Origin of the sequence: Mesorhizobium sp. M0772 (assembly GCF_040320135.1) — a bacterium.
Classification (GTDB): domain Bacteria; phylum Pseudomonadota; class Alphaproteobacteria; order Rhizobiales; family Rhizobiaceae; genus Mesorhizobium.
In genome coordinates this window covers 1-52,017 of the sequence record NZ_JAMYPB010000033.1, presented here as the reverse complement: position 1 = coordinate 52,017, position 52,017 = coordinate 1, and the positions used below count along the sequence as shown (strand labels likewise).

The 52,017-nt window shown below is 62.1% G+C and carries 64 protein-coding genes and 2 pseudogenes (1 of these 66 only partly in view); 37 read left to right on the top strand and 29 right to left on the bottom strand.

Annotated elements, in window-relative coordinates; all coding sequences use genetic code 11:
- On the bottom strand, positions 1 to 792 hold the 5' portion of the coding sequence (locus tag NKI06_RS20750) for a class I SAM-dependent methyltransferase (RefSeq protein ID WP_352986919.1). 24 nt of this gene lie to the left of the window's left edge; the window shows 792 of its 816 coding nt (coding positions 1-792); it begins with the start codon at positions 790 to 792; its stop codon lies off the left edge, out of view.
- Positions 793 to 1,278: 486 nt separating this feature from the next.
- Between NKI06_RS20750 and NKI06_RS20745 the strand changes: the two genes are divergently transcribed.
- The 12 genes from NKI06_RS20745 to msrA all read left to right on the top strand — a co-directional run bounded on the left by NKI06_RS20745 (position 1,279) and on the right by msrA (position 8,948).
- Positions 1,279 to 1,695, top strand: coding sequence for a hypothetical protein (locus tag NKI06_RS20745; protein ID WP_352986917.1), 417 nt, complete (start codon positions 1,279 to 1,281; stop codon positions 1,693 to 1,695).
- Complete coding sequence (locus NKI06_RS20740; RefSeq protein WP_352986915.1) at positions 1,688 to 2,077, top strand: hypothetical protein; 390 nt, start codon at positions 1,688 to 1,690, stop codon at positions 2,075 to 2,077. Before NKI06_RS20745 ends, NKI06_RS20740 begins: the two co-directional genes overlap by 8 nt.
- Complete coding sequence (locus tag NKI06_RS20735; RefSeq protein ID WP_352986913.1) at positions 2,004 to 2,288, top strand: terminase large subunit domain-containing protein; 285 nt, start codon at positions 2,004 to 2,006, stop codon at positions 2,286 to 2,288. The genes NKI06_RS20740 and NKI06_RS20735 overlap by 74 nt, the downstream gene beginning before the upstream one ends.
- A complete protein-coding gene (locus NKI06_RS20730; protein WP_352986912.1) occupies positions 2,285 to 2,710 on the top strand; it encodes a terminase large subunit domain-containing protein in 426 nt (141 codons plus the stop codon). Before NKI06_RS20735 ends, NKI06_RS20730 begins: the two co-directional genes overlap by 4 nt.
- Before the next feature lie 624 nt (positions 2,711 to 3,334).
- On the top strand, positions 3,335 to 3,565 hold the full coding sequence (locus tag NKI06_RS20725) for a terminase large subunit domain-containing protein (protein ID WP_502900603.1): 231 nt from the start codon (positions 3,335 to 3,337) through the stop codon (positions 3,563 to 3,565).
- Positions 3,566 to 3,839: 274 nt separating this feature from the next.
- Entirely contained in the window at positions 3,840 to 5,489 is a 1,650-nt protein-coding gene (locus tag NKI06_RS20720) for a phage terminase large subunit family protein (protein WP_352986910.1), read from the top strand.
- A gap of 36 nt (positions 5,490 to 5,525) precedes the next feature.
- The gene (locus NKI06_RS20715; protein WP_352986908.1) at positions 5,526 to 6,470 is read left to right on the top strand and encodes a glycosyltransferase; all 945 of its coding nucleotides are present in this window, start codon (positions 5,526 to 5,528) and stop codon (positions 6,468 to 6,470) included.
- Between the two features lie 158 nt (positions 6,471 to 6,628).
- Positions 6,629 to 7,321 carry a glycoside hydrolase family 108 protein gene (locus NKI06_RS20710; protein ID WP_352986906.1) on the top strand — a complete coding sequence of 231 codons (693 nt, stop codon included), beginning with the start codon at positions 6,629 to 6,631 and terminating at the stop codon, positions 7,319 to 7,321.
- Positions 7,318 to 7,623, top strand: a complete 306-nt coding sequence (locus tag NKI06_RS20705) for a hypothetical protein (protein WP_352986904.1) — start codon at positions 7,318 to 7,320, stop codon at positions 7,621 to 7,623. The genes NKI06_RS20710 and NKI06_RS20705 overlap by 4 nt, the downstream gene beginning before the upstream one ends.
- Entirely contained in the window at positions 7,620 to 7,859 is a 240-nt protein-coding gene (locus NKI06_RS20700) for a hypothetical protein (protein ID WP_023684348.1), read from the top strand. Before NKI06_RS20705 ends, NKI06_RS20700 begins: the two co-directional genes overlap by 4 nt.
- Positions 7,860 to 8,037: 178 nt before the next feature.
- The gene (locus tag NKI06_RS20695) at positions 8,038 to 8,361 is read left to right on the top strand and encodes a hypothetical protein (RefSeq protein WP_023689880.1); all 324 of its coding nucleotides are present in this window, start codon (positions 8,038 to 8,040) and stop codon (positions 8,359 to 8,361) included.
- 68 nt (positions 8,362 to 8,429) lie between these two features.
- Positions 8,430 to 8,948, top strand: coding sequence for a peptide-methionine (S)-S-oxide reductase MsrA (gene msrA / locus NKI06_RS20690; protein ID WP_023671461.1), 519 nt, complete (start codon positions 8,430 to 8,432; stop codon positions 8,946 to 8,948).
- A gap of 19 nt (positions 8,949 to 8,967) precedes the next feature.
- On the opposite strand, the gene NKI06_RS20685 is transcribed toward msrA, so the two are convergent.
- Positions 8,968 to 9,813, bottom strand: coding sequence for a glycosyltransferase family 25 protein (locus tag NKI06_RS20685; protein WP_352986902.1), 846 nt, complete (start codon positions 9,811 to 9,813; stop codon positions 8,968 to 8,970).
- A gap of 483 nt (positions 9,814 to 10,296) precedes the next feature.
- Between NKI06_RS20685 and NKI06_RS20680 the strand changes: the two genes are divergently transcribed.
- On the top strand, positions 10,297 to 11,238 hold the full coding sequence (locus NKI06_RS20680) for a glycosyltransferase (protein WP_023808296.1): 942 nt from the start codon (positions 10,297 to 10,299) through the stop codon (positions 11,236 to 11,238).
- On the top strand, positions 11,235 to 12,257 hold the full coding sequence (waaF, locus tag NKI06_RS20675; protein ID WP_023727870.1) for a lipopolysaccharide heptosyltransferase II: 1,023 nt from the start codon (positions 11,235 to 11,237) through the stop codon (positions 12,255 to 12,257). Before NKI06_RS20680 ends, waaF begins: the two co-directional genes overlap by 4 nt.
- Before the next feature lie 83 nt (positions 12,258 to 12,340).
- On the opposite strand, the gene NKI06_RS20670 is transcribed toward waaF, so the two are convergent.
- The 4 genes from NKI06_RS20670 to NKI06_RS20655 form a co-directional block, all read right to left on the bottom strand.
- On the bottom strand, positions 12,341 to 12,535 hold the full coding sequence (locus NKI06_RS20670) for a hypothetical protein (RefSeq protein WP_023705682.1): 195 nt from the start codon (positions 12,533 to 12,535) through the stop codon (positions 12,341 to 12,343).
- Between the two features lie 571 nt (positions 12,536 to 13,106).
- Positions 13,107 to 13,577 (bottom strand): GFA family protein, encoded by a 471-nt coding sequence (locus NKI06_RS20665; RefSeq protein WP_023705683.1) that lies wholly within the window; start codon positions 13,575 to 13,577, stop codon positions 13,107 to 13,109.
- A 161-nt stretch (positions 13,578 to 13,738) separates the two neighbouring features.
- Positions 13,739 to 14,032 (bottom strand): hypothetical protein, encoded by a 294-nt coding sequence (locus NKI06_RS20660; protein WP_050587713.1) that lies wholly within the window; start codon positions 14,030 to 14,032, stop codon positions 13,739 to 13,741.
- 13 nt (positions 14,033 to 14,045) lie between these two features.
- A complete protein-coding gene (locus NKI06_RS20655; protein ID WP_023671469.1) occupies positions 14,046 to 14,213 on the bottom strand; it encodes a Thivi_2564 family membrane protein in 168 nt (55 codons plus the stop codon).
- Positions 14,214 to 14,888: 675 nt separating this feature from the next.
- Here NKI06_RS20655 and NKI06_RS20650 point away from each other — a divergent pair.
- Positions 14,889 to 14,957: pseudogene (locus NKI06_RS20650) on the top strand (hypothetical protein); the annotation flags it as partial.
- 60 nt (positions 14,958 to 15,017) lie between these two features.
- Positions 15,018 to 15,395 (top strand): sensor histidine kinase family protein, encoded by a 378-nt coding sequence (locus NKI06_RS20645; protein WP_245261169.1) that lies wholly within the window; start codon positions 15,018 to 15,020, stop codon positions 15,393 to 15,395.
- Here NKI06_RS20645 and NKI06_RS20640 read toward each other — a convergent pair.
- Complete coding sequence (locus tag NKI06_RS20640; protein ID WP_352655879.1) at positions 15,392 to 15,718, bottom strand: hypothetical protein; 327 nt, start codon at positions 15,716 to 15,718, stop codon at positions 15,392 to 15,394. The two genes, NKI06_RS20645 and NKI06_RS20640, sit on opposite strands and share 4 nt — an antisense overlap.
- 274 nt (positions 15,719 to 15,992) lie before the next feature.
- On the opposite strand from NKI06_RS20640, the gene NKI06_RS20635 reads away from it, so the two are divergent.
- Positions 15,993 to 16,229, top strand: a complete 237-nt coding sequence (locus NKI06_RS20635) for a hypothetical protein (protein ID WP_023671471.1) — start codon at positions 15,993 to 15,995, stop codon at positions 16,227 to 16,229.
- A gap of 764 nt (positions 16,230 to 16,993) precedes the next feature.
- Positions 16,994 to 18,220 carry an anion transporter gene (locus tag NKI06_RS20630; RefSeq protein ID WP_023709703.1) on the top strand — a complete coding sequence of 409 codons (1,227 nt, stop codon included), beginning with the start codon at positions 16,994 to 16,996 and terminating at the stop codon, positions 18,218 to 18,220.
- Between the two features lie 93 nt (positions 18,221 to 18,313).
- Here the strand turns inward: NKI06_RS20630 and NKI06_RS20625 are convergent, their stop codons facing one another.
- Positions 18,314 to 18,904 carry a TetR/AcrR family transcriptional regulator gene (locus NKI06_RS20625; RefSeq protein WP_027049699.1) on the bottom strand — a complete coding sequence of 197 codons (591 nt, stop codon included), beginning with the start codon at positions 18,902 to 18,904 and terminating at the stop codon, positions 18,314 to 18,316.
- Between the two features lie 81 nt (positions 18,905 to 18,985).
- Here NKI06_RS20625 and NKI06_RS20620 point away from each other — a divergent pair, with 81 nt between their 5' ends.
- Entirely contained in the window at positions 18,986 to 19,870 is an 885-nt protein-coding gene (locus NKI06_RS20620) for a crotonase/enoyl-CoA hydratase family protein (protein ID WP_352652122.1), read from the top strand.
- Here NKI06_RS20620 and NKI06_RS20615 read toward each other — a convergent pair.
- From NKI06_RS20615 to NKI06_RS20595, 5 genes are all read right to left on the bottom strand, one after another.
- Entirely contained in the window at positions 19,846 to 20,157 is a 312-nt protein-coding gene (locus NKI06_RS20615; RefSeq protein ID WP_023814796.1) for a cupredoxin domain-containing protein, read from the bottom strand. The genes NKI06_RS20620 and NKI06_RS20615 overlap by 25 nt on opposite strands.
- Before the next feature lie 10 nt (positions 20,158 to 20,167).
- Positions 20,168 to 20,692: a DUF4142 domain-containing protein gene (locus NKI06_RS20610; protein WP_352986899.1), complete on the bottom strand. Its 525-nt coding sequence runs from the start codon at positions 20,690 to 20,692 to the stop codon at positions 20,168 to 20,170.
- Between the two features lie 115 nt (positions 20,693 to 20,807).
- The gene (locus NKI06_RS20605) at positions 20,808 to 21,476 is read right to left on the bottom strand and encodes an RNA polymerase sigma factor (protein ID WP_023705692.1); all 669 of its coding nucleotides are present in this window, start codon (positions 21,474 to 21,476) and stop codon (positions 20,808 to 20,810) included.
- Between the two features lie 103 nt (positions 21,477 to 21,579).
- Positions 21,580 to 22,668, bottom strand: coding sequence for an HPP family protein (locus tag NKI06_RS20600; RefSeq protein ID WP_023808295.1), 1,089 nt, complete (start codon positions 22,666 to 22,668; stop codon positions 21,580 to 21,582).
- A gap of 226 nt (positions 22,669 to 22,894) precedes the next feature.
- Positions 22,895 to 24,064 (bottom strand): cystathionine beta-lyase, encoded by a 1,170-nt coding sequence (locus NKI06_RS20595; RefSeq protein WP_352986897.1) that lies wholly within the window; start codon positions 24,062 to 24,064, stop codon positions 22,895 to 22,897.
- A 458-nt stretch (positions 24,065 to 24,522) separates the two neighbouring features.
- Here NKI06_RS20595 and NKI06_RS20590 point away from each other — a divergent pair, with 458 nt between their 5' ends.
- The 5 genes from NKI06_RS20590 (at position 24,523) to NKI06_RS20570 (ending at position 29,609) form a co-directional block, all read left to right on the top strand.
- A complete protein-coding gene (locus tag NKI06_RS20590) occupies positions 24,523 to 25,551 on the top strand; it encodes an amino acid ABC transporter substrate-binding protein (protein ID WP_023671480.1) in 1,029 nt (342 codons plus the stop codon).
- Positions 25,552 to 25,613: 62 nt separating this feature from the next.
- Positions 25,614 to 26,801: an amino acid ABC transporter permease gene (locus NKI06_RS20585; RefSeq protein WP_023671481.1), complete on the top strand. Its 1,188-nt coding sequence runs from the start codon at positions 25,614 to 25,616 to the stop codon at positions 26,799 to 26,801.
- Positions 26,802 to 26,805: 4 nt separating this feature from the next.
- Positions 26,806 to 27,963, top strand: coding sequence for an amino acid ABC transporter permease (locus NKI06_RS20580; RefSeq protein ID WP_023700666.1), 1,158 nt, complete (start codon positions 26,806 to 26,808; stop codon positions 27,961 to 27,963).
- A 77-nt stretch (positions 27,964 to 28,040) separates the two neighbouring features.
- Entirely contained in the window at positions 28,041 to 28,844 is an 804-nt protein-coding gene (locus tag NKI06_RS20575) for an amino acid ABC transporter ATP-binding protein (protein ID WP_023671483.1), read from the top strand.
- Positions 28,845 to 28,943: 99 nt separating this feature from the next.
- Positions 28,944 to 29,609: a TIGR02117 family protein gene (locus NKI06_RS20570; protein WP_352986895.1), complete on the top strand. Its 666-nt coding sequence runs from the start codon at positions 28,944 to 28,946 to the stop codon at positions 29,607 to 29,609.
- 223 nt (positions 29,610 to 29,832) lie between these two features.
- On the opposite strand, the gene NKI06_RS20565 is transcribed toward NKI06_RS20570, so the two are convergent.
- Together NKI06_RS20565 and NKI06_RS20560 are read right to left on the bottom strand one after the other, a co-directional pair.
- Positions 29,833 to 31,071 carry an FAD-dependent monooxygenase gene (locus tag NKI06_RS20565; RefSeq protein WP_352986894.1) on the bottom strand — a complete coding sequence of 413 codons (1,239 nt, stop codon included), beginning with the start codon at positions 31,069 to 31,071 and terminating at the stop codon, positions 29,833 to 29,835.
- Between the two features lie 19 nt (positions 31,072 to 31,090).
- Positions 31,091 to 31,336: a zinc-finger domain-containing protein gene (locus tag NKI06_RS20560; protein WP_352986927.1), complete on the bottom strand. Its 246-nt coding sequence runs from the start codon at positions 31,334 to 31,336 to the stop codon at positions 31,091 to 31,093.
- Positions 31,337 to 31,568: 232 nt separating this feature from the next.
- Here NKI06_RS20560 and NKI06_RS20555 point away from each other — a divergent pair, with 232 nt between their 5' ends.
- Both NKI06_RS20555 and ppx read left to right on the top strand, forming a co-directional pair.
- The gene (locus NKI06_RS20555) at positions 31,569 to 33,761 is read left to right on the top strand and encodes an RNA degradosome polyphosphate kinase (protein WP_352986891.1); all 2,193 of its coding nucleotides are present in this window, start codon (positions 31,569 to 31,571) and stop codon (positions 33,759 to 33,761) included.
- Positions 33,761 to 35,293: an exopolyphosphatase gene (gene ppx, locus NKI06_RS20550; RefSeq protein ID WP_352986890.1), complete on the top strand. Its 1,533-nt coding sequence runs from the start codon at positions 33,761 to 33,763 to the stop codon at positions 35,291 to 35,293. The genes NKI06_RS20555 and ppx overlap by 1 nt, the downstream gene beginning before the upstream one ends.
- A gap of 259 nt (positions 35,294 to 35,552) precedes the next feature.
- On the opposite strand, the gene NKI06_RS20545 is transcribed toward ppx, so the two are convergent.
- The 6 genes from NKI06_RS20545 to NKI06_RS20520 form a co-directional block, all read right to left on the bottom strand.
- The gene (locus tag NKI06_RS20545; protein WP_352986888.1) at positions 35,553 to 35,960 is read right to left on the bottom strand and encodes a DoxX family protein; all 408 of its coding nucleotides are present in this window, start codon (positions 35,958 to 35,960) and stop codon (positions 35,553 to 35,555) included.
- Positions 35,961 to 36,098: 138 nt separating this feature from the next.
- Positions 36,099 to 36,521: a DoxX family protein gene (locus NKI06_RS20540; protein ID WP_023694684.1), complete on the bottom strand. Its 423-nt coding sequence runs from the start codon at positions 36,519 to 36,521 to the stop codon at positions 36,099 to 36,101.
- Positions 36,522 to 36,777: 256 nt separating this feature from the next.
- The gene (fumC, locus tag NKI06_RS20535) at positions 36,778 to 38,175 is read right to left on the bottom strand and encodes a class II fumarate hydratase (RefSeq protein ID WP_352986887.1); all 1,398 of its coding nucleotides are present in this window, start codon (positions 38,173 to 38,175) and stop codon (positions 36,778 to 36,780) included.
- 587 nt (positions 38,176 to 38,762) lie between these two features.
- A complete protein-coding gene (locus tag NKI06_RS20530; protein ID WP_245262757.1) occupies positions 38,763 to 39,848 on the bottom strand; it encodes a glycosyltransferase family 10 domain-containing protein in 1,086 nt (361 codons plus the stop codon).
- 4 nt (positions 39,849 to 39,852) lie between these two features.
- Entirely contained in the window at positions 39,853 to 40,614 is a 762-nt protein-coding gene (locus NKI06_RS20525) for an SDR family NAD(P)-dependent oxidoreductase (protein ID WP_023705703.1), read from the bottom strand.
- A gap of 128 nt (positions 40,615 to 40,742) precedes the next feature.
- A complete protein-coding gene (locus NKI06_RS20520; protein WP_352986886.1) occupies positions 40,743 to 41,504 on the bottom strand; it encodes an NIPSNAP family protein in 762 nt (253 codons plus the stop codon).
- 85 nt (positions 41,505 to 41,589) lie between these two features.
- On the opposite strand from NKI06_RS20520, the gene NKI06_RS20515 reads away from it, so the two are divergent.
- Positions 41,590 to 42,276, top strand: coding sequence for a TetR/AcrR family transcriptional regulator (locus NKI06_RS20515; RefSeq protein ID WP_352519821.1), 687 nt, complete (start codon positions 41,590 to 41,592; stop codon positions 42,274 to 42,276).
- 18 nt (positions 42,277 to 42,294) lie between these two features.
- Here NKI06_RS20515 and NKI06_RS20510 read toward each other — a convergent pair whose 3' ends face one another.
- A complete protein-coding gene (locus tag NKI06_RS20510; protein ID WP_352986884.1) occupies positions 42,295 to 42,888 on the bottom strand; it encodes a hypothetical protein in 594 nt (197 codons plus the stop codon).
- A 132-nt stretch (positions 42,889 to 43,020) separates the two neighbouring features.
- Between NKI06_RS20510 and NKI06_RS20505 the strand changes: the two genes are divergently transcribed.
- Positions 43,021 to 44,145, top strand: a complete 1,125-nt coding sequence (locus tag NKI06_RS20505) for a metallophosphoesterase (RefSeq protein WP_352986882.1) — start codon at positions 43,021 to 43,023, stop codon at positions 44,143 to 44,145.
- Between the two features lie 50 nt (positions 44,146 to 44,195).
- On the opposite strand, the gene NKI06_RS20500 is transcribed toward NKI06_RS20505, so the two are convergent.
- A complete protein-coding gene (locus tag NKI06_RS20500) occupies positions 44,196 to 44,375 on the bottom strand; it encodes a CsbD family protein (protein ID WP_023671498.1) in 180 nt (59 codons plus the stop codon).
- Positions 44,376 to 44,545: 170 nt separating this feature from the next.
- Between NKI06_RS20500 and NKI06_RS20495 the strand changes: the two genes are divergently transcribed.
- The 8 genes from NKI06_RS20495 (at position 44,546) to NKI06_RS20460 (ending at position 48,386) form a co-directional block, all read left to right on the top strand.
- Positions 44,546 to 45,199 (top strand): glutathione S-transferase family protein, encoded by a 654-nt coding sequence (locus NKI06_RS20495; protein ID WP_023684314.1) that lies wholly within the window; start codon positions 44,546 to 44,548, stop codon positions 45,197 to 45,199.
- A 30-nt stretch (positions 45,200 to 45,229) separates the two neighbouring features.
- On the top strand, positions 45,230 to 45,559 hold the full coding sequence (locus NKI06_RS20490) for a YciI family protein (RefSeq protein WP_352986880.1): 330 nt from the start codon (positions 45,230 to 45,232) through the stop codon (positions 45,557 to 45,559).
- Between the two features lie 460 nt (positions 45,560 to 46,019).
- Positions 46,020 to 46,229, top strand: a complete 210-nt coding sequence (locus tag NKI06_RS20485; RefSeq protein WP_023671502.1) for a cold-shock protein — start codon at positions 46,020 to 46,022, stop codon at positions 46,227 to 46,229.
- Positions 46,230 to 46,522: 293 nt separating this feature from the next.
- A complete protein-coding gene (locus NKI06_RS20480; RefSeq protein WP_023689917.1) occupies positions 46,523 to 46,747 on the top strand; it encodes a hypothetical protein in 225 nt (74 codons plus the stop codon).
- Positions 46,747 to 47,154, top strand: coding sequence for a hypothetical protein (locus NKI06_RS20475; protein WP_023671504.1), 408 nt, complete (start codon positions 46,747 to 46,749; stop codon positions 47,152 to 47,154). The genes NKI06_RS20480 and NKI06_RS20475 overlap by 1 nt, the downstream gene beginning before the upstream one ends.
- Position 47,155: 1 nt before the next feature.
- Entirely contained in the window at positions 47,156 to 47,320 is a 165-nt protein-coding gene (locus NKI06_RS20470; protein ID WP_023671505.1) for a hypothetical protein, read from the top strand.
- 52 nt (positions 47,321 to 47,372) lie between these two features.
- A complete protein-coding gene (locus NKI06_RS20465) occupies positions 47,373 to 47,705 on the top strand; it encodes a YkgJ family cysteine cluster protein (protein WP_023697712.1) in 333 nt (110 codons plus the stop codon).
- 69 nt (positions 47,706 to 47,774) lie between these two features.
- A complete protein-coding gene (locus NKI06_RS20460) occupies positions 47,775 to 48,386 on the top strand; it encodes a LysE family translocator (RefSeq protein WP_023671507.1) in 612 nt (203 codons plus the stop codon).
- A 23-nt stretch (positions 48,387 to 48,409) separates the two neighbouring features.
- On the opposite strand, the gene NKI06_RS20455 is transcribed toward NKI06_RS20460, so the two are convergent.
- The 5 genes and pseudogenes from NKI06_RS20455 to NKI06_RS20435 form a co-directional block, all read right to left on the bottom strand.
- Positions 48,410 to 48,850 carry a helix-turn-helix transcriptional regulator gene (locus tag NKI06_RS20455; protein WP_023709380.1) on the bottom strand — a complete coding sequence of 147 codons (441 nt, stop codon included), beginning with the start codon at positions 48,848 to 48,850 and terminating at the stop codon, positions 48,410 to 48,412.
- Between the two features lie 46 nt (positions 48,851 to 48,896).
- Complete coding sequence (locus tag NKI06_RS20450) at positions 48,897 to 49,283, bottom strand: nuclear transport factor 2 family protein (protein ID WP_023752084.1); 387 nt, start codon at positions 49,281 to 49,283, stop codon at positions 48,897 to 48,899.
- Positions 49,284 to 49,298: 15 nt separating this feature from the next.
- Complete coding sequence (locus NKI06_RS20445) at positions 49,299 to 49,745, bottom strand: OsmC family peroxiredoxin (RefSeq protein ID WP_023689922.1); 447 nt, start codon at positions 49,743 to 49,745, stop codon at positions 49,299 to 49,301.
- 41 nt (positions 49,746 to 49,786) lie between these two features.
- Positions 49,787 to 49,882, bottom strand: a complete 96-nt coding sequence (locus tag NKI06_RS20440; protein WP_352986926.1) for a zinc-binding dehydrogenase — start codon at positions 49,880 to 49,882, stop codon at positions 49,787 to 49,789.
- An 80-nt stretch (positions 49,883 to 49,962) separates the two neighbouring features.
- Positions 49,963 to 50,664, bottom strand: a pseudogene (locus NKI06_RS20435) (zinc-dependent alcohol dehydrogenase family protein); the annotation flags it as partial.
- 236 nt (positions 50,665 to 50,900) lie between these two features.
- Between NKI06_RS20435 and NKI06_RS20430 the strand changes: the two are divergent.
- The gene (locus NKI06_RS20430) at positions 50,901 to 51,509 is read left to right on the top strand and encodes a TetR/AcrR family transcriptional regulator (RefSeq protein ID WP_352445839.1); all 609 of its coding nucleotides are present in this window, start codon (positions 50,901 to 50,903) and stop codon (positions 51,507 to 51,509) included.
- A gap of 148 nt (positions 51,510 to 51,657) precedes the next feature.
- On the opposite strand, the gene NKI06_RS20425 is transcribed toward NKI06_RS20430, so the two are convergent.
- A partial coding sequence (locus NKI06_RS20425; protein WP_352986878.1) for a TCP-1/cpn60 chaperonin family protein occupies positions 51,658 to 52,017 on the bottom strand: 360 nt, incomplete at its 5' end.

The window sequence follows — 52,017 nt, the reverse complement described above, 5'->3', positions numbered from 1 at the left end:
GGCCAGTGACGCGAGTTTTCCCTCGCTCAGGCTGCTTATGTAGTTTTTTCGCCGATGCACGAACTCGGCGCCGAGCACGATCTCATTGGCCTGCTGCTGGGCGGGCGAGGGCACGATGCCGGAATTTGCCCGTTTCAACGCCAGCTCGACATGATCGCCGGTTTCGTCGATGACATCGTCGACCCGGAATCCGGCTGAAGCAAACAGAGCCTTCAGGGTCTCGCCGTCGACAAGATGACTGGCCGCCGACGACACCGCCCAAGGCAAGGGATAGTAAGGCTCGCCGTCCGCCAGCACCGCCTCGGTCCAGACAAGCCTGGCTTTCGGCTTCAGCACGCGCCACGCTTGCCCGATGACCGCCGCCTTGTCAGCGATATTCATGCCGACATAGAAGCAGATTGCCGCGTCGAATGTGTCGTCCGCAAAAGGCAGCCTTGTCGCATCGGCCTCATGGAAACGCACTTTGTCGCCTAGGCCGCAGAGCTCGGTCAATCGGCGGGATGCCTCGACGAACGCCTGCGTCAGGTCGACGCCGTCGACGCTGCACCCATAGGTCTCGGCAAGGAACCGGGCCGGGCCGCCAATGCCGCTGCCGATGTCCAGAACCCGATCGCCGGCGGAGGGCGCAAGACGCGCGGCATGGTCCTGCGTGGCGATCAGCTCGCGGCCATGAAGCTGATCGAACGGATAGAGTTGTTTGGCTGCGAGGCTGCCGGCCTTTGCGTCCGGCACAGCCGACAGGATGCGCTCGACAATGCCGCCGCTGCCATAGTGACTGGTCACATTGCTCATTGCGCTCTCCGACGAGACGCAGCATCCCATCGATGCTGCCCTTGCGCAATGCGCGGCCGCGCCAAGACGCGGCTTTGACCGAAGTAGGAATTATTTCCTTTTTTGTATTGACGGGTGAGGGCAGCTTTGCTATGATTTGTCCATGGTGCTGATTGCGCCACGGACCCGCCCACGAGGCGGGTTTTGTTTTCCTGATGCCCACAACGTGCGGATATCGGATGTCGGCGGGACAGCACCCCCCTCTGGCCTGCCGGACGTTCGTCGTTCGGAAAGCCAAGCAATTGGCTTTCCGTCCGCTGCGCGGACCACGCCGCAACCCCCACACGGGGGGAGATGGGACTGCCGCCTTGCTTTCGCCAATCGTCAGCGCTGCAAATTGGTCGCGACCCTGGAGCTGCCAATCTCCCCCCTTGAGGGGGAGATGTCCGGCAGGACAGAGGGGGGAACGCTATCCTCGGTTCACTCTGCCTTATCCGCGAGGCCCCCATGTCCAACCGCTATGCCACCATCATCACCGACGATGACGGCCGCGAGGTCGTCAGCGCCATTGGCGTGTTCGAGGGCGCTGCCCCGCAGGCGCGCATCGGCCGCGTCGAGCCGGTCGTGCCGGGCGTGCTGATCGGCATGGTTCGCGGCGGTTCCGTCGATGCCATCGGCGGCTTCGGTTTTCCGCGCGGCACGCACGACGGCCGGGCGATCGCCCTTGCCAGGGCAACCCTGAAAGCCGCGCCCGCCGGAAAACGCCACGCGCCGGCCGCTGATGCGGCCCGCAAGGCCCCTCCAAAACGGTCAAGGGCAAAATCGGCTCGGCGCAAGTCCGGCAAGATCAAGTCCGGCAAGATCAAGGGGCCGGCGAAGCAGGCAGCGACCGCCGAGCCCGCCGGGATCTCGGATCATGGCTGACCGGACGGCGCCGCGTGCGCGCCCTGACCGCAAGGCGCCTGCCGCCGCCGCTGCCAAGCCGAAGCGGACGAAGAAGACGCTTGGCGATGATTTCCTCGACGCGGTGCGCGCCGATTTCCGCGCCAATGGCGCCGGCGTCATTGCCGCGGTCCGGGCCGACAAGCCCGACCAGTATCTGAAGATCGTGCAATCGGTGCTGCCCAAGGATCTGGCCAAGGATTTGCATGTTTCATCTGACAATCTGGAAGCCCTGAGCGATGACGAGATCCGCCGCCGCATCCGCGGCCTCGAAGCCGTCCTCGGGCCGTTTGGCGACCAGCCTGAAGGCGCGCCGCCACTATCTGGCGCTGCTGCAGGAGCTGGACCGCAGGCGCAGGACTAACCAGCTTGCCGCCTACCGGCCTTATCCCAGGCAGGCGCAGTTTCACGCCGCCGGCGCGCAGAACCGGGAACGTCTGTTCATGGCCGGCAACCAGCTCGGCAAGACCAGGGCCGGCGGCGCCGAATGGGCCATGCATCTCACCGGCCGCTACCCCGCGTGGTGGCAGGGCAAGACCTTCGACACCCCGTCAGGCTATGGGCTGCCGGCGTGACGGGCGAGGGCACGCGCGACAACCCGCAGCGCGTGCTGGTCGGCCCGCCGCAGCAGCAGGCGGCATGGGGCACCGGCATGATCCCGGCCAACGCCATCCTGCACACGACCATGGGCCGCGGCGCCCCGGGCGCGCTCGACAGCATCGTGGTGCGCTGGGGCGGCGGCGGCGACGTGCAGGCCGATGAATCGGTGCTTTCGTTCAAGTCCTATGAGAAGGGCCGCGAAAAGTGGCAGGGCGAAACCCTGCACGGCGTCTGGTTCGACGAGGAGCCGCCGCTGGATATCTATTCCGAGGGGTTAACCCGCACCAACGCCACGGGTGGCATCACCATCGTGACGTTCACGCCGCTGCTTGGGATGTCGGATGTGGTGCTGCGGTTTTTGTCGGCGGGTGAGGTGGAGGGCAGAGCGGGAGGTTGAAGTAGAGCCTCCGCAAGGGGAGGGCGCCGGTGCTGCCGCAGCGGCGCTCGGTATCTGGCTCAATGCGGAAGAAGCAGAGAGATCTTTACACGGGGTGCAAAGAAGCAACGCAAATACAGCTGATTGGTTATGACGTATGTACCTTCGCAGATATGGTATTGGCCGTCTGGGGATTCCTGCACACGGTCCGGTGGGATGATGAAATTATCCGGCAAATAGATGTAACCACCGTCGATCCTGGGCCGCACCGAAGACCGAGGTATGGCGCGGCAATCAGAACCACCGCAACACTTGAATTTCGTCTGTGGGTCAATCCTGTCTTGGTACCAATCGTGGGCGCTGGCGGCTGTCGCGGCGGCGATGCACATCGCCGTGAAGATGGACCTTCGCATGGCATTCCTCAAGCATCTGGCAGGCGCTGCTCGTTGGAGCGTCTACGTATATTAGCGTCCCGTTGAGAATACCATTGGCCGCCGACTGACGGACGCAGCTCCGGCAAGCGACACTGGCTACTGAAAGAGTGAACCGGTCGAACGCGGTCGTTGAGAGTGATTGGTTTGACCCTTCCTGGCCATCAATGACCGAGGTGAGGGCGGCGGCGGCGATGTCCAGGCCGATCAATCGGTGCTGTCGTTCAAGAGCTACGAAAAGGGCCGCGAAAAGTGGCAGGGCGAAACGCTGCACGGCGTCTGGTTCGACGAGGAGCCGCCGCTCGATATCTATTCCGAAGGCCTGACCCGCACCAACGCGACGGGTGGCATCGCCATCGTGACGTTCACGCGGTTGCTCGGCATGAGCGATGTGGTGTTGCGGTTTTTGTCGGCGGGTGAGGTGGAGGGCATGGGGAAGGGCTAGTCGAGATTATTCGACGCATGCGCTGCCCCTCATCCGCCTGCCGGCACCTTCTCCCCGTAAACGGGGAGAAGCGGGCTGGCCGCAACTTCGGCGCTCTTCCTGCAGCGTCGGCGATTGGCGAAACCGGCGGCGGCAGCGTCCTTCTCCCCGTTTACGGGGAGAAGATGGCGGCAGCCAGATGAGGGGCGGTGCCGGCGTCGGTTTGCGTGGCGAAAAGCTATTAAAAACAATCTATTAGAGCCATCCCTGATTCAATTCGTGCAGGTGAAGATCGATGACCCGTCACGTCACCTTCATGACCATCGACGATGCCGGGCATTATTCGCCGGACGAGCGTGCCGCCATCGTTGCTGCCTATCCCGAGCATGAGCGCGAGGCCAGGGCCAAGGGCATTCCGGTGCTGGGCTCCGGCCGCATCTTTCCGCTTGCCGAGGAGCTGATCGCCTGCGAGCCGTTCCGGCTGCCGCGCTACTGGCCGCGGATCGGCGCGCTTGATTTCGGCTGGGACCATCCGTCGGCGGCGGTCGAGCTCGCCTGGGATACGGAAGGCGATGTTGTTTACGTCACCAAGGCGGCCCGCGCCTCGCAGCAGACGCCGGCGATGCAGGTGCTGGCGCTGAAGCCGTGGGGCGAGTGGCTGCCGTGGGCCTGGCCGCGCGACGGCCGCCGCGAGACGCTGGAGGCGGCGGGCACTGCGCTCGCCAGGCAATACGCCGCGCACGGGCTGAACATGCTCTCGGGTCACGCCCGCTTTGCCGACGGCTCGGTCTCGGTCGAGGCCGGGCTGATGGAGATGCTCGACCGCATGCAATCCGGCCGCTTCAAGGTGTTTTCGACGCTGCTGCCCTGGTTCGAGGAATTCCGCCTCTACCACCGCAAGGACGGCCAGGTGGTCAAACTGCGCGACGATCTGATGGCCGCGACACGCTACCGCAAACTGACGCTCGCCTATGTCAGCGGCGCCGGCACTTTGCCGACGGTGGCCAACGGCATCTGGCTGATGTTCGACCGTGCCGGCGACAGAGGCGCCGACGGGACGGGAGTAGGAGATTTTTTGGGGCCTGCGTCTTCGGCAACCGACAATATTGTCACTTTCGCGGGCACCACGGGCAAGGTGGGGAAGGATAGTGGGATCGCGGTGTCCAGCCTGGCGCCGAAGGCCAGCCCGACATTTACCGGGACGCCAACGGGGCCGACCGCAGCGCCTGGAACGAATACCACGCAATTGGCTACAACGGGGTTCGTCAAGGCTGGGTTTGATCTGAAACTTGATAGCCGACCCAACCTTGGTGTCGTCGCGCAGACGATCACCGATTGGAACAACGCCCTGGACAACGGCTGGTATATGGCCTCGGCGGCGGCTAATGCGCCAGACGGCGTAAATTGGTTCCTGGGCTTTGTGGAAGCGCACGGAAGCACTGGCTACCGGACGCAGACGGTGCATGATTTCGTCAACGACACTACGGCGGCAGACCAAAAGCTATGGCGGTGCAGGCAGGCTGGCGGTGCCTGGGGAGGATGGATCAAGCTGCAATGGTCGCAGGCCGAACAGGATGCACGCTATGTCCAGTCGTCCACGGCGTTGCTTCAGAAGTTTTATGAAAGCCCGCAACAGACCATCACATCCGGCGGGTCGCTGACGTTGGCTCATGGGCTGGGGGTGAAGCCGAAGCTCTATGCGGCCTTCATTCAATGTACTACGGCTAATTCGGGGTATTCGGTTGGTGACGAGATACCCATTAACCCATCTCTCAATACAACTGATGCGACCGCTCAAGCTATTAGCATCGTGCCAGATGCCACCAATTTGAATGTACGGATTGGTAATGCTGCTGGCGCACTTAAAGTCCTCAACAAGGCTGGAACAGGTTTTAACGACATAACAAACGCTAGCTGGAAACTCGTTTTGAGAGCGTGGGCCTAGCTTGCGAAATGTGAGCAACGGTCTAAACGTTGGAACATGCATATTACTATTGCAGTGCAAGGCAAAATTCCCTGTCGAGGCTACGGCGGCACCCAGCGGCAAATCGATTGGCTCGCCAGCGCACTCGCATCTCTCGGACATAAAATCACACTGATTGCCGGAGTGGGCTCCACCCATCCGCGTTGCGAGGTCCGGCAGGCCGCGTCAGTAGTGGAATGTCTGGGGGCGATTCCTATCAATACTGACATCGTGCATTTCAACGGCTGGTATGATGTAGAAAGCCCGTATCGTGCGCTTTACACTCTGCACGGCTATGTTCCAAACGCCCCGAGAAAGGGGCAAAATTACAGCTTCGTCAGCGCCAGTCACGCGCATCATCATGATCGAGAAACGTTTGTTTACAACGGTTTCCCTGTGGATGCCTACCGGCTGGCAGATCGGAAAAGTGAGCGGCTGTTGTTTTTGGGCGGTATCGCGAGGGCCGGGAAGGGCCTCAACCGGGCCGTCGATCTGGCGAAGAAATTTAGCTTCGAGCTCGATATCGCGGGTGGCTCGAGGTGGAAGTTGCTCGGGCGCAGCCAAACCCGGAAAGAGTCTCTGTTCTTCAAGAGCTTATCGCGGCGCTACCGCTTCCACGGCACTGTCGATGGCGAGGAAAAGCTCCGATTGCTCGGCGAGGCGTACGCCTTCCTTAACCCGATCTCCTGGGCAGAGCCGTTCGGCATGGCGGCGGTCGAAGCAATGCTGTGCGGAACGCCTGTGCTGACCACTCCGTGCGGCGCGCTTGCCGAAACGGTCGATGCAGACAGCGGGCGTTTCTTCGAAACCGATGACGAGTTTGCTCACGGTCTCAATGAGATCAACAGCATTTCCGCGCGAACATGCCGTGAATCGGCAGCCGAAAGATTTCCGATCCAGAAAGCCGCAAAGGCCTATCTGGAACTCTATAAACGCATCCTTGACGGCGAAGTGCTTCCGTGAGCCCGCTTTAGCCGCTCCATCCAAAATTCCTCTCCCGTGAGGAAGCGTTATAGCTGGCCAACCGACATGCCGTCGGCACAGTCAGGATCAACAGGACACTCGTCTCTGTGACTGGCTAAAGTCTCCGAGCTAAATTCCACAATCTCCTGAGGTTACCCATGGACCGCAACTTCGCGCGGGCGCTTGCGCTCGTCCTCAAATCGGAAGGCGGCTGGTCCGACAATCCGGCCGATCCCGGCGGCGCTACCATGAAGGGCGTGACGCTGGCCAATTTCCGCCGCTACGTGAAGGCGGATGCGACGAAGGACGACCTTCACCATATCACGGATGCTCAGGTGGCGAAGGTCTATCGCCGCTTCTATTGGGATGCCGTTGCCGGCGCCGAGCTTTCCGGCGGTGTCGACTATGCTGTCTTCGACTTCGCCGTGAACAGTGGGCCGGGCAAGGCGACTAAATATCTGCAGGCGGCAGTTGGCACCGCACAGGACGGCAGGATCGGCCCGGCCACGCTCAAAGCTGTCGGCGCCAGGCCACCGGGCGCAGTCATCGACGATCTTTGCGATGCCCGCCTGGCATTCCTGCGGCGGCTGCCGACCTGGCCGGTTTTCGGCAAGGGTTGGAGCGATCGCATCAGGTCGGTCCGTTCCCAGGCGCTGTTGATGTCGGCACTACAGCCCGCTCCGGCACCTTTGCCGGGCTCCCCGACCCAGCCATCAGCGCTCTCGCCGAAGCCCGGCAGTGCGATGCCGCCGGTGTCTACCGGCGGGCGTGTCAGCCCCGTCGAACGCCTGCCGTTCTGGCGTGCGCTGCTTCAAATCCTGAAATCGATTTTCGCAAGGAGTTCGACATGATCGCCGTCTTCATCCGCATCGGCTTGCGTTACGGCGCCGGTGTTCTGGTCGCGCGTGGCCTGCTCGGCGCCGACTACGCGGCGGCATTTTCTTCCGACCCCGACATTCAAGCTGGTCTGGAGATCGCCGCCGGTCCCGCCATCGCCTCGGTCACCGAGACCTGGCATTGGCTGGCCGCCGCAAATCCGGCTGGGAGCACTGACATGGAAGGGTTTCAACAACTGCTCATCGCCTATCTCGAAGCCGCGAAACCCTATGCTATCGGCTTTGCCGCCGGACTTGTCGCCGGGTGGCTGCTGTGAGCGCGCTCCTCGCCGTCCTGCTTGGCAACAAAGCGCTGCTGGGCTTCCTGGCATCGGTCATCGCCGCCCTTTGCTGGGGCGCTCACCAGCGGCTGGCCGGCGCCAGGGCCGAGCGCGGCAAACTGGCGGCCGCTGAGGCCGCGGCGCGCGCGGTCGCTGAGCAGGTGCAGAACGACGTCGGCGCACTGCCGGCGGACGCTGTTCGAAAGGAGCTGAAATCATGGGCAAGGGACTGATGCTTGCGCTGCTTGTGGCGCTTGCCGGGTGCACGACTGCTTCGGGCGGCTTCTGCGCGATTTCGAGCCCGCTGCGCCTGTCGGCCGAAGCCGTCGACGTCCTGTCGGACGCGAGGCGAGAGCGCTCTTGGCGCACAACCGCAAGGGACAAAAGCTCTGCGGATGGAGGCCTTAGCCGATGCACGACCTCTTCGACATGCTCGGCATCAAGGGGCCGGTCGTCGCCGCCGGGCTAGCCGGCGGCGTGCTGAGAGCACTGTCGCGCCATCGCTACAAGCTGCGCGAGATGATTGCCTCGCCGATCTGCGGGGCGCTGGCGGCTGCGTATCTGACGCTGCCTGCCGTCGCCTGGTTCAGGGCAACCGGCATGCCTATCCCCGATCCGGCCGACGACACCACGACGCTCGCCGCCGCCTTTTTGATCGGCGTCTCGGCCATGTGGATTTCCGACATCGTCTTCGAGGTCATCGTGCGGCGGTTCGGCTCGGCCGGCAACGAGTGATGCACTTGAGATGCTGGAAGAAGCCAGCGACAATGCCTACCTAAGGAGCAATCCAATGGAGGTATGATATGGCGACGTCTACCGAACGTGCAGTCCTTGCCGGCGGCTGTTTCTGGGGCATGCAGGATTTGATCCGGCGCTATCCCGGCGTGATCTCTACCCGCGTCGGCTATAGCGGTGGCGATGTGCCCAACGCCACGTATCGCAACCACGGCAGCCATGCCGAAGCCATCGAGATCGTTTTCGATCCGGCCAGGATCAGCTTTCGCACATTGCTCGAATCCTTTTTCCAGATCCACGATCCGACCACCAGGAACCGCCAGGGCAACGATGTCGGAATGAGCTATCGCTCGGCGATCTTCTACACCAGCGACGAGCAGAAGCGCGTCGCCGAAGACACCATCGCTGATGTCGATGCCTCTGGACTGTGGCCGGGCAAGGTCGTCACCGAGCTTGCGCCGGTGGGCGATTTCTGGGAGGCGGAGCCAGAGCATCAGGACTATCTCGAGAAATACCCCAACGGCTATACCTGCCACTTTGTCAGGCCGGGCTGGAAGCTTCCGGTCCGCGAAAAGGCTGTTTCGTAGCGCAGCCTCTATCGTCTGCTTATCTGGCGGTCGAACTATTCTTCCGCGCGATCGGTATGCCGGCCGCCTTGTTGAGGTGGCCGTGCTCGGGCTGCCCATAGATGAACGCGCCGTGGACGGGTTTGCCGTCGACCTCAGAGCCTGAGAACGCGACGGCCTCGATCTTCTTTGTTCCGGTCAGGCTCTGGTTTCGAAGATAGGCGAAGGTTCGCACCGCTTCTCCGACAATTCGATCGAGAAACGGTTTTGGCCGCCTCCCGGGCCGTCGCACGAGGCTTGGAAAGCGCTCTCGTCCCGAAACAAAATGGTGCTGTGCGCAAAGCGCCGGCATGATCTGATAGGTTCGGTTGAGCGAGCAGGTCATGAATCCTGGGTGAAAAAGAACGAAGTCGACCTCTCCTCTCAGATGCATGGTCCTGCGCAGCAATCTTTGCGCTGCCGATCTGGAGATTACATAGCCTGCGGCGCCCGCGTGCAGGCCATAAAGTCTGGCAAGCGAAAACCCATCATCGAGAGCGACTTCCTTGCGTCCGACCCTCACTTTGGCAAAATGCGTTTCCAGCTTGATCACATCGGCATCGCGCGGCACCCATCGATCGGAAGCAAGCAGCGAGCCGGCGCCCGCGCCGAAAACGACGTCGTCCTCGAAAACCGCGCCATATTGATCCGCGCCGTTCGCAACGATCTCCCAACACGAGCGGTGGCTCAGGAAACAGCAAACCTCAGCAGCGCTTAGCGGGCTTTTGGCGACAGAGCAGCAATCGGGGCAATCGATGGCGGAGACACGCTCAAATGGTACTCCGATCCGGCCGAACTCGGACGCGACATGCGCCAGCCGATCGCGAGAACGATCAAGATTGATCACCAGACACCTCATCAGCGCCCCCTTGTCCGGTGATCAGTGAATATCACGTTCCCGTGATTGCACAAAATTTGCTTACGTGCGGGGCAGTGGGTAGCGGCGTACGGTGCCGCCGGTTGGTTTTGGAGGTTGGGTGGACATTGACGGCGTCCCCCGCGTGGCGCGAGCCTTTACCGTGCGCGCCTAGACGAGTCGCCCTAGAAGCCGAAGAATTGCCGACCGATCACGTATCCGAGCGCGACGACCACAAGGGGAAACAGGGCGGGCGTCAGCCCACCAAGAGCGGAGGTCTTTGGCTGTTGCCTGGAGATGGTCCTGGGTGCATTGCCGAGATTCTTGGTCATCCGGTATAGTAGCAAGCGCTGATTAACGATTCCGTAACCCGATCGAGGCCGCCGCGGCTTTTCGCGTTTCTGGCGCGACCTTGACAATGCCCGGCCCGTGACGCAACTGGGCCGTCTTTGAGAGCATTGTGAGGCAAGGTCAATGCGGGTGACGCTCGTTTTGAAGGGCGTAATACCCTGCCGAGGTTACGGTGGGATTCAGCGTCAGGTCGAATGGCTGGCCACGGAGATGGTTCGTCTCGGACACGAAGTCGTGGTGATCGCTGGCCCTGGCTCCAGCCACCCGCTCTTCGAAGTCCGGCACGCTTCGACCGATGCCGAATGCCGGGCAGCCATTCCGCGGGACACGCAAATCGTCCACACCCATAGTTGGCCCGTCGAGGTGCCATTTCCAACGCTGAATACGCAGCGCGGCTTTATGCCGGACCAGCCCATGCCAGTTGCAAACTGGAGCTTTATCAGCGCCAATCATGCCCGCCAGCATGGGCGCGAGACATTCGTCTACAATGGCTTTCCGGTGGACGCCTATCGTTTGTCGGCTGCAAAGGGCGACCGCCTGCTATTTCTCGCCGGCATTGCACGATCAAGCAAAGGCCTCAACCGCGCCGTCGATCTCGCCAAAAAATTCGATTTCGGTCTCGATATCGCCGGTGGCTCGCGTTGGAAACTGCTGGGCCGAAGTCAGACCCGCCGCGAAGGGTTGTTTTTCAAGAGCCTTGGCAGGCGATACCGTTTCCACGGAATCGTTGACGGCGAGCCGAAGCTTCGCCTTCTCGGCGAAGCGCGAGCCTTCCTCAACCCCATCGCCTGGGAGGAGCCGTTCGGCAACGCACCGGTCGAAGCCATGTTGTGCGGCACTCCGGTGCTGACGACGACGCGAGGCGCATTGCCCGAGACGGTCGATGCCGACAGCGGGCGCTTCTTTGAGACCGATGAAGAATTTGCGGCCGCTTTCGAGGCCGTCGCCGACCTTACGCCTCAGCAATGCCGCGAATCGGCCGCGACGAGATTTCCCATCCAAAAAGCGGCGCGCGGCTATCTGGATCTCTATGCCCGCATCCTTGACGGCGAAGCGCTTCCTTGACGACCGGCGATCCAATCCTCTTCGTCGGCTTCCCCGCGGTCGGCGACTTCGTCCGTTGCCATTCCGCCATCCAGATCATTGCCGCGCGATTTCCTGATCGCCCCATAGATGTCGTCACCTCGCCCGTTGCAGCGCCGCTGGCGCGCCTGATGCCGCATGTCAGGAAGGGCTGGGCGCTTGCCAAGCGTCATCAGCGCCCCGGTTTTGGCGAGCGCAGCCGCCTGGTTGGCGAGTTGCGCAAGGAAAATTACCGTACGGCCTATCTGATGACCAGCAGCACCAAGGCGGCGCTGATGGCGTTCATGGCCGGAATAGAGGAGCGCATCGGCTATCCGCAGGAGTTGCAATTCGGCCTCCTCAATCGCTTCCCCGCCGGCTGGTTGGCCCATCTATGGGCCTTCGGACCCCGCAAGACGCGGCTGTTCGAGGAAGTCTGCTCGATTGCCTCGCTTGGCGAAAAGCCGGCTGCGGGCGCAGAGTGGCCGGCGCCCCGGCTTGTGGTCGATCCGGCCGAACTGGACGAATGGCGCCAGCACAAGAAGATCGATGCCGACCGACCGGCACTGGCGCTCTATACTGCCGACATTGAGAATTTCCGCTCATGGCCCGTCGAGCGCTTCATTTCGATCGCCAGAGACCATCATGATCGCGGCTGGGCAATCTGGATTGTAGGCGGACCGCGCGAGCACGCCGGTGCCGCAAAAATCCGCGCCGCCATTCCTGAGGCAATCGACTTCACCTCGACCCCGTCGATTGCTGACGCGATGTGCCAAATCGCTGCGTCGACCATGTTCCTCGGGGTTGATGGCGGGATTTCCCACGCCGCCGCTGCCCTGAACGTCCCATGCGCGCTCATCTACGGGCTGAATCGCCCCTATGTGCATGGGCCCGTAAACAACCATGTTCGCTTTATCGAACCGCCGCTTTCGACGCCCAGCTGGGTCAAGGACACGCGCGGCGTCAGCGAAACTCGGGTGAGGGAGGCTCTGGCTGACATCTCAGCCGGTATTGCCAACTGACCGGTGGCCTCGCCGGCCCCAAGCGTCTGATCAAACGCTCCGTGGGGGCAACCATAGCCCCATTTCGGGTTTACCCCTTGACACTACCCCTTGGCCCTGCGGTTTTCGGGCTCGTGATTGCCGACCCAGTGGGCACGGATGCGGTCGCTGGCTTCAAGGTAGGCCATGTCGATGAGGTAGGTCAGAAGCTTCTCGCCGTCGCCTTCGGCTTTCTGCCGAAGCTCCCGCAGTATCCCTTGCGCGAACTGCAGGTTCTCCATTTTGCTCGGCTGGTCCATCGGTGCCCCCCAATGTCTGCGCATGAACTTTGTGCTGACTATGCTTGCATGAAGATTGCCGTGAAGTGGATATTGCACGTGCGGACCGCGATCCTGCGAAGGCGCTGGCTGCATGAAAGCCGCCCCATCCGGATTCAAGATTCGCTACACTATGTGACGGAAAGAAAATAAACAAAGCGTTCTTTTGTACAAGACAGGAAGATTCCTTCAGTTCACACCGCGAGATACTTGGACAGCATAGTTGACGTAACGATATTGCGTGGTCTTAAGCTCTCGTTTCCAAACAAAACGTAGCATCGTTGCAACCACAAGACGAATTCCAGCTGACCGGAGACGCTCCGTAGTCAATCGCCGGTTACAAACGGCATGGGTCTCAGCCCAGGGCTTTGGCCAATCCATCGTTCCACGGCAGCGCAGGCCGGATGATCTACCGCCCGCCTTGGCTTGACGCCAAGGCGGGCTTTTTTGCGTTTGGCTTCTACCGGGTGAAATGTTGTCGGACCCGGTCCTGTCGGCATCGGGCGGTTTCGAGAATGAATTTCCTGCCTGCCGGCTGTCTGCGCCGCTCGCGCTAGGCCGACTTGCGTTGCGGCAAGCTAGACGGCGTCTCGACACCGTCAGAAATCGGTTCGGCTGTCCGGTTTGTCGGCTCGTCATCGACTCGGTCGTGCTCGAATTGCCGGGCGGCAGGCAAGCGTTGCAACCAGTGCTCACGGCGATTGACCCAGAGTTCATAGCTGGGCTCCAGCCCTTCGGTGGGCACCTCATCGAGGCTGCCAATCGTCACTTCCACCTCATTCTCACGAACCAAAGGGACCCGGCCGCCGCAGGTGGGACAAAAACTTCTGTCGCCGTAGCTGCTGACGATACCCGTCGTTTCGAACGCCTCGAGCGGCCACACTGCAAACGCCGAAAAAGCCGACCCGCTAGCCTTGCGGCAGTCCTTGCAATGGCAAAGGCCAATCCGAAAGGGATCTCCCGTCACCGAAAACTGGATGCCGCCGCACAGGCAGCTGCCGCTCCGCCTTGTATCATTGGGCATGACCGCTCCTCCATCTGGTTGGGCATCACACCGCTACATCTTGCAGCGCCATGCGCACAATCAATTCACCCGCAGCGCAAGGGTTCCATGTCGCCTCGCGCAATGCATCGTCTGAACGCGGCAGCGCCATGGCAACGACCGCCGCAAGGCTGCTGGATATGTCAGTTCGGGAAATCGAACACCGGTTCCCGGCACCAATAGACACGGCACTGGCCATCACGTGTCGGAACGGAGGCAGCGACCGGCACCTCCGGCCAGTCGCACTCGTTGCCGTATTGGCGGACATAGCGATCGTAAGTATTCCGGCCGGTCGTCAACACCGCCGAGTGATGGCTCTGGATCAGGCGCTGCGTCTCCTCGCAGGTCATCGAACGCGTGTCGGGTCGGGCGTAGGCCGTGCTTGTTGCTGCAAACAACGCCGTTCCAATGATCCATGCCATTGTTTGGGATATCATGGCGATCCTTATCCTAAAATACGGCCAGGTATTTCAACAGCGAAATGATGCCGATAATGATGACAACGATCTGCGCGATCTGCCTCGTGCGGCCATCGAGCGGCAGACGCTGGATGAGATAGAGCACCAGGATGATCACCAGGAAAGTGATCAGAATGCCGATAAGTACCGATGAAGCCATGTCCCTCACTCCGTCTGGCTACGTCTGAGAAGAGTACGCAGCGGCAAACGCTCTGGCCATAGATTGGTTCCTGTCGATGCGAAGCCGCCGGCGCAATGTAAAGGCTGCGAAACAGCGTTCCGCGGCCTTTGAAGCTGGATGCCGATCAGGTCTGTTTGCCGTAATGGTTGTCGTTTGCCATCGGCGACACGGTTTCCAGGCGACTTGTTGCTGGGTCAGGCTGGGCTAACGGGAGAACCGCCCCGGGCTGACGAGGTTCCGACAAAAACGGCCGCATCACGTTCTACAACGAGGCCGCTGCCGACATTTGGGGGCATCGTCCGGTCTTGGCCGAGACCTGTGGTGCGGCTCGTGGAAACTCCGTCACCTCGATGGTCGGCCGATGGCGCGTGCTGAGTGCCCGATGGCCGTTTCCATGGTTGAAGGACACGATATCACGTGGGACCAGGCCATTGCAGGCAGAGCGGCCGGACGGCGAACTTATTCCGTTTATAGCCCACCCACGACTGCTCCGCGACGGATCGGGCGAAATTGTCGGCGCCATCAACAGCTGCTTGATCTGCGCACGCAAACGCAAGCCGACGAAGCCCGCATCCGGTCATCATTTCGATGATCTATGAGACGAGCAAATCGGCGGGCAGTCCGGCGACATTCCTCGAACAGGTGCGATAGCGCATCTCGGCGCTTTCGCAATCACACGATCTCCTGGTCGACGCCGAATGGCGCGGCGCCAGCATCGGCGACCTGCTCAAGGCGCAACTCAAACCTTTCGCGGCGCAGGACCGTTTGTCGGTGGCCGGGCCTGTGATCACGCTTCGCCCGAATGCCGTGCAGTATCTCGGCATCGCTTTCCACGAACTGGCCACCAATTCCGCAAAGCATAGAGCACTTTCACGTCACGGCGGACGAGTCGAAATCGAATGGGATACGGCGCCGGCAACCGACGGCACCGATACCTTTAGCTTGATCTGGCGTGAATTGGGTGGGCCGAACCTGAGTGGGACGACGCGCCGCGGTTTTGGCTCCGTCGTGCTCAAGCGGGTTGCGCCACAAGCGCTTAGCGGCACCGGACAACTAAAATTTGGGGAACAAGGCGTCGTCTGGACGCTCAAGGCGCCGCTGCGCTCGGTCCAAATCTCTCTCGCGGATTTTTGTCGATTGAAAGAGCGGGTCGCGCCTTAGGACAATCCCAGCAGGGGACCGGTTTGGCCGCCTGTGGTGTCGGAATTGCCGATGCCAGGCAGTTCGTGCTTATCGTCGGCAAGCGAAGTCAATCTCCCCGCCTCGACGGAGGTCAGTCCGTCCAACTCCATCACCGCGCCGTAGAGTTGGGCCGTCTGCATCACAAGCCGCTCGACATCTTCAAGGGCGACGTTCTCGTCCAGGTTACGCAATCGTATGTCCTCGGCAACCACCGCAATATTGACCATTCCGCGCGAGCGCAGCGCGCCCAGGACCCGTGAATTGAGATCCTCCCGTAGCCGAGCCGAATATCCGTAGCGCATGGAAACCTTCCTTTCAGGAGCCGGTTGTCCCGTCGTGGTCAAGATGCGCCAACGACCTTCAGATGGCAAGAAGAATATAAAGTATTCTCAAGTAAATCAAGTAGTTAGCAGACTGCGCGGGTTGTGCTATCGGCGTGTCTTCCTCATTGTTGGTCTTGTATGTGAGTCGCCCATCAGCCTCTCTTGACGCGCTGCACGGGGACCCCTAGCTATACTGCAATTGAGACACATACTAACTCACCATATTTTTTGGTCTTGACGGTTGGAGGCGCGAATGGCCGAGCTGGAACGACCCGAGCGACTGCAGATCATGCTGACAGCCGAGGAATTGGCTGCCTTGGAAAACTGGCGCTTCGAAAAGCGCATGCCAAGCCGGTCCGCGGCGGTGCGGGAACTGCTGCGGCGCGGCCTGGATGCGGATGGATTCCTGACTGCGGGACAAGGAACTAAGTCTCAGGACTTTGGAATTCTGGGCAGCAGTGTGACTGGCGACGGCCAGTCGGGCGAGTAATTCGACGGCGGTTAGCCAACAATCGCTTTTCTGGAGTGCCGCTACCAATTTATTGCGGTGGCGGAAACGCAAAGCGGGTCGGCTCTCGGCAGGGTACTGGTCTCAGCAGGGTACTCTTGGCGTATGGTTGCAAAGCCCGCTCCGGTTCGCCGGAGCGGGCTTTTTGCGTTTTCCCGACAGGCAATAGTCGCGATCGCTTCAGACACGCTCAAGGTTCTCTTCGCACTCCATGCACGCGACGCTGTGACCGGGGCAACTGAGCCGGTGTGTTCCTCCGGGGCAGCAATGGCCGTTCGAGCTGGCCCACCGGGCACAGACAAACACCTTGCGGGTTCCGTGACATTGTGGACATTCCATCGGACGCGCCAGCAGAGCCTCGTTCTCCGAGACACGGCATTCCCTCTCAAGAACCTGGACCATCTGAAACCCCAAGGCCGAAACATGGCTAAGCTATCCATACCCGGAAAGCCTAAATTAGAATTTAATTACATACGCCACGAGAGCCTTCCGAGGGGAAGTTCGCGGATGGCAATCTCAGGCCACCGGCAGTCCGCCGCGCGTGTCTCATTCCCAATCTCGGCCGTCTCAAGATCAAGCTCCGGTTGCTCCCGGCATCGGTCAACCCGCGATTTTGCCCACCGATTTTCGCATTCGGATCGTTATAGGCTTTCGCTTTGCTGGAGCGGCGTTAAAGCTGCCCGGCAAATGCCCGAGCGGGAACAGTCCGTTTCTGCGTCGGTTCGTTTGGACAAGGATGTCAGCCAATGACATTGATGGGCGCAGCGGCACTTTTGATCCTTGTCCTGACTTATGCCGGCGTCGCAATCGGGCGTATTCCAGGCCTCCGTCTCGACCGGGCAGGGATCGCCTTGCTGGGGGGGGCGGCGATGATCGCCATCGGCGCACTCAGTATGGAAGATGCCTATCGCGCCATCAATTTCGACACCATTACGCTGCTGCTCGGCATGATGATCGTGGTGGCGCATCTGAAGGTGTCCGGCGCCTTCCGGGCGCTTGGCGCCTACGCTATCGAGCATGCGCACGCGCCTTTCGTGCTGCTGGTGATGGTGACGCTGTTGACCGGCGTGTTGTCGGCGTTCCTGGTCAACGACGCCATCTGCCTGGTCATGGCGCCGATCGTCGTCCACGTCACCCGTGTCATCAATCGCAATCCCATTCCCTATCTGATCGCCACCGCCACCGCGTCCAACTGCGGCAGCGTCGCCACCATCACCGGCAACCCGCAGAACATGGTCATCGGCGCGCTGTCGGGAATTTCCTATCCAGCCTTTTCGGCCGCCCTGGCGCCGGTTGCCCTCTTCGGCCTCGTCGCGGTCGTCGTCATCGTGCGCATCGTCTACCGCGCCGAATTCGCCCGCACCGCCGATCTCAACCCGGAAGTCTATCGCGGCCGCATGCTGCCGGGACAGGTGCTGAAGGCGGTGGTTGTCTGCATTGGCCTGGCCATCGCCTTCTTCGCCGGCGTTCCGGTTGCCAAGGCAGCGCTCATCGGCGGCGCCATCCTGCTGCTCACCCGCGCCATCAAGCCGGCACGCATTTACCGCGAGATCGACGGCCCGCTGCTGTTCATGTTCGCCGGCCTGTTCATCGTTGTCGCCGGCGCCGAAAAGACGCTGCTGACGCCCGACATCATCGCCTCGGCCAAGAACCTCGGGCTGGACGACGTCTGGCGTCTATCGGGCTTCACCGCGGTGCTCTCCAACATCATGAGCAATGTTCCGGCCGTGCTGGCGCTGCGGCCATTCATACCCGGCCTTGAAAACCCCGGGCGTGCCTGGCTGGTGGTGGCGATGAGCTCGACGCTGGCGGGCAACTTCACCTTGCTCGGCTCAGTCGCCAACCTGATCGTCGCCGAACAGGCGCGGGCGGCCGGCACGCAGCTGTCCTTCTCAGCCTTCTTCAAGGTCGGCCTGCCACTGACGCTGCTGACCCTTGCCGTCGGGACGGCATGGCTGGCGGCTGGATTCTAGAGCAATTCCAGGAAAAAGTGTGAAGCGGTTCTCCGTCCGGAATTGCGTCAAAGAAATAGCGTGTTTCGCCGTCTTCATTAAACGGTGAACGCTCTAGCGGATAGTCGCCGATCCTGACCTTGCCCGAACCAGCGTTGCAGCGGCATGTCCGGCCGCCTCGACATAGTCGGGGTTGCGGTGGATCAGCATGATCGAGAACGCGCCGTCCATCAAAAGCACGATTTCGCGCGCCAGGGTCTGCGGCTCGTCGACGCCGTGGCCTGTGAGTTCGCCGGCCAGCCAGGTCTCGAAATTCTGCTTATGCCGCGCCCCCGCTTTAACGGCCGGGTGTCCGGGCATGGAAGCGAGTTCGGCTGCCGTGCGCAGAAAGCCGCAGCCTCTCCATTTCGGGTGCTTCGCCACGCGCGCCAGATTGGTGAAAATCGCCTCGACCTTGCGCTCGACATCGCCTTCGGCCGTCTCGAACCAGCCGGCCATCTGCTTGAGGTTCGGCTGGTCGCGACCGTCGAGATAGGCCGCGATCAAATCGTCCTTGCTCTTGAAATGATAGTAGAGCGTGCGCTTGGTCAGCCCGGCTTTTTCCGCCACTGCATCGACGCTGACGCGGCCGATCCCCTCGGCATAGAACAGCTTCGTTGCGGCATCGACAATGCGTTTGCGGGTAGGGCTTGGTGCTTCGCTCATACGCAAGTATACCGACTAGTGAATATACATACAACCGAAAGCCTGATCCTCTCCGTCGACAAACACAGGGAAGGAAAAGACATGACCGAGCTTGTGCTCACCGAGGCCCGCAACGGGATCGCCATCCTCACACTTAATCGGCCGGAAAAGCTCAACGCCTTGAACTATGCGCTGATTGATCGCCTGCTTGCGCTCCTCGATGCCGCCGAGACCGACGATGCCATCCGCGCCGTCATCCTCACTGGAGCAGGAGAGCGCGCCTTCTCCGCCGGCGGCGACATCCATGAATTCTCAGGCAGCGTGGACATCGGCGTCGACGTTGCCCTGCGCGACTTCGTCATGCGCGGACAGCGCCTGACCGCAAGGCTGGAGGCGTTCCGCAAGCCCGTCATCGCCGCCGTCAACGGCATCGCCTTCGGCGGCGGCTGCGAGATCACCGAAGCCGTGCCGCTCGCTATCGCCAGCGACCGCGCCTTGTTCGCCAAGCCTGAGATCAACCTTGCAATGCCGCCTGCTTTCGGCGGCACGCAGCGGCTTCCGAGGCTGGCAGGGCGCAAGCGGGCGCTCGAGCTGCTGTTGACCGGCGATTGGTTCCCGCCGCCGCGCGCCCTCGAACTCGGCCTCGTCAATCAGGTGGTGCCGCATGAGGAGCTGATGCCCGCCGCAATTGATCTCGCCCGTCGCATGACCAGGCATTCTCCTGCAGCAATTGCCTCGATCCTCACAGCAGTGGCGCGCGGCCTGAACCAGAGCATCGCGGATGGCTTGGCTGTCGAGGCCGAGCAGTTCGCCCGCATGGCTCCGACCGCTGATCTGCGCGAAGGGCTGGATGCCTGGATCGCACGCCGCCAGCCGGGCTGTCACGGCTCGTGGACGCACATCACCCGGCCGGATGAAGCCAGGCGAGCCTCAACGCAGCAGGACGGGCTTGCGGACCGCGATCAAGGCGCCGTCACGGCCAGATGACCTTTCATGTTGGGGTGGAAGCGGCAGAAATAGTCGACCGCTTCCGCCTTCTGCAGGGTCAGGCTCGCTGTTGACTTCGGCGGGATCATCACTTCCCAGCCGCCCTTGACGGTAGCCGTGTGGGCGAACACGTCATTGTTCACCCACTTGATCGTGTCGCCGACCTTCGCCTCGACGGTTGCCGGCGAAAAGACAAGCTTGTCGATGGTGACCTGGATGGTTTCGGCCTGCACGGGTGAGGTCCCGAAGACCAGCGCCAGTGCAATCCACAGCAGCCGTTTCGACATGGCCTGGTCCTTACTTCAGCATACCTGCAACATGCTCGGCGTGCTGTTCATGGCCCTGGAAAATCTTCAGGCCGGTCTCCAGCAGGCTCTTCAACTCGGTATTACTGGCCGATGGGATCAAAAGGGTTTCAAGCGCGCCGTCGACCTGTTTGTGGTAGGCGATCTCGTTGTCGACATAGGCTTTGTCAAAGGCTGCGCCGTCGAGTTTGGCGAGCTTCGCCCGCTCCTCGGCCGCAGCCTTGGTCAGCGCCTGGCTGGTTGCGTTGTCTTCCGGCGTCACCTTCAGCTTCTTTACCAGTTCCAGTGCCTGCGCGTTGACCGCTTCGTGGTCACGCACCATGTCGTTGGCGAAATCCAGGACCTCCTTGGTCTTCGATTTCTTGATCGCCTGCTTGGCGGCTTCCACATCGATGACGCCTGCCGTGTAGGCGATGTGGGCGATCTGCGGGTCCGTCGGCTTGTCGGCGGCTTGTGCGAGCGGGGCAGCGCCAAGCAGCAGCAAGGCAGCGAGGGCGGCGGTGTGTCGGGTAAGCATGGCATCTCCTTCGCCCGGACGCGGGATCGCGCCGGGCCATGTTTTTCAGTTGACGGTCATTGGATGCGCAGCGGCGGCAAACGTTCCCGGGGAAATCGGCCAAATCAGCCGATGATCAGCTCTCCAGGCCGAGCCGCTGCATGACGGCGCTGGTCAGCCTGTCGCAGCGCCGGCCGGCAAACGGGAAGGCGTCGAGCAGCACCGGCCCGATCTGGTCGTCGAGTGCCTTGCGTACCAGGGCGCGGGCGCGGTGTAGCCTTGTCTTGACGGTTTCCGGCCGCACGCCAAGCAGCTCGGCGGTCTCCTCGATACTGAGCCCCTCGATAACCCGCGCCACGAACACCGTCCGATAAACATCGGGTAGGCTGTCGGTCGCCCGTTCCACCAACTCGAGGATCTGCCGCTGCGCCATCGTCCGCTCCGGATCGTCGCTGGGATTGAGGGGGAACTGGATGATTTCGGCTTGCGGGTTTTTCGCCACCGTCCGCCGCCTTTTGCGCAGACGGCCGAGCGCCTCGTTGATGACGATGCGCGACAGCCAGGTGGCCAATGAGGACTCCCCGCGAAAGGCATCGAGATGGGCAAAGGCTCTGACATAGGCCTCCTGGACGATGTCCTCGGCTTCAGCATCGTTGCGCACCACCCCGCGAGCGATGCGATAGAGCCGCTGATTATGGGTCTTCATGATGATGCGGAAGGCGTTGCCTTCGCGTGCCAGCGCGCGGCGCACGAGAAGCATCTCGCTTGAGGCAGCAGTGGGCATTGGTAGAGACATAGCAGGCATGGCCAGTTCCTCGATCCAATCCCCGTTCGAAACCTCGATCAAGACATTGGATGACATCGCCGGCAAAAGGTTCCCGGCCATTTTCGCCCGGCTCCGACGGCGCCTAGAATACTGCTTCCGCCAGCGGCTTGTCAGCAGCCTGCGCTCGTGCCGTTGCCGCAAGCAGATCGGTCTGCGTGATCAGGCCAAGGATGCGGCTGTCCCCGTCCACGATGATGACTGCATGGGTGCGGCCGTCGGTGAGCACCGGTAGCAGGGCCATGGCGGGCGTACCGGCGGCGGCGGTCGACGCTGTCGACGTAACGCTTCCGACGGCTTCGTCGGCTCGCGCCAATTCCCTCAATCCAACGGTGCCGACCAGCCTGGCGTCCTTGTCTACAACCGGCAGCGTGCGGATATTGTGGTCGAGCAGCAGATGACGCGCCCGATCGGCGGACGCGTGTTCATCGACCGAAATCACGTCGCACGACATGATGTCCTCGCACAACATGGTTCGGTGTGCGCGCATCGTCGCTTGCAGTTCGACCTGTCGCAGCAGTTGTTCGAGATCGTTGCGGTCGATGTCGAAGGTCTCGTCGAGCGCAGCCAGCGCGGCATCGATGTCCTCGGCCCGGAAGCCGATGCGCTCCTGAGCCGGCGGATCGCTGGTTCCGTGCGTGCTTTTCGGGGCAGGGGCCGGCACATGCGGGTAGCTGCGTCGCGACAGCCTGTGGAAAGCATAGCCGAGCGCGACCAGCATCATGGAGTTCAGCGCCACCGGCACGAACGGAAACAGGAAGCCGGCACCGATCACGGCCGGCCCGCCGAGCACGGCGGTCAGTGCGGCGGCTCCGCCCGGCGGATGCAGGCAGCGCGAGAACGACATGGCGGCGATCGCCATCGCCACGGCAATGCCCGTGGCGAGAACGGGCTGATGGACGAAATGGGCCACGATCACGCCGACCAGCGCCGATATTGTATTGCCGCCGATGATCGACCATGGCTGCGCCAGCGGGCTTGCAGGCACCGCGAACAGCAGCACCGCCGACGCCCCCATCGGCGCCACCAGCAGCGGCACATGCGGGCCATTGCCAAGCACCAGCGCGCCGATCGCGCCGGTCAGCGCAATGCCGATCATCGCCCCGATGCAGGCGATGAGGCGCTCGCGCAGCGTCGCGCCGGCGAGAATGGGGACAAAGAGACGAAAGGCCATGGCAAGCTCAGTCCGACTGGAATTGTGGGCGCAGCGCCTGCAATGGCGTTGGGCCGACGATTTTGAAAGTCAAACCGATCCGAAAAAGCGCGCGTTGGGGAAATAACATTGCGCTTGGTCTACCCATGAGCGGCTTTGCGACGTCGATCGTCCTACGAAAGTCGCTCGCCAATCCTTTCAACGGGTTAAGCGGGCTAGCGGAATCAGCTTCGCAAGTTTGCTGGTGTCATGCCGCAGCGGCCGCTTCCAGCCCGCGCAGGATATCGGCCTTGAGGTCCTCGACATCCTCAAGCCCGATCTGCAGCCGGATCAGCGGGCCGTCATAGGGGCCCTTGGCGACGGTACGGTCGCCGAGGAAGACCGGCACGGCAAGGCTCTCATAGCCGCCCCAGGAATAGCCGAGACCGAAGATTTTCAACGCATTGAGGAAGGCATGCTGCTGTCTCTGGCCGCCGCCTTTGAGCACGATGGAAAAGATGCCGCTCGAGCCGGAAAAATCACGCTTCCACACCGCGTGGTCGGGGTGGCTGGGGAGCGCCGGGTGCAGCACGCGGGCCACGCCGGGCTGGCCTTCAAGCCAGACGGCAATGGCAAGCGCGCTCTTTTGATGGTGATCCAGCCGAACGCCCATCGTGCGCAGGCCGCGCAGGACTTGGTAGACGTCGTCGGGGCCGGCGCAGCAGCCCATCGTGTAGAACGTCTCGCAAAGCTGCTTCCAGCAGTTGGCATTGGCAGACACTGTGCCCAGCAGCACATCCGAATGCCCGGCCGGATATTTCGTCGCCGCATGGATCGAGATAGCGACGCCGTGGTCGAGCGGACGGAAATAGAGCGGCGTTGCCCAGGTGTTGTCCATCATGACGATGGCGCCCGTTTCATGCGCCGCCTTGGCGATCGCCGGAACGTCCTGCACCTCGAAGGTGTTGGAGGCCGGTGATTCCGTAAACACGACTTTGGTGTTCGGCTTGATCAAGCTGGCGATGCCTGCGCCGGCATGCGGATCGTAATACTCGACCTCGACACCCAGCCGCTTCAGCATCGTGTCGGCGAAATTGCGGGTCGGATGGTAGACGGAATCGACAATCAGGATGTGATCGCCTGCCGAGAGAAACGCCAGCAACGGGACGGTCACCGCCGCCAGGCCCGACGGCACGATTATGGTGCCGGCGGAGCCTTCCAGCGCGTCGATCGCATGCGCCAACGCATCGGTGGTCGGCGTGCCGCGTGTGCCATAGGTGTATTTCTGGCTGCGCGCCGCCATCGCCGACGCATTGGGATAGAGCACGGTCGAGGCATGCACGATCGGCGGATTGACGAAGCCGAAATAGTCGTGCGGATTGTTGCCCGAATGGGCAAGCCGCGTGTTGATACCCATTTCGTTGCCGTCAGTCGCCATTGCTCTTCGCCTCGTGGTGAAAGCGCTAGCCATAGAGCGGCGGCATTGGCCGTGCAACAGCGGGCGCCCGCCAGGCGGTGCCCTTTGCATAGGCCAATTCCCCCATGAATAGTCTGGAATGCGTGGCGATCCAGAGCCGCGGATTTCATGAGTGGATGTGGATTAGCGTCGACGGACTTTGCCGGTTTTATTTGCGGGGCTTGCTGCTTTCCTGATGCTGTTGTCCGCAATTCAGGCATTTGCGGCAATTGGTTTTCAAAGCTGTCGTGAAACGGTCATTTCCCTTGACCTCACAGAGATAATCGCCTTCGATGCAGTTCGTGAATGGGAGGGGCCGGGCGTCGGTTACGACGCGAGGTTCCGGAATGAGCCGGATGGGAGCCGGGTTCACGCGGGAAAAGATCAGGATTTGCCTGAGGATCAGGGTTTACCTGAAAACAGAAAAGGGTCTGTGGGTTATGAAACATATTGCAATTGGCATTCTCGGTGCCGCTGCGCTTGGATGGATGGCTTCGGCCGCGTCGGCGACAACGCTCGATACCGTCAAGGCGAAGGGCTTCATCCAGTGCGGTGTCTCGACGGGCCTGGCCGGCTTCTCGGCGCCTGACGACAAAGGCGATTGGAAAGGCATCGACGCGGATTTCTGCCGCGCTGTCGCTGGTGCAGTCTTCGGCGATGCCTCCAAGGTCAAGTTCACGCCGCTCAGCGCCAAGGAGCGCTTCACCGCGTTGCAGTCGGGCGAGATCGATCTCCTGTCGCGCAACACCACATGGACCATCAATCGCGATACCGCGCTTGGCCTGAACTTCATCGGCGTCACCTATTATGACGGCCAGGGTTTCATGATCAACGCCAAGAAACTGCCTGGCGTCAATTCGGCGCTGCAGCTTTCAGGTGCGGCAGTCTGCGTGCAGAGCGGCACCACCACCGAGCTCAACCTCGCCGATTACTTCAAGGCGAACAAGATGGAGTACAACCCGGTCGTCTTCGAAAAGCTGGAAGAGGTCAACGCTGCCTATGACGCCGGCCGCTGCGACGTCTACACCACCGACCAATCCGGCCTCTATGGCATCCGCCTGACGCTGAGTGCGCCGGCCGACCATGTCGTGCTGCCCGAGATCATCTCCAAAGAGCCGCTCGGCCCCGCCGTACGCCAGGGGGACGACCAGTGGTACCACATCGTCAAGTGGACCTACTTCGCCCTGTTGCAGGCAGAGGAACTGGGCATCACCCAGGCCAATGTCGAAGAGATGAAGACCTCGGATAATCCGGAGATCAAGCGCGTGCTCGGTCAGGAAGCCGAAACCAAGATCGGAACCGACCTTGGCGTGAGCAATGACTGGGTCGTCAACATCGTCAAGGCAGTCGGCAATTACGGTGAGATGTTCGAGCGCAATGTCGGCACCGGCAGCCCGCTGAAGATCGCGCGCGGCATCAATGCGCTGTGGACCAAGGGCGGCCTGCAATACGCACCGCCGATCCGCTGATCGAAATGTGATCCGGAAGGCAGATCATCTGCCTTCCGGTTTCTCTTTCCAGGGGATGAGCAATGGCATCGCAGGAAGTTCTTCGCGAGGAGCCGAGCCGCGGTTCCTTCATCAACGATCCGAAAGTCCGCGGGTTTTTCTTCCAGGCGGTGGTTGTCATCTTGCTGGTGGCGGGCGTCTGGTGGATCGTCCACAACGTCATCGTCAACCTGCAGCGCCTGCATATTACTTCCGGTTTTGGCTTCCTGAACAACCGAGCAGGCTTTGACATTCCAGTCAGGCCCATCGCTTATGATTCCGATTCGACCTATGGCCAGGCCATTGTCGTCGGGCTTATCAACACCATTATCGTCGCCGTTGCCGGCATTATCACCGCGACCATCATTGGCTTCATTGTCGGCGTCGGCCGGTTATCGCGCAACTGGCTGGTTCGCAAGATTTGCACGGTCTATGTCGAGGTGTTCCGCAACATTCCGCCCCTGCTGGTGATCTTCTTCTGGTATTCAGGCGTGCTCGCGGTACTGCCGGCGCCTCGCGACAGTTTCAATTTGCCGTTCGGCTCTTTCCTCAACCAACGCGGTTTCTATTTTCCGCGCGCTATCTGGGGCGACGGCTCCTGGCTGATGTTTGTCGCCTTGCTTGTCGGCATCGCCATGGCTTTTTTTGTCGCGCGCACGGCACGCCAGCGGCAAATGGCAACCGGCCAGCAGTTTCCCGTATTCTGGACTTCGGCGGCGCTGATCGTCGGCCTTCCGCTCCTGGCCTATGCGCTGAGCGGCTTTCCTTTGAGCTTCGACTTTCCAAAACAATCGACCTTCAACCTGACCGGAGGCTTTCAGATCGGGCCGGAGTTCCTGTCTCTCTATTTGGCGCTGTCCTGTTACACGGCCTCCTTCATCGCCGAGATCGTGCGCGCCGGCATTCTCGGCGTCAGCAAGGGTCAGACCGAAGCGGCTGGCGCCCTGGGGCTGCGGCCGGGATCTATCCTGCGGCTTGTCGTCGTTCCCCAAGCCATGCGGATCGTCATCCCGCCGCTGACCAGCCAGTATCTCAACCTGACAAAGAACTCGTCGCTGGCCATTGCCATCGGTTACCCCGACCTGACGGCGATCGCCGGCACAGTGCTGAATCAGACCGGTCAAGCGGTCGAGGGTGTGCTGATCATGATGGTCGTCTATCTCATCATCAGCCTGGTGACGTCGGCGGTGATGAATGTGGTCAACGCCAGGATGGCGCTGGTGGAGAGGTAAGACCATGCAGGAACATGATACCTCCTGGGTGCGGACCGAAATGGCACTCGCTCAACAAGCCCCGGCCGGCGTGCGGGGGCCTTTGGCCTGGGTTCGCAAGAACCTGATCGGTTCGGTGGGCGACGTCATCCTGACTGTAGTGGCTATTGCGCTGGTGGTGATGATCGTGCCGCCCGTCGTCAACTGGGCCTTCATCAACGCCCAGTGGACGGGGCCGGACCGGACTGTATGCGCCACGGTGGCGCAAGGCGGCATCCAGCCGGACGGCTGGTCAGGCGCCTGCTGGGCCTTCGTCAACGCGAAGTTCGGCCAGTTGATGCTTGGCCGCTATCCCCTGGAAGAGCGCTGGCGGCCGATCCTGGTCGCCGTCCTGTTCGTGGCGCTGCTGGTCCCGTTGCTGATGCCACGCGTGCCGCGCAAGGGGTTGAACGCCATTCTTCTATTCCTGGCACTGCCGATCATCGCGTTCGTGCTGCTGGTCGGCGGCATCTTCGGCCTGCCGCATGTGGAGACCCAGCTATGGGGCGGGCTGCTGGTGACGCTGAGCCTGTCCTTTGTCGGCATTGCCGTGTCGCTGCCGATGGGCATCGTGCTGGCGCTCGGCCGGCGCTCCAAGATGCCGATCGTCAAGACACTGTGCGTGGTCTTCATCGAGTTCGTTCGCGGCATCCCGCTGATCACCGTTTTGTTCTTTGCCAGCGTCATGCTGCCGCTGTTTCTGCCCGCCGGGGTTTCGTTCGACAAATATCTCAGGGCGCTGATCGGCGTCTCGCTGTTTGCCGCCGCCTATATGGCCGAAGTGGTGCGCGGCGGCCTGCAGGCGATCCCCAAGGGCCAGTATGAGGGTGCGGATTCGCTTGGCCTGGGCTACTGGCAGAAGATGGTGCTGATCGTGCTGCCGCAGGCACTGAAGCTGGTCATCCCCGGCATCGTCAATACCTTCATCGGTATGTTCAAGGACACAAGCCTCGTCATCATCATCTCGATGTTTGATCTGCTTGGCGTCGTCAAGCAGAACTTCTCGGACGCCAATTGGGCGACGCCACAGACCGCGAGATCCGGTCTCATCTTTGCAGCCTTCGTCTTCTGGCTGTTCTGCTTCGGCATGTCGCGCTATTCGATGTACACGGAACGCCGGCTCGACACCGGCCACAAACGTTGATGCATGTCGCCCAAAAGTGTTTAGCGGTTTTGGGACAACGACATGCATCATAGACAGAAAAAAAAGGGGAACCTGCCATGGTCATAGAAAACGCCGTCAGCGCCGAAGAGATCAAGGTCGATGCCAAGAAGATGCACATTTCGACCACCGATGTCGCCATCGACATCATCGGCATGCACAAATGGTATGGCGAGTTCCATGTGCTGAAGGACATCAACCTCAAGGTGATGCGCGGCGAGCGCATTGTCATCTGCGGTCCTTCGGGCTCGGGCAAATCGACCATGATCCGCTGCATCAACCGGCTGGAAGAGCACCAGAAGGGCAAGATCATCGTCGACGGCAAGGAACTCACCAACGATCTCAAGAAGATCGACGAGGTGCGCCGCGAGGTCGGCATGGTGTTCCAGCACTTCAACCTGTTCCCGCATCTGACCATCCTGGAGAACTGCACGCTGGCGCCGATCTGGGTGCGCAAGACGCCGAAGAAGCAGGCCGAGGAAATCGCGATGCACTTCCTCAAGCGCGTCAAGATCCCCGAACAGGCCAACAAATATCCGGGCCAGCTGTCGGGCGGCCAGCAGCAGCGCGTGGCGATCGCGCGTTCCCTGTGCATGAACCCGCGCATCATGCTGTTCGATGAGCCGACCTCGGCGCTCGATCCAGAAATGATCAAGGAAGTGCTGGAGACGATGGTGGGCCTGGCCGAGGAAGGCATGACCATGCTGTGCGTCACCCACGAAATGGGCTTTGCCCGCAAAGTCGCCAACCGGGTGATCTTCATGGATCAGGGCCAGATCGTCGAACAGAACACGCCGGCCGAGTTCTTCGACCATCCGCGCCACGAGCGCACCAAGCTGTTTCTGTCGCAGATCCTGCACTGAGCATTTTCATGCGAAGCAAAAGAGCCCGGCTGCAATGCGGCCGGGCTCTTTTGCTATCTGGGGTCGATCTTCTCCATTGAAACACAAAGCCGCCGCCGCATGAGAAAAGCCCTGCGTTTCGTGGCCATGCTGATTATCGTGGTCGCGCTCGCTGCCACGCTCGGCACGCTGGTGCCGCGTCCGCTGTGGCCGGCGTCAGCGGCGGGTGAGGGCACGCGCCATATTCTGGTGCTGGAGAATCCGATCCACACCGACATCGCCATTCCCGTCGATGACGAGGTGCGCCGGCGCTTCCATTTCCTGGTCGCTGCCGGCATCCCTGTCGACGCCCCGGAAGTGCGCTACATCGTCTTTGGCTGGGGCGGCCGGGCCTTCTATCTGGAGACGCCGAGCTGGTCGCAGCTGAAGACAGTGCCCGTCCTCAAGGCGCTGACACTGGACGCCTCGGTCATGCATGTCGATATCGCCGGGGCCATCGCCGAGCCGCACCCTGCTGTCACCGGTTTCGACATCGATGAGGAACGTTTTGCAGCGCTGCTCGACTATATCGACGCGAGTTTCCAGCAAGGGCCGCATGGTCCGGTCGTCATCGAGAACGCCGCCTATTCCAGCTTCGACCGCTTCTTCGAGGCGAACGGCCATTTCAACGCGCTTGTCGGCTGTAACACCTGGACAGCCGCCGGCCTGCGCAACGCCGGCCTGCGCACCGGCTGGTGGAACCCGCTGCCGGCCTCGCTGGGCTTGTCGATGCGGTTTTATAACTAGCAGTCCTTCATCGCACCGCGACAGTGTTGGATCTTTTGAAGTCAGCGGGACAGCACCTCCCTCTGGCTTGCCGGCCATCGCCCCCGCAAGGGGGGAGATCAGCCGTTTTGCCCGCGGCGCTCCTGCTGCAACGCCGGCGATTTTGGCGAAGGCGACGGCGACATCCAATCTCCCCCCTTGCGGGGGAGATGTCCGGCAGGACAGAGGGGGGTGGGAAGGATCGCTAAGTCGACGATCTAGACTGCCGAGCGTCCGCTCGCCATCCATAGAGCCAGTCGAGGTCGGCGGCGAGCTTGTCGGGCGAGCGCATGGCCAGGAACAGATTGCGGGCGATCGCCACCGGGCCGGCAGCATGCCAGGCGAGGCGGTTTACGGCCCCACGACGCGCGGCCTTGGCGACACGCGGCCGCCGAAGATTTTCCCAGATTTGAAAACTTCTGGGCAGATCGCCAGGGAAATCGGCGATAGCGTCGGCAAGCGTGATGGCATCCTCGATCGCCATCGCGGCACCTTGCGCCGCAAACGGCGTCATCGCGTGCGCGGCGTCGCCGATCAGCGCGATGCCCTGCGGGCTTGTCCACCGCTGTTGTTCGACGGTGTGGATCGGAAAGGCCGTCCATGGGCCGGCCAGTGCCACGAGCTTCGTCAGGCCCGGCGCGGTGCCGCGCAGGGCAGCCGTGAGGATCGCGGGATCGGCATGGCCCGACCAACCTTCGGCCATGCGCTCACCCTTGGTGAAGGCCGCGAGATTGAAGGCCCGGCCTTTGCTGACGGGATAGGCGACCATGTGGAAGCCTGGATGCAGGAACGTGGTGAGGCAGTCGGCGGCGCCGATCGCGGCAAAGGCTTCTCCGGCCGCACCGTCGGCTGCGATTGTAGCCCGCCAGGCGAGTTCGCCCGAAAAACGGCTTTTGACGAAGTCCTCGCCTGCGAGTTGCGCCCTGACTGCCGACCAGACGCCGTCGGCGCCGACCAGCAGTTTGCCGCGTGCCTCGATCTCGCGGCCGTCCACTTCGGCGGTCACGGCGACATATTGCGCGTCTTTGACGATGCCGGTCACGCGGGCGCCGGTGATGAGCTCAATCTGCGGCCGTTCAGCCATTTGCGCCAACAGCGCTGCCTGCACATCTGCGCGATGGGCGACAAGATAAGGCGACTGCCAGCGCGCTTCGGCGGCGTGCCCGAGCGGTACCCGCGCCAGTTCGCGCAGCGTCCCGGCGTCCTTGAGCACGACCGCTTCCGGCCGCAACGCTGCCGGCAACAGCCGGTCGAGCACGCCGAGTTGTCGAAGAATGCGTGTTGCGTTGGGCGAAAGCTGGATGCCGGCGCCAGCCGCTTCTAGGTGCTGTGCCTGTTCGATAAGCTTTACCGGATAACCCCCTCCGGCGAAGGCAAGGGCGGCGGTCAGCCCGGCGATGCCGGCCCCGGCGATTATGACCTGCCGGGACCTTATGTCTTCCATCGGGCTTGTCGCGGAAGGATCAGGCGGCCTGGTCGATATAAAGGCAACCAGCCGGCAGCGTTTCCGTCGCCCTCAGGTTCGCCGAATAGCGGTAGAGCGTCGAGCAATACGGGCAGACCTTTTCATTGTCGTCGCCCATGTCGAGGAACACATGTGGGTGGTCGAAGGGCGGGTTGGCGCCGGTGCACATGAATTCCTTGACGCCGATGTCGATTGCCGGATGGCCCGCATCGTTCTGGAAATGGGGAATGGAACCGCCTGCCATCGTCGTCTCCTTGATCTCGTCGAAAAGCATCTGGAACATAACAGGCCTGTTTGCAAGATCGATGAAATGAAACTGTCGCAAAAGCCTGTCAGAGGATACGGTGAGCCGGTTAAGTGCACGTCCCTGAAATCGGAATGGTTTTCGCCGAAGGGCCATGCGTCACAAAAGCGTGTTAGAGGCATGCACGTCCAGCGGCGCTCCAAGGGACGGTTGGCGGGGAAGAGCAGGAACCATGAACGAACTGAAGCCGGTGCAGAGCGAATTCATCAATGTCGAAGTGGCGAGCCCCGAGGGCGGCAACCCCGATCGGTTCGTCAACCGTGAGTTCTCCTGGCTGCAGTTCAACCGGCGTGTGCTCGAGGAATCACAGAACGAGCACCATCCGCTGCTCGAACGCGTCCGTTTCCTGTCGATTTCGGCCGCCAATCTCGATGAATTCTTCATGGTCCGCGTCGCCGGCCTTGCGGGCCAGGTGCGCGAAGGCATTGCGCTCAAGAGCCCCGACGGCCGCACGCCGGAGCAGCAGCTGGAACAATTGCTGCGCGAGGTCGAGCGGCTGCAGGAGGACCAGCAGAACAGCCTTTCAGCGCTGATGCTGCTGCTCAACAAGGAAGGCATAGAGAGCATCACCCGCGATGCACTAACCAAGGATGAGAAAGTCTGGCTGGAAGACCATTTCCAGGACCAGGTTTTCCCGGTGCTGACTCCACTGTCGATCGACCCGGCGCATCCGTTTCCGTTCATTCCCAATCTCGGCTTCTCGATGGCGCTGCAATTGCGCCATCGCAAGAATGGCGAGGAGATGAGCGCGCTTCTACGCCTGCCGGTGGCGCTGAAGCGCTTCATCCGTCTGCCCGACCGCAAGCAGCACGTTCGCTTCATTCCGTTGGAGGAGGCTGTCGGCCTCTATATCGGCAAGCTGTTCCCCGGCTATGAGGTCAAGGGTTCAGGCACCTTCCGCATCATCCGGGACAGCGATATCGAGGTCGAGGAGGAGTCGGAAGATCTCGTGCGCCTGTTCGAGACGGCGCTGAAGCGGCGCCGCCGCGGTTCGGTCATCCGCATCGAATTCGACAAGTCGATGCCCGGCGAGTTGCGCGAGTTCGTCGCCGGCGAGCTTGGAGTCTCTTCGAGCCGCATCAGCGTTCTGACCGGCCCGCTGGCGCTCAGCCAGATTTCCGAGATCGTCGCCGTGCCGCGCGACGACCTGAAGTTCACCCCCTACAATCCACGCTTTCCCGAGCGCATCCGCGAGCATGGCGGCGACTGTTTCGCGGCCATCCGCGAGAAGGACATCGTCGTCCACCACCCCTATGAATCCTTCGACGTGGTGGTCCAGTTCCTGCGCCAGGCGATGGCCGACCCGGAGGTGGTGGCGATCAAGCAGACGCTCTACCGCACCTCCAACGACAGCCCGATCGTGCGCGCCTTGGTCGACGCGGCCGAGGCCGGCAAGTCGGTAACCGCCCTGGTCGAGCTCAAGGCGCGCTTCGACGAGGAAGCCAACATCCGCTGGGCGCGCGACCTCGAACGCGCCGGCGTCCAGGTCGTGTTCGGCTTCCTCGAACTCAAAACCCATGCGAAAATGTCGCTGGTGGTGCGGCGCGAGGACGGCAAGCTGCGCAACTATGTCCATCTCGGCACCGGCAACTACCATCCGGTGACCGCGCGCATCTACACCGACCTGTCCTTCTTCACCACCGATCCGACGATCGCGCGCGATGTCGCCCAGCTGTTCAACTTCATCACCGGCTATGCCGAGCCGACCGATGAGATGCGGATCGCCATCTCGCCATTTACGCTGCGCAGCCGCATCCTCAAGCACATTGCCGACGAGGTCGCCCACGCGCTGGCTGGCCGTCCGGCGCGCATATGGATGAAGATGAACGCGCTCGTCGATCCCAACATCATAGACGCGCTCTATGACGCCAGCCGTGCCGGCGTCGAGATCGATCTCGTCGTGCGCGGCATCTGCTGCCTGCGGCCGCAGGTGCCCGGCCTGTCGGAAAACATCAGGGTCAAGTCGATCGTCGGCCGCTTCCTCGAACACAGCCGCATCTACTGCTTCGGCAACGGCCATGGCCTGCCGTCGGACGAGGCGATCGTCTACATCGCCTCGGCCGACTTGATGCCACGCAATCTCGACCGCCGCGTCGAGACCATGGTGCCGATCACCAATCCGACGGTGCATGAACAGATCCTTGGCCAGATCATGCTGGGCAACATCATGGACAACCAGCAAAGTTTCGACGTATTGGCTGACGGAACCTCCCGGCGCGTCGTGCTGGATGAGGGTGAGGAACCGTTCAACGCGCAGGAATATTTCATGACCAATCCGAGCCTGTCGGGACGGGGTGACGCGCTGAAGTCGCATGCGCCCAAGCGCATCGCGCAGTTCAAGCGTCGCAAGAAGAACAGCGGCTGATGATTTCAACGTCCCAAGGCCGGCTGCAGGATCGCCGGCCGCTGTCCATCATCGACATCGGCTCGAACTCGATCCGCCTTGTCGTCTATGAAGGGTTGGCGCGCTCGCCGACCTTGCTGTTCAACGAAAAGATGCTGGCCGGCCTCGGCCGCGGCATCGTTTCGACCGGCAAGCTCGACCCCGAGGCGGTGACGCGCTCGATGGAGGAGTTCCGCCGTTTCCGCGCGCTCTCCGACCAGGCGGGTGCGGAGCACATGTTTGTGCTGGCAACGGCCGCGGCCCGCGAAGCGATCAACGGCCCCGATTTCATCCACCGCGCCCAGGATGTGCTCAAGACCGAGATCCGCGTGCTCACTGGCCGGCAGGAGGCGCATTATTCGGCGCTTGGCGTCATTTCGGGCTTCCACCCCGCCAATGGCATTGCCGGCGATCTTGGCGGCGGCAGCCTGGAGCTTATCGACATCAATGGCGAGGCGATCGGCGACGGCATCACACTGCCGCTGGGTGGCCTGCGGCTGCAGGACATGGCCAGGAATTCGCTCGCCCAGGCGGCAAAGATCACCCGCGACGAACTGGCGCGCGCCAAATTGTTGAAGGGCGGGCAGGGACGGCCCTTCTACGCCGTTGGCGGCACCTGGCGAAACCTTGCCCGGCTGCACATGGAAATGACCAACTATCCGCTTGGCGTCATGCACCACTATGAGATCGGTGTCGAAAGCGCCGCCAATTTCCTGAAGCAGGTGGCGAAAGGCGAGATCGAGAAGGTCAAGGGCATCGAAGGTGTGTCGAAGAACCGCCGTTCGCTGCTGCCCTATGGCGCGGTCGTGCTGCAGGAGATCATGGCGGCGATGCAGCCGTCGAAGATCACCGTCTCGGCATTGGGCGTGCGCGAAGGGTTTCTCTATTCGCTGCTCGACCCTGCCGAGCAGAAGGCCGATCCGCTGGTCTCCGCTTCGGAGGAACTGGCGCGGCTGCGGTCGCGCTCGGTCACCCATGCGCATGAGCTTGTCGAATGGACGGACAAGACCTTTGCCGCCTTCGGCATCGACGAGACGGAGGATGAGGCGCGCTATCGCCACGCTGCCTGTCTGCTGGCCGATATAGGCTGGCGCGCACACCCGGAATATCGCGGCAAGCAGTCGCTCAACATCATTGCCCACGCCTCCTTCATCGGCGTCGATCACCCCGGCCGTGCCTTCCTGGCGCTGGTCGGCCTGTTCCGCCACGAAGGCGTGTTCAACGATGCGGCGCCGGAAATCCGCGGCCTGGCGACGCCGCGCTATCTCGATCGCGCCCGCATCCTGGCGGCGGTGCTGCGCGTCGTCTATCTGCTGACTGCGGCCATGCCCGGCGTCATGCCGCGGCTGAAATGGGAAAACCGCGGCAATGGCACGTTGGCGCTGGTGCTGCCGGCCTCACTTTCCGATCTTTACGGCGAACGCCCGGCCGGACGGCTGGCGCAACTGGCGCGGATCACCAACCGCAGGCTGGTGCTGGCGGTCGAGGGTGGGCAGAGCGTGTCGGTGAAGTAGGCGCGGCCTGACAGCAAAACCATGTCGTCGTCGGCCTCGCGTTCGAGGACCGGCTTCCTCAATCCGTCGCTGCTTCGCACCGCCACCTTCCCCCTCCGGAGGGAAAGGAAGGGAGCCTCGTTGGAAAGCGTTGGCGGCAATAGGCTCGAGCCCTTCCTCTACCCCGTCGATCGGGGGAGAGGTGGCTCGGCGGAGCCGAGACGGAGTGGGGGTCGACCTGCCTCGGCGAGGGATCAACCTGGGACGATATTTGACGATATCAGACCGCGCCGCGGCGCCCGTCGATCGACCAGGCCCCGGCGCCGGCCATGGCTAGCGCCAGGAATCCACCGGCGATGGCAATATCCTTCATCAGCATCTGCTGGTGCAGGAAGGTGAGCATCGGGTCATCGCCGCCCTGGCCGTAGTGGCCGATGGAGCCTGCAACGATGCAGAAAGCGGCAAGAAGTATCGCAACGACCGGCGTCTGAAAGCCGACCAGTATCAAGAGACCGGCAATCAACTCGAACAGCCCGGTGCCCCAGGCAGCAAGCGTCGGCAATGGCATGCCGAGGCCGGCGAAATAGCCGGTCGTCCCGGCAATGTCGGCGAGCGCGTGGTAGCCGGAGGGAACGAGCAGGGCGGCGAGCAGCAGCCGGGAAATCAGAAGCAAAGCATCGCGGGGCATGGTCATCTCCGTTGTCTGTCCGCCGGCTGTTTCGAGACCGACCCTAGCAGGGATGGGACGGGCGCGCGCTTGGGCAGACAACGAAAAAGCGGCGTGGAAAATTCCACGCCGCTTTTTTCAGGCTTGGGAAGGGAAAGCTCAGCCGCGCTTGGCGTCGATCGAGTAGGCGCCAGGGCCCGAGGAAGCCAGCAGCAGGAAACCGCCGGTGATGGCGACGTTCTTCAGGAAATGGATCATCTGGTTCTGGTCGGCCCAGCCGGTATGGGCGACAAAGGCCGAGGCGATGGTGAAGACCGCGAGCACCCAGGCGGCGATGCGGGTCTGAAAGCCAACGAGCACGGCAAGGCCGCCGAGCAATTCGATCAGGCCGACGACAATGGCCGTTACGGTCGGCACCGGCAGGCCCATGGCGCCGAAATAGCCGGCGGTGCCCGAAATGGCGGTGAGCTTGCCGAAGCCGGAAAGCAGGAAGATGGCGGCGAGCAGGATGCGGCCGAGCAGGATGGTGGTGGAGCTGTTGGACGCGATGCCGGCGCCGGCAGCGGAAGTGTTGATGGACATGGTGGCTCTCCGAAAAGGGTTGATGTCCCGTCAGATAGACCAAGCCGACTGTTCACCAAAGCCGCCAGTCCGGCGACACATTGTTCACAGGACGTACATTTCGGGATCGTTCGACCGACGCAAAATTCTTGTCGCGGCCAGCAGCGGCGGGAGCAAATTGTCCCGCCACACAATTCGGATTTCTAGTTGACCCAATTCCCAAGAAGAGGGGCTGCGCGCTTCCCGAGGAAACGCAAGGCACTTTCCCTGGAATCGCTTAACCCGGATGCGTCATGTCCTCCGGCCGCACCAGCCGGTCGTAGTCTGCCTCGCTGACCAGCCCTGTGGCCAGTGCTTCCTCGCGCAAGGTGGTGCCCTTCTTGTGCGCGGTCTTGGCGATCTTGGCGGCATTGTCGTACCCGATCGTCGGCGCCAGCGCTGTCACCAGCATCAGCGAGCGGTCGAGCGCGGCCTTGATGTTGTCTTCGCGCGCCTCGATACCGACGACGCAATTGTCGGTGAAGGAGATCGAGGCGTCGGCCAGCAGCTGCACCGACTGCAGGAAGTTGTAGGCCATCAGCGGGTTATAGACGTTGAGCTCGAAATGGCCCTGGCTGCCGGCGAAGGTCAGCGAGGCGTTGTTGCCGAACACCTGCACGCAGACCTGCGTCAGAGCCTCGCACTGCGTCGGGTTGACCTTGCCAGGCATGATCGAGGAACCCGGCTCGTTTTCCGGCAGCGACAGTTCGCCGAGGCCCGAGCGCGGGCCGGAGCCGAGGAAGCGGATGTCGTTGGCGATCTTGAAGAGGGCGGCGGCCGCCGCGTTGATGGCGCCATGCGAGAACACCATGGAATCGTGCGCGGCGAGCGCCTCGAACTTGTTCGGCGCGGTGACGAAGGCAATGCCGGTAATGTCGGCGATGCGCGCCGCCACCTTTTCCGCAAAGCCGACCGGCGCATTGAGGCCGGTGCCGACTGCGGTGCCGCCCTGCGCCAGTTCCTGCAGGCCGGGCAGCGTCATCTCGATGCGCTTGATCGAAGAGGCGACCTGCCCGGCGTAGCCGGAAAATTCCTGGCCCAGCGTGAGGGGTGTCGCGTCCTGCGTATGGGTGCGGCCGATCTTGATGATGTGAGCGAAGGCCTTCGTCTTGACCTCGAGCGCAGCGTGCAGATGCTTCAGCGCCGGCAGCAGATCGTGCACGATGCGCTCGGCGCACGCGATGTGCATGGCTGTCGGGTAGGTGTCGTTCGACGACTGGCTCATATTGACGTGGTCGTTGGGGTGCACCGGCTTCTTCGAGCCCATGACGCCGCCCAGAAGTTCGATCGCCCGGTTGGAGATCACCTCGTTGGCGTTCATGTTGGACTGCGTGCCCGAGCCGGTCTGCCAGACGACCAGCGGGAAATGATCGTTCAGCTTGCCGTCGATCACCTCTTGCGCCGCCTCGATGATCGCCTTGCCGACTGCCGGATCGAGCCGCTTCAACTCCATATTGGCTTCCGCCGCCGCTCGCTTGACGATGCCGAGCGCACGCACGATCGAGGCCGGCTGCTTTTCCCAGCCTATCCTGAAATTGCCGAGGGAACGCTGCGCCTGCGCGCCCCAGTAACGGTCGGCGGCAACCTCGATGGGGCCGAACGTGTCGGTTTCGGTTCTGGTCCTGGCAGCGGTCACTTGTCTCTCCGACGATCGAATTCGGCAACGGCGTATCGCGTTGCACAATGGCCTTCAAGCAGAGATTGCGGCCGGCAGGCAGTAAATCGGTTGAAGCAGTAGCGCCGGCCTTCGGGATCCTGCACCCTCCACTTTCGTGTGAAGGAAATTGCTCCTCAGTGCGGCTTGATCCCATGAAGTGGACGGAAAGTTGCGGATTTAGCTCGATAAGATCATGTCGAGCTGGCGGATTGCTCTACGCAAACTTCCCCCAGGATCAGCAATGCGCAATTCATGTCTACCTACTCTACCTACGAGCGACGCTGCCACACAAACTACCATCCGTGCCGGCGTCTCACTGGCAACAGCAGCGATGAGGTAGCTTATGCACTTGTCCTTCTGTTCAGTTTCCCGACCAAAATCCGGCATCGCATCCGGATCGAGCTTCGGATCGCGAAACCGAGAATTTCAAGTCCACCCTGGGAGCGCCTCCACATAGCCTCGGAGATCTCCAAGATGCATGGCGGCAAGGTCGAAGCCGTCTCGACGTCGCAAGAGACGCTCTTTGTTCTCCGTATTTTGCTGAAAGCGCGCCTGATCGCGGACCGTCAGCTCGGAACCTTTTTCCTCCAACGGCGCAGCTTTGTCCTGAGATAGGATCTATAGCCGAACGGAAGTGTTCGCCGTCCGGAAGGCTTGCTTGTCCGCGCCTCCAGACGCTGGCGCACGACGCTCATCAGTCTGCAGAACGCGGGTGTTTCCAATGATTGCACCCGTTTGACGAGGTTGTCGGGCAATGGCTTTGAGCGCCAGTCGAAATAAGCCTCGTAGTCTTGCGGCGTTGCTATCAGGCGCTGGAGATAGGCTGCAAGATCGCTGGCGCTGGCGAAGGCACTGGCGTCAATAAAGGAGTGCTCCGGAACGAACTCGTCCACATTGGGAGCGCCAAGGTAGATCGGCACCGTGCCGGCCATGAACGCGTCATAGATTTTCTCGGTGACATAGTCGGCCTCGATCGAGTTCTCCATGGCCAGGCAGAATTTGTGCCGCGCAATGGTTTCGATCTTGGTCTTCGAGCCCAGATCGGGGCCAGAGACCGATCGGTTGTTGCGATATCGGCCATAAGAATCGATCTTCATGTGGCGCGCCAGTTCGTTCGCCAGATCGACACGGCCGCTATAATTCAGGCCGGCCGACTGGAAGAGTGCGACCGGCGCTTCTTCCGTTTTCGGCACGATTGGTCTGGCCAGCGCATCTTTCCACCACACCGCACGCGGAAGGTAGGGTACCCAGACATCGGACCGGGATTCATGCGTCATGATGATATCGAAGTGCCGCATGATTTTGGGGTCGGCAAGTCGCTTGTAGTTTTGGCCGCATTCCATCGACCAGGCGACCCAATATTGACCAGGGTATTTGTAGGCATCGCCAACTTCGCGAAAGTTCGGAATATGGAAGACGACTGCCGCGGCCTCGGAAATCCGTCGTTTGTCCAGTGTCCACCGCCCGGGCATTTCGCACTGTATCGACGCGATATCGACGGGTTTGCTGAAGAACGTTGTGTAGAAGAGGATCAGTGGATCGATAGACGGCATGGCACCACGAATGTCTGAAGCATTGCTCAATCTGCAGACAGACGCGGTATCGGAAGTTTGGTCAAGTGCTCCGCTTGTTCGAGGCCGAGGGCCGTCCAAACGGTCACCCCGCCGTATACCCGCCATCGATCGCGAAAATGCCGCCGCTGGTCCACGCCGCCTCATCGCTGGCGAGATAGACGGCGATGCCGGCAAGATCGCTGGTCTGGCCGATGCGGCCGAGCGGGTAGCTGCGCTCGACATAGGTTTTCAGCTCGGCTTGCGCTGCCGCCGGCAGGTTGTCGATCGACTTGCGCCGCATGGCGGTGTCGACCGTGCCGGGCGCAATCGCATTGACCCTGATGCCGCGCGGACCAAGCTCGAAGGCCAGCGACTTGGTCAGCGAATTCAGCGCGCCCTTGGACAAGGAATACAGGCTCGACGGCCGCTTCGGGATCATCTTGTCGGCGAAGTAGGACGAGATGTTGATGACGGAGGCGTTGGCGCCGAGATGCGGCAGCAGCCGCTGGGTAAGGAAGAACGCCGCCGTCACATTGAGCGCGAAGGATTGCTGGAATTGGTGCTCGGTGACGGTCTCGAAAGGCACCAGATAGGCGACGCCGGCATTGTTGACGAGGATGTCGAGTGGGCCGGTTGCTTTCGCGCGATCGACCACGGCATCGATGCCGGAAGAGGTCGAGAGATCGGCCGACTGGGTGCCGACGTTGCCCTCCGCCGCAAGTGTCTCGCGGGCGGTCTCGAGCTTGCTGGTGTCGCGACCGACGATCAGCACGTCGGCGCCCTCGCGCAAGAAAGCTTCCGATATCGCCAGGCCGATGCCGTCCGAGCCGCCGGTCACCAGTGCTCGTTTGCCAGAAAGTCTCATTGAAGGCCAAGTCGCATCGAATGCTCTCGCTGTTGCCCGCGTCACGAAGGCAATGCCGATCGGCGAGGGCGGTCAAGCCGCCGGCCTATCGCTCAGTATGAACTTCGGTTGGCCGCGTGCCGATCCGGTTACCGCAGCAGCGACTGCGACGTCGGCGCCAGGCGCAAGGTTTCGGTCCGCCAGGTCACATCGGCCGCTTGCCATTGGGGCGAAGCGGCAACTGCGGCTTCGTAACTGGCATGCGCCTCGGGACTGTTGAAACCCGTCACCGCGATAAAGACGTTTTCGCTCAAGCGCACCGGCAGGCGGGGAAAGCTGTTTTCGGCGTGCTCGGTGATGAAGGCGCCAAGCAACCGTCCGCCGGCGCCGATAAGGACCGGAACGGCGTCCGTTTCGAAATTGCCGGCGAAATCGGCTTCGGCGCCAGACCGCAGATGATGAATCTGGATGACAACAACACCGGTCAAGCGGTTGTCTGCGCTCAACTTTCCATCCGCCGGCATGGCGCCTCGCTGCGCGCCTGACAGATCGAAGCCGGCGCCTGGCCATGCCGGCTTCAAGAGCAGTACATCGTCGGAATCGATCATCGTCGCATTGGCGGCGTCGCGGTGCGCCGTCCACACCGGCCCGTCATAGAAGGCGGTGAGCGCCTGCTTCCGCGCTTCCATGCCATCGAAGCCGCGCAGCCAGACGAACATGTCGGGGCGGTCGAGGTCACGGAACTGTCCGATGATGGTCATGCCGGCGTGTTCCTGGCCTTCGATGAACCGACTGTCGAAGATGTCGATCAGCGTCTCGCGCCGGCCCGGCTTCAGCGTGTACTGCCGCAACTCGACGACAGGCGAAGCGAGCAGTTTTGCCGCCGCAGGCGCATTCAGGGGTACGGTCATTGTGTCGTCTCCAAAAAACAGGATGATCATCCGGTTTATAAAACAGACCTGTTGTCCTGTTTTGTCAATCTGCTATCGTTGGCAAATGTCAGCAGAGATTGCTCGGGCTCCGAAAGGGCCGCCGCGAAAACGCACCAACGATCCCGAAGGGCTGCGCAACAAGGTGCTCGATGTCGCCGAAGCGTCGTTCCAGGCGCGTGGCTATCATGCATCCGCTCTTGGCGAGTTGATGACGACCGCAGGCGTCAGCGGCGGCGCGCTGCATCATCATTTCCCGACGAAGAAGGCGCTAGCTCTCGCGGTGATCGAGGAGCGCGTGGCAGCGGCCCTCGATGAAACCTGGATCAACCCTGTACGGGCGGCAGGCTCGGCGCGCGAAGGCGTGCGCGCGGTGTTCGAGGCGGTGGCGACCGAGCTTGAGCAGCAAGGCTTCGTGCGCGGCTGTCCGCTCAACAATCTGGCGCATGAACTGTCGCTCGCTGACCCGCATTTCCGCGCCGCTTTGGCCGGCATCTTTGCCGGATGGCGTCAGGCGGTTGCCGACAAGGTGCGAGCCGACCAGCAGTCGGGGAGGGAGCAGGGCACCGACCCCGAGCGCTTTGCGGCACTCGCCATCGCCGCCTATTCCGGCGCCATGTCGATGGCCAAGGCGGCACAGGATGCCAGCGTGCTGCGCGATTGTCTGGCCGAACTTCAGGGCAGCTCAACGCCGCCATTCCCGAGCAGAGCGAAGCGGCGTCGCAGGATCCTGCTGCGGCCGGGAAAAGCTTGAGGCCGGAACTGCGCTGTTCTAGTCGGAAAGCGGCTTGATCGTCTCGTAACCGTTCACCGATTCCGCGCTGGTCCCTTCGTCGTAGCGCCGGGCGAGGGACGCCTGCAGATCGGGCGCATAAAGCGCGGTAAATGTGTCCAGCGTTTCGCCGGCGCCGTTCTTGAAGGTCTCCGTGACCGCCAGCACGTTGTATTTGCAGCCGCCGACACTGAACGTCTCCTTGCCCTTGACGACCAGGCTCAGTGTCTTGGTGCTCTTCGGCTGCTTGTTCGGCGACAGCTCGACGAATTCGATCGTGCTCTTGGCTCCCGTCTTCAGCGGAAACAGTTTTCGCAGATCGGAAAACGGGATCGTCGCCACCCGTCCGGTATCGCTGTCGCGAAACACTTCGACCAGGCCGGCAAACAGGAACTGTGTCTGCGGCGATTGCGATTCGTAGGTGTTGGCAACGGAGACCATGCCGCCGGCCACCGGCCGAAACTCGCTGCGGACGCCGGGCATTTCCAGAACGAAGCCGGCCTTGGCCGATTTTGCGTCGACACAATCGGCGGCATGCACCGCAGCCGCCGGCAGCAACCCAGCCAGCACCACGCCTATCGAAAAGGCTCTCATGAAATCCTCCCCCTCTGCTTGTATTTGCTGCGCGCCAGCATGACCCAAGAAATGCCAGAGCCACAGTGCCGTGTCGACCTGCCATTCCTGGCAACTGGACGGTGGGGCGCCGGCTGTGCTGAATTTCAGGTCATGAATCGCAAGCTCGTTCTCTCCCGTCGCAATTTCCTCGCACAGGCAGCCGGCCTTGCCATGGCTGGCATGCTGCCGCGCGCCGCGCTTGGCCAGACCGGCAAGCGCATCCAGCCCATCGACGCCACCTTTCTGTTCATCGCCGACGTCCATGCCTGCCGCATGTCGAGCGGCCTCAGCCCCAACTGCCTGGAGGAAGGCAAGACCGATGCCGCGCTGTTGCGCAATGTCGCTGTTCTCAATGGCTTGGCCGGCCGGCAATGGCCAGTCGAGATCGATGGCGTTGCAACCCGCCTGCGTTCGGCCGGCAGCCGCATCGATGCGCCGCTCGGCCTCGTTGTCGGCGGCGACATCACCGACGATGGCGGCGGCCAGATCACCGAGCCCAGCGAAGGCACGCAACTGTTGCAGTTCAGCCAGCGCTATCAACAAGGCGTCGGCCCGGACCGCGTGCACATGCCGGTCTATGTCGGCCTCGGCAACCACGATCTCGACCAGAATGGCTCGCCGCCCCATGTCGACTGGTATCGGCGTGAATTGCGCGACTATGTCGAGGTCAACCACCGCCCCGGCGTGTTCTTCAAGCCCCCGGTGCCGGCCACCGAATACGATGTCGACACCGACTGCTATTCCTGGGACTGGGGCGGCCTGCATCTCGTCCAGACCCACCGCTTTGCCGGCGACACCGGCCATGGCGCGGTGAGCAGCCTGCCGTGGCTGAAGCAGGATCTGGCGACCTACGCGGCGGATGGCCGTCCCGTCATCCTGTTCCAGCACTATGGCTGGGACACTTTCTCGGTCGAGCGCTGGGACCCGGCCAAGCGCACCTATGACGATGACGGCGCAGGCGCGCCGCACTGGTGGAGCGAGGCCGACCGCCAGGCGATGCTGGCGGCGCTGAAGGGCTACAATGTCATCGCCATCTTCCATGGCCATCAGCACGAAGTGCCTATGATCTACAACAGCGATGGCCTCGACCTGTTCAAGCCGAAGGCTGCCTATATGGGTGGCTTCGCGCTGGTGAGGGTAACCGGGGACGGCATGGACGTGGTGCTGGGCGAGGCGGCGGGCGACCGGGGCGGGGTCAAGTTCACCAGCGCCTTCAGCAAGAGCCTCAGCCTCTGACAAGAAAAAGGCGGCCTTGAGCCGCCTTCCTCATTGCCTGCAAGATCGAATCAGAGCGCCTTTTTGATCTTGTCCTTCACGTCGCCATAGACCTTCTGCACCTTGCCGGCGGTCTTGTCGGCCGTGCCTTCGGCCTGGGTCTGCCTGTTGCCGGTCGCCTTGCCGCCGGCCTCCTTGACCGAGCCCTTGACCTGCTTGGCCACGCCGGCAACCTGATCCTTGTTCACCATCTTTGCATCTCCTGGGATTCGGGGATTCATTCGCAGGAGGCAAACGGGCCGGCTTGGCTTAGGTTCCCTGGGCGGCGATCATCGTCGCATCTGGTCGCTTATATGGTCGCCGAAACGCTTTGCCGCGTCGTATCGTGTGACTAGTGTGACGAAATTTTGGGGAGACCGCCTTGGCTGAATTTACGCTCATCATCGCCAACAAGTGCTTTTCGTCCTGGTCGCTGAGGCCATGGGTGGCGATGAAGCATCTGGAGATCCCGTTCGAGGAAGGTTTCGTGCGCCTGCGCACGCCCGAAACCTTTGCCGCTCTGGCGAAAGTCTCGCCCACCGGCCTTGTGCCAGTGTTGAATCACAATGGCAGGATTGTCTGGGAAACCCTTGCCATCCTTGAATATCTCGCCGACCTGTTTCCGGAGAAAAAGCTTTGGCCTCAGGATATCGGCGCCCGAGCGCTGGCCCGCTCGGTAGCGACCGAGATGCATTCCGGCTTTCGCGAGGTGCGCTATGGCTGGCCGATGAATTTGCGCCGGCCGAAGGGCCACAAGCCGCTCGACGCCGAAGGCGAAATGCAGCGCGCGCGCATCGAAACGATCTGGCGCCAGTGCCGGGAACAATACGGCAAGGGCGGCCCCTTCCTGTTCGGTCATTTCACCGCGGCCGATGCCATGTATGCACCTGTCGTCACCCGCTTCGACACCTATGGCGGCAAGCTCGCGCCCGACACGCGCGCCTACGTCGACGCCGTGTTGGCAACGCCGGCGATGCGGCACTGGTATGCGGAAGCAGCGAAGGAGACTTGGCCGGAACCCGGCCCGGACGAATAGGACCACTAATGACATCACGGTGAGTGACCGATGGCCAGCAATGATGGACCGCGTGAGACTACCGCGCCAACAATCTTCCACTGCCGGCTGATCCCGCCTCGGCCGGACTTCGCCTTCACCCTGACGGAGGAGCAGAGGGAGTTGATGGGCCGGCATGCCGACTATCTGCGCGGCAAGCTTGCCGAGGACACCATGATCCTGGCCGGGCCGGTCGCCGACCCGGCCGGCCCTTGGGGTCTGCTGATCCTGCGTGTCGGCAGCGAAGCCGAGGCAAGAGCGGTCACCGACGGCGATCCGGTGTCGAGCTCCGGCCGCGGTTTCCACTACGAGATCCTGCCGCTGATCAGCGCGATCCTGTAGGCGAGCGTAAGTTTATGGATGTGAAACGGTTTTCCCTTGGGAATTGTGTCAGACAACGGCACATACAAGAACGCCTCTCGCACCGTTTAATGTGCGGGAGGCGTTCTTTTGCCAGCATTACCGAGATTGTTCTCTGAATTGCTGACACCACGGAAATGCGCCGGCTTGCGATTGGTTCCGGGGCGTGGAATATTTTTTGGAACGCCTTGAGCTCCGCCACCTCGTCAGTTGAGGCTTATGCCTCAGGCACCCTCAGGTTGAATTTGGGCTCCGGCCAAACCAGAAATTGACTCGGCGCTAAAAGAAGTCTATAAGAAACATGTCGATATTTGTTTGACCGACTTTTGTTATCCGCGCATGATGCGCGCCTTTGACGAACTTCCCCATCAAAAATCGAGACAAAACGCTGTTGTGCAGTCGCACGATGGTGAACGAATATTTGCCAGGGAAAGGGTTCTTCATGGCCACCGGCACAGTGAAATGGTTCAACGCCACCAAAGGTTTTGGTTTTATTCAGCCTGACGACGGCTCCGCCGACGTTTTTGTCCACATCTCGGCCGTAGAGCGCGCCGGCATGCGTGATATCGTCGAGGGCCAGAAGCTCGGCTACGAGATGACCCGCGACAACAAGTCAGGCAAGATGTCCGCCGACCAGTTGAAGGCGGCCTGATAAGGAATTCGGCCTTCCGGTGACCACGGATGTACTGGCACCGATGAAAGGCTGAAAGGAGCGCCTTGCGCATCCAACTGGATGCGCGGCGCTTTCATGGAAGGTCAGGCGGTGCCTGGCCTTTTTCATTTTGTGCGTCGTGCCGCTAAAAGTGCGCCGCACGCCGGCCGGAACGTGCTAAGGGACGCTCCAGCAATCTGAACCGCCCATACTGCCCCGCTGCCGTATTGCTTTGGTCGAAATCGAAGACCGCTCTCGCTCTATCGGCACCAGGCTCCCGACAGGAGAAAGTTTTGACCACTCAATCCAAGACCGCCGACCAGGCCGGCTCGCTGTTCAGCAAGACGCAAACCCAGTCGATGTCACTCAACCGCATCCTGTCCGAGCGTGATGCCGTCAGCGAGGCGCGCGAAGCCAAGACCGCGCGCTTGCGCGAACTGCGCAAGGAAAAGGAAGCCGACGACATGGCAGCGGCCGCAGTCCTTGCGGCGCTGCCGAAGCGGGCAGGCAAACGCTGATGGCCACCAAGCGCGTACCGCCGACGCCGATCGATGCCGATGCGACCATCGCGTCCATGGTCCCGGGCCTGGACAAGCCGGTCGAATATGTCCGCCGTGTGCTGGAAAAGCTCGAGCGCTGCAAGCGCGCGCATGGCGATGCCCAGGTGCGCGTCGGCGTGCGCGGCCGTGCCGAAGCTCCGAACTATCTGGTCGAATATGTCCGCGAGGACAAAAAGACCCAGGAGCGCGTGACCTACCAGGATGCCGCCTATAGCGGCAGCACGCATCGCGAACTGGCGGCGCACCACATTGCCGAGGCGAGGAACTGGTCGCCCGAGGAAATGAACATCACGGCGGTCTCGGCGCTGATCGGCCGCTTGCGCAATCCGCGCGCACCATCATCCCGCTTTTCCGACGAGGACTGACATGGCCATAAAGTTTTCCACCAAGGACCAGCCGGCAGCGCCGGCTGCTGCCACTGCAAAGCAGGCCAAGCCCGCTGCCGCGCCGAAGGCCGCCGAACCGTCGGCAACCGATCTGTTCGAGGCGCCAGCCGCCACGCCCAAGGGCAAGGCAGGCAAGAAGAAATAGCGCCTTGCCGCACCAAGCCGATCGCAATCTCGCAGCGCCTGGGCTGGTCGCGTTGGCCGCCAGGGATATCCGGTCGTCAAAACAGGACGGCCAGCCGGTTTTCGATTGCCAGAGCTGCGGCGCCTGCTGCTCCTACTCGGCCGAATGGCCGCGCTTCTCGACCGAGGACGATGCGCAACTTGACCGGATTCCGGAAAAGTTCGTGTCCGCCGACCTGTCCGGGATGCGCTGCGAGGGCGTCCGCTGTTCGGCGCTTACGGGCGAGATCGGCAAGCACACGGCCTGCGGCATCTACGAGATCCGCCCGGACGTCTGCCACGCCTGCATGCCTGGCGGCGACGATTGCCTGATGGCGCGCAAGGCGCACGGGATGCCAACGATCTAGCCGACGCCCACCTTGCCTCATCCCACATCCCCCGATAGCTTCCACTACGGGCAGGGCGTTGGAGGAACCATGAGCATCGAATTCCTGTTGACGTCGCTGATCGTCGTGGCTTCGCCCGGCACCGGCGTTCTCTACACGCTGAGCGCCGGGCTTTCGCGAGGCGCGCGCGCCTCGATCACTGCTGCATTCGGCTGCACGCTTGGCATCATCCCGCATATGGCCGCCGCCATCACCGGCCTGGCGGCGCTGCTGCACACAAGTGCTGTCGCCTTCGAGACGCTGAAATATCTCGGCGTCGCCTATCTCCTCTACATGGCCTGGAACACGCTGAACGAGAAGGGCGGCCTGAGCGTCGATGAAAACGCGGCACCCCGCTCGGCAGCCAAGGTCATCACCTCCGGTATCCTGATCAACATCCTGAACCCGAAGCTGTCGATCTTCTTCTTTGCCTTCCTGCCGCAATTCGTCAGCACGACCGAACCGAACGCATTTGCCAAGATGCTCGAACTCTCGAGCGTCTTCATGCTACTGACCTTCGTCGTCTTCGTCGCTTACGGCATCTTTGCGGCCTCGATCCGCAGCCATGTCGTGTCGCGGCCGATGGTGCTGACCTGGATGCGCCGCACCTTCGCCGGCGCCTTTGTCATGCTTGGCGCCAAGCTGGCGCTGGCTGATCGATAGAACAGGAGCTGCCAGGCCTCGGCCTACTCTTCGTCGGTTCCGGATCCGGTCCGGATGCCTAGACGCCAGGCCGAGGGCGGAAGGCCGATCATCTTCTTGAAGGCGCGGCTGAACGCTGCCTCGGATTCGTAGCCGATTTCAGCGGCAATGCTGGCCATGTTACTGGTGCCGGCGCTGAGCAGCTCCGAGGCGATCTGCATGCGCCATTTGGCGAGATAATGCATTGGCGGCATGCCGACCAGCCTGGTGAAGCGTTCGGCGAGCACGCTGCGCGACAGCGCGGAGTCCTTCGCCAGCGCCTCCACCGTCCAGTTATGCGCCGGCCGGTCGTGGATCAGCGCCAGTGCCCTCGCCAGGTTTGGATCGCGCAGGCCAGCCAGCCATCCCGTGGTTTGTGGCGGCAGCGATTCCAAGTAACGGCGCAACACGTCGACAAACATCAGTTCGCTCAGTTTGGTGAGCACCGTTTCACTGCCTGCGCGCTTTTGCGCCACCTCCGTGACAACGCTTCTATCCCTTGACGTAACCCATCGCCTCGACGATCAGCCCGTCCGCGACACGCATCAGGTTGACGCCGCGGATGGAGTTGCCGTCGGCCATGAAGTAGCGCCAGCGGATCGTCGCCCGTTCGCCGGCGACGAATGTCTCCTCAAGGTCGAAGCGCGTGCCAGGCTGGGTGGCGATCGCCGACCATAGGTCAATGCATGCCTCTTTGCCGGCATGGCGGGCGCCGTCCGGTGCCGGCACGGTGTTTTCGATAACGCAATCCTGCGCCACCAACTCGGCAAGCGCGGACGGATCGTGCAGCTGGAACACATCGTTGAAGCGATGCATGATCTCGGCCGTCTGCCGGGACAAATCATTCCCGGCTGCGTCCATGATAAGCTCCTGTTTCATCATATTCTCCCGGTTTCATTGATCTTTGACGGCTTTGACCAGCACGGCCTTTAGGGTGATCTGAGGCACGCCGGCCAAGGCGCGCGAGACGAGGCAAGTCGCCTTGGCCGACTGCGCCAGGCGTTCGAACTCGTCTTCGGCGAGATCCGTGACCTCCGCCTCCGTTTCGAGCTCGATGCGGGTGATCGTCGGCCCGGCGGCGGTCGCGCCGAGATGCACCTTGGCGACGGTGCGGATGGTGCGGGCGACGTGGCCTTCCTGGCCGAGGATGAAGGTCAGCGCCATCGAGAAGCAGCCGGCATGTGCTGCCCCGATCAGCTCTTCGGGATTGGTGCCCGGACCATTCTCGAACCGCGACGGAAAGGAATAGGCGCCTTCGAAGACGCCGCTGCCAAGCCGCAGACGGCCGCCGCCTTCCTTCAGCGTGCCTTGCCATTCTGCGGAAGCTTCACGGATGGTCATGGTCGTTCTCCTGATTCGGGGTTGAAAAGCGGGCAATTGGGTCAGGCGCAGTCGATGACAACCTTCCCGAACACGTCGCCCTGCTGGAAGTGGCGGTACGCTTCGGGGGCTTCGGCAAAGGGGAAGACCCTGTCGATAACGGGCTTGAGGCGATGCTGGACACGGCGCGCAGCATGGCCTCGAGATTGCTGCGGCTGCCGACGAACAGGCGGCTGATGGTGGCGAGGCTGCGCTGATAAAGCGCTGCCGGCATCTCGATCGATCTGCCACTGGCGTCCTGCAGCGTCAGCAGCACGATGTGTCCATAAAGCGTGCTGGCAATCAGCGACTGCGCGAAGGTGGCCGGGCCGCCGGTTTCGACGACGAGGTCGATGCCGCCTGTCTGCTCGCGCGCCCAGCCGCCCCATTCCGGTATGTCGGTGCTGGAGACAACGAGGTCGGCGCCCAGCGCCCGCAGCCTGTCGGCCTTCTCCGCGCGCGATGTGATGGCGACAACCCGGCAGCCGAGCAACTTGGCGAACTGCAGAGCAAACAGCGAAACGCCACCCGAACCGATGGTGAGAACCCATTGACCAGGCTTCGGAATCCGGGTCCCGGTCACCGCGTTCCAGGCCGTCACGCCGGCGCAGGTCAGCGTCGCCGCTTCGTGCCAGCTCAGATGATCGGGCAGTCGCGCCGCCCATTGTTCGTCGAGCACGGCAAACTCAGTCAGCATGCCGTCCAGCGTACAGCCGAGCTGGTCGATCAGACCGGCATTGATGCGGCCATCGATCCAGCGGGCGAAGTAGCTGCCGGTGACGCGGTCGCCGACGGCAAAACGGGTAACGGCATCGCCGATTGCGACGACGTCACCGGCGCCGTCGCTCAGCGGCACGATGCCTTGCCGCGGCGGCAACGGATAGGTGCCGCCAAGGATCATCGTGTCGCGCCGATTGAGCGAGGCGGCGCGGACTCGCACCACGATCTCATGCGGTTTCGGTTCCGTCCGCGCCTCGTCGCGCATCGCCAGGGATTCGGTTCCACCAAACCCTTCGAGACGGTAGCTGCGCATGTCACTCTCCTTAACAATATATATAGACTGATCTACATACTATATAGACCGATTGTCATATTCTTGGCAAGGCCTATAATGCGTCACTGCTGACAGAGGTTGACATGGCCAACGACACCCGCACCCGCATACTCGAGACCACAGGCCTGTTGCTCAGGCAGCGTGGCTATCACGGCACCTCGCTCAACGACATTCTGGGCGCCAGCGGGGCGCCGCGCGGCTCGCTCTATTTTCATTTCCCAGGCGGCAAGGACCAACTGGTCATCGAGGTGACGCGCAACAGCGTTGCCGACGTCACGAAAAGGCTGGGCGAAGCACTGGCAGCCGAGAGCGATCCTGCAGTGGCCGTCCATCACATCTACCAGTCGGTCGGGCGCATGCTGGAGGACAATGATTTTTCGCTGGGTTGCCCCATCGCGCCGGTGGTGCTGGATTCACCCACCGATGTGCCGGAACTGGCGGAACTCTGCCGATCGGCTTTCGAGCAATGGATCGGCTTGCTGCGACAGGCCTTCGTCAGGGCAGGGGTGCCCGAACGCCGCGCGCACGCTTTGGCGCTGCTGATCGAATCCTCGCTGGAAGGGCTGATGGTGATTGCGCGGGCCACCCGCGACCGTGCACCGGTGCTGGTGGTGGCCGATGAGGTGGCTGCATTCGTCGAGCAGGCGGTGCTTGCGGGCAAGGTTGCGCGGCAGGCGGAGAGCGCGGCCTAACTAACACTGGTCTCTAAAACAAAAAGGGCGCCTCTCGGCGCCCTTTCCTTATCCATAAGCCAGGTTGGCCGGATTGGAAATCCATGCCGCCACTCAAGCCCGCTTGCGGGCTTGAGCAACTTTAGCTCATGGGCGGCTTTATGGATTCTTAGAAATCCATGCCGCCCATGCCGCCCATGCCGCCGCCGCCCATGCCGCCAGGCATGCCGCCGCCGGCCGACTCCTTCTTGGGAGCCTCCGCGATCATGGCTTCGGTGGTGACGAGCAGGCCGGCGACCGAGGCCGCGTCCTGGAGAGCGGTGCGAACGACCTTGACCGGGTCGACGATGCCCATGGCGATCATGTCGCCATACTCGCCGGTCTGGGCGTTGTAGCCGTAGGTCGCGCCCTTGTTGTCGAGGATCTTGCCGGCAACGATCGAAGCTTCAGCACCTGCGTTCGAAGCGATCTGACGGGCCGGAGCCTGCAGTGCACGACGAACGATGTTGATGCCGGCAGCCTGGTCGGC

What these genes read in the sequence shown, in the direction of transcription:
- NKI06_RS20745 (WP_352986917.1), top strand. Translation starts at nt 1,279, where the DNA reads ATGTCCAACCGCTATGCCACCATCATCACCGACGATGACGGCCGCGAG.
- NKI06_RS20740 (WP_352986915.1), top strand. Translation starts at nt 1,688, where the DNA reads ATGGCTGACCGGACGGCGCCGCGTGCGCGCCCTGACCGCAAGGCGCCT.
- NKI06_RS20720 (WP_352986910.1), top strand. Translation starts at nt 3,840, where the DNA reads ATGACCCGTCACGTCACCTTCATGACCATCGACGATGCCGGGCATTAT.
- NKI06_RS20715 (WP_352986908.1), top strand. Translation starts at nt 5,526, where the DNA reads ATGCATATTACTATTGCAGTGCAAGGCAAAATTCCCTGTCGAGGCTAC.
- NKI06_RS20710 (WP_352986906.1), top strand. Translation starts at nt 6,629, where the DNA reads ATGGACCGCAACTTCGCGCGGGCGCTTGCGCTCGTCCTCAAATCGGAA.
- NKI06_RS20705 (WP_352986904.1), top strand. Translation starts at nt 7,318, where the DNA reads ATGATCGCCGTCTTCATCCGCATCGGCTTGCGTTACGGCGCCGGTGTT.
- NKI06_RS20695 (WP_023689880.1), top strand. Translation starts at nt 8,038, where the DNA reads ATGCACGACCTCTTCGACATGCTCGGCATCAAGGGGCCGGTCGTCGCC.
- msrA (WP_023671461.1), top strand. Translation starts at nt 8,430, where the DNA reads ATGGCGACGTCTACCGAACGTGCAGTCCTTGCCGGCGGCTGTTTCTGG.
- NKI06_RS20680 (WP_023808296.1), top strand. Translation starts at nt 10,297, where the DNA reads ATGCGGGTGACGCTCGTTTTGAAGGGCGTAATACCCTGCCGAGGTTAC.
- NKI06_RS20670 (WP_023705682.1), bottom strand. Translation starts at nt 12,535, where the DNA reads ATGGACCAGCCGAGCAAAATGGAGAACCTGCAGTTCGCGCAAGGGATA.
- NKI06_RS20665 (WP_023705683.1), bottom strand. Translation starts at nt 13,577, where the DNA reads ATGCCCAATGATACAAGGCGGAGCGGCAGCTGCCTGTGCGGCGGCATC.
- NKI06_RS20660 (WP_050587713.1), bottom strand. Translation starts at nt 14,032, where the DNA reads ATGATATCCCAAACAATGGCATGGATCATTGGAACGGCGTTGTTTGCA.
- NKI06_RS20655 (WP_023671469.1), bottom strand. Translation starts at nt 14,213, where the DNA reads ATGGCTTCATCGGTACTTATCGGCATTCTGATCACTTTCCTGGTGATC.
- NKI06_RS20640 (WP_352655879.1), bottom strand. Translation starts at nt 15,718, where the DNA reads ATGCGCTACGGATATTCGGCTCGGCTACGGGAGGATCTCAATTCACGG.
- NKI06_RS20635 (WP_023671471.1), top strand. Translation starts at nt 15,993, where the DNA reads ATGGCCGAGCTGGAACGACCCGAGCGACTGCAGATCATGCTGACAGCC.
- NKI06_RS20630 (WP_023709703.1), top strand. Translation starts at nt 16,994, where the DNA reads ATGACATTGATGGGCGCAGCGGCACTTTTGATCCTTGTCCTGACTTAT.
- NKI06_RS20625 (WP_027049699.1), bottom strand. Translation starts at nt 18,904, where the DNA reads ATGAGCGAAGCACCAAGCCCTACCCGCAAACGCATTGTCGATGCCGCA.
- NKI06_RS20620 (WP_352652122.1), top strand. Translation starts at nt 18,986, where the DNA reads ATGACCGAGCTTGTGCTCACCGAGGCCCGCAACGGGATCGCCATCCTC.
- NKI06_RS20615 (WP_023814796.1), bottom strand. Translation starts at nt 20,157, where the DNA reads ATGTCGAAACGGCTGCTGTGGATTGCACTGGCGCTGGTCTTCGGGACC.
- NKI06_RS20610 (WP_352986899.1), bottom strand. Translation starts at nt 20,692, where the DNA reads ATGCTTACCCGACACACCGCCGCCCTCGCTGCCTTGCTGCTGCTTGGC.
- NKI06_RS20605 (WP_023705692.1), bottom strand. Translation starts at nt 21,476, where the DNA reads ATGCCTGCTATGTCTCTACCAATGCCCACTGCTGCCTCAAGCGAGATG.
- NKI06_RS20600 (WP_023808295.1), bottom strand. Translation starts at nt 22,668, where the DNA reads ATGGCCTTTCGTCTCTTTGTCCCCATTCTCGCCGGCGCGACGCTGCGC.
- NKI06_RS20595 (WP_352986897.1), bottom strand. Translation starts at nt 24,064, where the DNA reads ATGGCGACTGACGGCAACGAAATGGGTATCAACACGCGGCTTGCCCAT.
- NKI06_RS20590 (WP_023671480.1), top strand. Translation starts at nt 24,523, where the DNA reads ATGAAACATATTGCAATTGGCATTCTCGGTGCCGCTGCGCTTGGATGG.
- NKI06_RS20585 (WP_023671481.1), top strand. Translation starts at nt 25,614, where the DNA reads ATGGCATCGCAGGAAGTTCTTCGCGAGGAGCCGAGCCGCGGTTCCTTC.
- NKI06_RS20580 (WP_023700666.1), top strand. Translation starts at nt 26,806, where the DNA reads ATGCAGGAACATGATACCTCCTGGGTGCGGACCGAAATGGCACTCGCT.
- NKI06_RS20575 (WP_023671483.1), top strand. Translation starts at nt 28,041, where the DNA reads ATGGTCATAGAAAACGCCGTCAGCGCCGAAGAGATCAAGGTCGATGCC.
- NKI06_RS20570 (WP_352986895.1), top strand. Translation starts at nt 28,944, where the DNA reads ATGAGAAAAGCCCTGCGTTTCGTGGCCATGCTGATTATCGTGGTCGCG.
- NKI06_RS20565 (WP_352986894.1), bottom strand. Translation starts at nt 31,071, where the DNA reads ATGGAAGACATAAGGTCCCGGCAGGTCATAATCGCCGGGGCCGGCATC.
- NKI06_RS20560 (WP_352986927.1), bottom strand. Translation starts at nt 31,336, where the DNA reads ATGGCAGGCGGTTCCATTCCCCATTTCCAGAACGATGCGGGCCATCCG.
- NKI06_RS20555 (WP_352986891.1), top strand. Translation starts at nt 31,569, where the DNA reads ATGAACGAACTGAAGCCGGTGCAGAGCGAATTCATCAATGTCGAAGTG.
- ppx (WP_352986890.1), top strand. Translation starts at nt 33,761, where the DNA reads ATGATTTCAACGTCCCAAGGCCGGCTGCAGGATCGCCGGCCGCTGTCC.
- NKI06_RS20545 (WP_352986888.1), bottom strand. Translation starts at nt 35,960, where the DNA reads ATGCCCCGCGATGCTTTGCTTCTGATTTCCCGGCTGCTGCTCGCCGCC.
- NKI06_RS20540 (WP_023694684.1), bottom strand. Translation starts at nt 36,521, where the DNA reads ATGTCCATCAACACTTCCGCTGCCGGCGCCGGCATCGCGTCCAACAGC.
- NKI06_RS20525 (WP_023705703.1), bottom strand. Translation starts at nt 40,614, where the DNA reads ATGAGACTTTCTGGCAAACGAGCACTGGTGACCGGCGGCTCGGACGGC.
- NKI06_RS20520 (WP_352986886.1), bottom strand. Translation starts at nt 41,504, where the DNA reads ATGACCGTACCCCTGAATGCGCCTGCGGCGGCAAAACTGCTCGCTTCG.
- NKI06_RS20515 (WP_352519821.1), top strand. Translation starts at nt 41,590, where the DNA reads ATGTCAGCAGAGATTGCTCGGGCTCCGAAAGGGCCGCCGCGAAAACGC.
- NKI06_RS20510 (WP_352986884.1), bottom strand. Translation starts at nt 42,888, where the DNA reads ATGAGAGCCTTTTCGATAGGCGTGGTGCTGGCTGGGTTGCTGCCGGCG.
- NKI06_RS20505 (WP_352986882.1), top strand. Translation starts at nt 43,021, where the DNA reads ATGAATCGCAAGCTCGTTCTCTCCCGTCGCAATTTCCTCGCACAGGCA.
- NKI06_RS20500 (WP_023671498.1), bottom strand. Translation starts at nt 44,375, where the DNA reads ATGGTGAACAAGGATCAGGTTGCCGGCGTGGCCAAGCAGGTCAAGGGC.
- NKI06_RS20490 (WP_352986880.1), top strand. Translation starts at nt 45,230, where the DNA reads ATGGCCAGCAATGATGGACCGCGTGAGACTACCGCGCCAACAATCTTC.
- NKI06_RS20485 (WP_023671502.1), top strand. Translation starts at nt 46,020, where the DNA reads ATGGCCACCGGCACAGTGAAATGGTTCAACGCCACCAAAGGTTTTGGT.
- NKI06_RS20475 (WP_023671504.1), top strand. Translation starts at nt 46,747, where the DNA reads ATGGCCACCAAGCGCGTACCGCCGACGCCGATCGATGCCGATGCGACC.
- NKI06_RS20470 (WP_023671505.1), top strand. Translation starts at nt 47,156, where the DNA reads ATGGCCATAAAGTTTTCCACCAAGGACCAGCCGGCAGCGCCGGCTGCT.
- NKI06_RS20460 (WP_023671507.1), top strand. Translation starts at nt 47,775, where the DNA reads ATGAGCATCGAATTCCTGTTGACGTCGCTGATCGTCGTGGCTTCGCCC.
- NKI06_RS20450 (WP_023752084.1), bottom strand. Translation starts at nt 49,283, where the DNA reads ATGAAACAGGAGCTTATCATGGACGCAGCCGGGAATGATTTGTCCCGG.
- NKI06_RS20445 (WP_023689922.1), bottom strand. Translation starts at nt 49,745, where the DNA reads ATGACCATCCGTGAAGCTTCCGCAGAATGGCAAGGCACGCTGAAGGAA.
- NKI06_RS20430 (WP_352445839.1), top strand. Translation starts at nt 50,901, where the DNA reads ATGGCCAACGACACCCGCACCCGCATACTCGAGACCACAGGCCTGTTG.